58 protein-coding genes and 2 pseudogenes (1 of these 60 only partly in view) are annotated in these 55,404 nt (G+C 62.1%); 29 read left to right on the top strand and 31 right to left on the bottom strand.

All coding sequences use genetic code 11. The features are described from left to right. The 13 genes from NLI84_RS14240 to NLI84_RS14180 form a co-directional block, all read left to right on the top strand. Positions 1–875, top strand: partial view of a class I SAM-dependent methyltransferase gene (locus NLI84_RS14240; protein ID WP_255991169.1) — the 3' portion only. Its footprint begins 64 nt before the window's first position; the window shows 875 of its 939 coding nt (coding positions 65–939); its start codon lies beyond the left edge, outside the window; its stop codon occupies positions 873–875. Positions 876–1,009: 134 nt separating this feature from the next. Continuing rightward, positions 1,010–2,422: a 3'-5' exonuclease family protein gene (locus NLI84_RS14235; protein WP_255991168.1), complete on the top strand. Its 1,413-nt coding sequence runs from the start codon at positions 1,010–1,012 to the stop codon at positions 2,420–2,422. Positions 2,423–2,512: 90 nt separating this feature from the next. Beyond that, on the top strand, positions 2,513–2,878 hold the full coding sequence (locus NLI84_RS14230) for a hypothetical protein (RefSeq protein ID WP_255991167.1): 366 nt from the start codon (positions 2,513–2,515) through the stop codon (positions 2,876–2,878). 116 nt (positions 2,879–2,994) lie between these two features. Beyond that, entirely contained in the window at positions 2,995–3,696 is a 702-nt protein-coding gene (locus NLI84_RS14225; RefSeq protein WP_255991166.1) for an ABC transporter ATP-binding protein, read from the top strand. Then, positions 3,693–4,070 (top strand): DUF2306 domain-containing protein, encoded by a 378-nt coding sequence (locus NLI84_RS14220; RefSeq protein ID WP_255991163.1) that lies wholly within the window; start codon positions 3,693–3,695, stop codon positions 4,068–4,070. The genes NLI84_RS14225 and NLI84_RS14220 overlap by 4 nt, the downstream gene beginning before the upstream one ends. Before the next feature lie 21 nt (positions 4,071–4,091). Continuing rightward, on the top strand, positions 4,092–5,480 hold the full coding sequence (locus tag NLI84_RS14215; protein ID WP_255991161.1) for an ABC transporter permease: 1,389 nt from the start codon (positions 4,092–4,094) through the stop codon (positions 5,478–5,480). Between the two features lie 10 nt (positions 5,481–5,490). Continuing rightward, positions 5,491–6,255, top strand: a complete 765-nt coding sequence (locus tag NLI84_RS14210) for an outer membrane lipoprotein-sorting protein (RefSeq protein ID WP_255991160.1) — start codon at positions 5,491–5,493, stop codon at positions 6,253–6,255. A gap of 11 nt (positions 6,256–6,266) precedes the next feature. Continuing rightward, the gene (locus tag NLI84_RS14205; protein WP_255991159.1) at positions 6,267–7,529 is read left to right on the top strand and encodes a hypothetical protein; all 1,263 of its coding nucleotides are present in this window, start codon (positions 6,267–6,269) and stop codon (positions 7,527–7,529) included. A gap of 325 nt (positions 7,530–7,854) precedes the next feature. Continuing rightward, on the top strand, positions 7,855–8,862 hold the full coding sequence (locus NLI84_RS14200; protein WP_255991158.1) for a sensor histidine kinase: 1,008 nt from the start codon (positions 7,855–7,857) through the stop codon (positions 8,860–8,862). Beyond that, on the top strand, positions 8,859–9,593 hold the full coding sequence (locus NLI84_RS14195; protein WP_255991155.1) for a LytR/AlgR family response regulator transcription factor: 735 nt from the start codon (positions 8,859–8,861) through the stop codon (positions 9,591–9,593). The genes NLI84_RS14200 and NLI84_RS14195 overlap by 4 nt, the downstream gene beginning before the upstream one ends. Before the next feature lie 587 nt (positions 9,594–10,180). Continuing rightward, entirely contained in the window at positions 10,181–10,408 is a 228-nt protein-coding gene (locus NLI84_RS14190) for a DUF262 domain-containing protein (RefSeq protein ID WP_255991154.1), read from the top strand. After that, positions 10,409–11,251: a DUF262 domain-containing protein gene (locus tag NLI84_RS14185; protein ID WP_308445830.1), complete on the top strand. Its 843-nt coding sequence runs from the start codon at positions 10,409–10,411 to the stop codon at positions 11,249–11,251. Then, positions 11,235–11,966 (top strand): MAE_28990/MAE_18760 family HEPN-like nuclease, encoded by a 732-nt coding sequence (locus NLI84_RS14180; protein ID WP_255991153.1) that lies wholly within the window; start codon positions 11,235–11,237, stop codon positions 11,964–11,966. The genes NLI84_RS14185 and NLI84_RS14180 overlap by 17 nt, the downstream gene beginning before the upstream one ends. Positions 11,967–12,475: 509 nt before the next feature. On the opposite strand, the gene NLI84_RS14175 is transcribed toward NLI84_RS14180, so the two are convergent. Both NLI84_RS14175 and NLI84_RS14170 read right to left on the bottom strand, forming a co-directional pair. Beyond that, positions 12,476–13,027 (bottom strand): hypothetical protein, encoded by a 552-nt coding sequence (locus NLI84_RS14175; RefSeq protein ID WP_255991152.1) that lies wholly within the window; start codon positions 13,025–13,027, stop codon positions 12,476–12,478. Positions 13,028–13,112: 85 nt separating this feature from the next. Continuing rightward, positions 13,113–13,970 carry a PIG-L deacetylase family protein gene (locus NLI84_RS14170; protein ID WP_255991150.1) on the bottom strand — a complete coding sequence of 286 codons (858 nt, stop codon included), beginning with the start codon at positions 13,968–13,970 and terminating at the stop codon, positions 13,113–13,115. 278 nt (positions 13,971–14,248) lie between these two features. On the opposite strand from NLI84_RS14170, the gene NLI84_RS14165 reads away from it, so the two are divergent. Continuing rightward, complete coding sequence (locus NLI84_RS14165; RefSeq protein ID WP_255991149.1) at positions 14,249–15,307, top strand: DUF475 domain-containing protein; 1,059 nt, start codon at positions 14,249–14,251, stop codon at positions 15,305–15,307. Positions 15,308–15,364: 57 nt separating this feature from the next. On the opposite strand, the gene NLI84_RS14160 is transcribed toward NLI84_RS14165, so the two are convergent. Then, positions 15,365–16,318: a TerC family protein gene (locus tag NLI84_RS14160; protein ID WP_255991148.1), complete on the bottom strand. Its 954-nt coding sequence runs from the start codon at positions 16,316–16,318 to the stop codon at positions 15,365–15,367. An 81-nt stretch (positions 16,319–16,399) separates the two neighbouring features. Here NLI84_RS14160 and NLI84_RS14155 point away from each other — a divergent pair, with 81 nt between their 5' ends. Beyond that, on the top strand, positions 16,400–17,182 hold the full coding sequence (locus NLI84_RS14155) for a TatD family hydrolase (RefSeq protein WP_255991147.1): 783 nt from the start codon (positions 16,400–16,402) through the stop codon (positions 17,180–17,182). 16 nt (positions 17,183–17,198) lie between these two features. Here NLI84_RS14155 and NLI84_RS14150 read toward each other — a convergent pair whose 3' ends face one another. The 5 genes from NLI84_RS14150 to NLI84_RS14130 form a co-directional block, all read right to left on the bottom strand. After that, positions 17,199–18,035 carry a hypothetical protein gene (locus NLI84_RS14150; protein WP_255991145.1) on the bottom strand — a complete coding sequence of 279 codons (837 nt, stop codon included), beginning with the start codon at positions 18,033–18,035 and terminating at the stop codon, positions 17,199–17,201. Between the two features lie 257 nt (positions 18,036–18,292). Further along, the gene (locus NLI84_RS14145) at positions 18,293–18,949 is read right to left on the bottom strand and encodes a S24/S26 family peptidase (protein ID WP_255991144.1); all 657 of its coding nucleotides are present in this window, start codon (positions 18,947–18,949) and stop codon (positions 18,293–18,295) included. Positions 18,950–18,961: 12 nt separating this feature from the next. Further along, positions 18,962–19,810, bottom strand: coding sequence for a carboxylating nicotinate-nucleotide diphosphorylase (gene nadC, locus NLI84_RS14140; RefSeq protein WP_255991142.1), 849 nt, complete (start codon positions 19,808–19,810; stop codon positions 18,962–18,964). A 55-nt stretch (positions 19,811–19,865) separates the two neighbouring features. Beyond that, complete coding sequence (locus NLI84_RS14135) at positions 19,866–21,221, bottom strand: phosphomannomutase/phosphoglucomutase (RefSeq protein WP_255991141.1); 1,356 nt, start codon at positions 21,219–21,221, stop codon at positions 19,866–19,868. A 29-nt stretch (positions 21,222–21,250) separates the two neighbouring features. Next, entirely contained in the window at positions 21,251–22,249 is a 999-nt protein-coding gene (locus NLI84_RS14130; protein ID WP_255991140.1) for a YheT family hydrolase, read from the bottom strand. Between the two features lie 182 nt (positions 22,250–22,431). Here NLI84_RS14130 and NLI84_RS14125 point away from each other — a divergent pair, with 182 nt between their 5' ends. The 3 genes from NLI84_RS14125 to NLI84_RS14115 are packed head-to-tail and all read left to right on the top strand — an operon-like array spanning position 22,432 to position 24,617. Further along, entirely contained in the window at positions 22,432–23,217 is a 786-nt protein-coding gene (locus tag NLI84_RS14125) for an MOSC domain-containing protein (protein ID WP_255991139.1), read from the top strand. Further along, on the top strand, positions 23,214–23,612 hold the full coding sequence (locus NLI84_RS14120) for a DUF6841 family protein (protein ID WP_255991138.1): 399 nt from the start codon (positions 23,214–23,216) through the stop codon (positions 23,610–23,612). Before NLI84_RS14125 ends, NLI84_RS14120 begins: the two co-directional genes overlap by 4 nt. 30 nt (positions 23,613–23,642) lie before the next feature. Then, positions 23,643–24,617 carry a DUF808 domain-containing protein gene (locus NLI84_RS14115; RefSeq protein WP_255991137.1) on the top strand — a complete coding sequence of 325 codons (975 nt, stop codon included), beginning with the start codon at positions 23,643–23,645 and terminating at the stop codon, positions 24,615–24,617. A gap of 84 nt (positions 24,618–24,701) precedes the next feature. Here the strand turns inward: NLI84_RS14115 and NLI84_RS14110 are convergent, their stop codons facing one another. The 3 genes from NLI84_RS14110 to glmS are packed head-to-tail and all read right to left on the bottom strand — an operon-like array spanning position 24,702 to position 27,329. After that, complete coding sequence (locus tag NLI84_RS14110; protein WP_255991136.1) at positions 24,702–25,052, bottom strand: GFA family protein; 351 nt, start codon at positions 25,050–25,052, stop codon at positions 24,702–24,704. Positions 25,053–25,105: 53 nt separating this feature from the next. Next, positions 25,106–25,531 carry a hypothetical protein gene (locus tag NLI84_RS14105; protein ID WP_255991135.1) on the bottom strand — a complete coding sequence of 142 codons (426 nt, stop codon included), beginning with the start codon at positions 25,529–25,531 and terminating at the stop codon, positions 25,106–25,108. Positions 25,532–25,553: 22 nt separating this feature from the next. Then, positions 25,554–27,329, bottom strand: a complete 1,776-nt coding sequence (glmS, locus tag NLI84_RS14100) for a glutamine--fructose-6-phosphate transaminase (isomerizing) (RefSeq protein WP_255991134.1) — start codon at positions 27,327–27,329, stop codon at positions 25,554–25,556. 158 nt (positions 27,330–27,487) lie between these two features. On the opposite strand from glmS, the gene NLI84_RS14095 reads away from it, so the two are divergent. The 11 genes from NLI84_RS14095 to NLI84_RS14045 are packed head-to-tail and all read left to right on the top strand — an operon-like array spanning position 27,488 to position 35,309. Beyond that, positions 27,488–27,721: an exodeoxyribonuclease VII small subunit gene (locus NLI84_RS14095; RefSeq protein WP_255991133.1), complete on the top strand. Its 234-nt coding sequence runs from the start codon at positions 27,488–27,490 to the stop codon at positions 27,719–27,721. Then, positions 27,718–28,608 carry a polyprenyl synthetase family protein gene (locus NLI84_RS14090; RefSeq protein WP_255991132.1) on the top strand — a complete coding sequence of 297 codons (891 nt, stop codon included), beginning with the start codon at positions 27,718–27,720 and terminating at the stop codon, positions 28,606–28,608. The genes NLI84_RS14095 and NLI84_RS14090 overlap by 4 nt, the downstream gene beginning before the upstream one ends. 10 nt (positions 28,609–28,618) lie before the next feature. Next, positions 28,619–30,466: a 1-deoxy-D-xylulose-5-phosphate synthase gene (dxs, locus tag NLI84_RS14085; protein WP_255991131.1), complete on the top strand. Its 1,848-nt coding sequence runs from the start codon at positions 28,619–28,621 to the stop codon at positions 30,464–30,466. A gap of 2 nt (positions 30,467–30,468) precedes the next feature. Continuing rightward, positions 30,469–30,798 carry a hypothetical protein gene (locus NLI84_RS14080; RefSeq protein ID WP_255991129.1) on the top strand — a complete coding sequence of 110 codons (330 nt, stop codon included), beginning with the start codon at positions 30,469–30,471 and terminating at the stop codon, positions 30,796–30,798. Positions 30,799–30,836: 38 nt separating this feature from the next. Beyond that, the gene (gene tmk, locus NLI84_RS14075; RefSeq protein ID WP_255991128.1) at positions 30,837–31,481 is read left to right on the top strand and encodes a dTMP kinase; all 645 of its coding nucleotides are present in this window, start codon (positions 30,837–30,839) and stop codon (positions 31,479–31,481) included. Then, positions 31,478–32,497, top strand: a complete 1,020-nt coding sequence (holB, locus tag NLI84_RS14070) for a DNA polymerase III subunit delta' (protein ID WP_255991127.1) — start codon at positions 31,478–31,480, stop codon at positions 32,495–32,497. The genes tmk and holB overlap by 4 nt, the downstream gene beginning before the upstream one ends. A gap of 17 nt (positions 32,498–32,514) precedes the next feature. Beyond that, positions 32,515–32,877, top strand: coding sequence for a PilZ domain-containing protein (locus NLI84_RS14065; RefSeq protein ID WP_255991126.1), 363 nt, complete (start codon positions 32,515–32,517; stop codon positions 32,875–32,877). Continuing rightward, a complete protein-coding gene (locus tag NLI84_RS14060; protein WP_255991125.1) occupies positions 32,874–33,335 on the top strand; it encodes a hypothetical protein in 462 nt (153 codons plus the stop codon). The genes NLI84_RS14065 and NLI84_RS14060 overlap by 4 nt, the downstream gene beginning before the upstream one ends. Before the next feature lie 30 nt (positions 33,336–33,365). Then, positions 33,366–34,136, top strand: coding sequence for a TatD family hydrolase (locus NLI84_RS14055; protein WP_255991124.1), 771 nt, complete (start codon positions 33,366–33,368; stop codon positions 34,134–34,136). After that, a complete protein-coding gene (locus tag NLI84_RS14050; protein ID WP_255991123.1) occupies positions 34,133–34,900 on the top strand; it encodes an MBL fold metallo-hydrolase in 768 nt (255 codons plus the stop codon). The genes NLI84_RS14055 and NLI84_RS14050 overlap by 4 nt, the downstream gene beginning before the upstream one ends. Positions 34,901–34,928: 28 nt before the next feature. Continuing rightward, positions 34,929–35,309 (top strand): DUF2237 family protein, encoded by a 381-nt coding sequence (locus tag NLI84_RS14045; RefSeq protein WP_255991122.1) that lies wholly within the window; start codon positions 34,929–34,931, stop codon positions 35,307–35,309. A gap of 1 nt (position 35,310) precedes the next feature. Here NLI84_RS14045 and NLI84_RS14040 read toward each other — a convergent pair whose 3' ends face one another. The 20 genes and pseudogenes from NLI84_RS14040 to NLI84_RS13955 all read right to left on the bottom strand — a co-directional run. Then, positions 35,311–35,913, bottom strand: a complete 603-nt coding sequence (locus NLI84_RS14040) for a hypothetical protein (protein WP_255991121.1) — start codon at positions 35,911–35,913, stop codon at positions 35,311–35,313. Next, on the bottom strand, positions 35,913–36,548 hold the full coding sequence (locus NLI84_RS14035) for a DUF2238 domain-containing protein (RefSeq protein ID WP_255991120.1): 636 nt from the start codon (positions 36,546–36,548) through the stop codon (positions 35,913–35,915). Before NLI84_RS14035 ends, NLI84_RS14040 begins: the two co-directional genes overlap by 1 nt. Before the next feature lie 3 nt (positions 36,549–36,551). Next, complete coding sequence (locus tag NLI84_RS19170) at positions 36,552–37,139, bottom strand: DUF1294 domain-containing protein (protein ID WP_255991119.1); 588 nt, start codon at positions 37,137–37,139, stop codon at positions 36,552–36,554. Between the two features lie 194 nt (positions 37,140–37,333). Then, entirely contained in the window at positions 37,334–38,107 is a 774-nt protein-coding gene (locus NLI84_RS14025) for a MetQ/NlpA family ABC transporter substrate-binding protein (RefSeq protein ID WP_255991118.1), read from the bottom strand. Positions 38,108–38,242: 135 nt separating this feature from the next. Next, positions 38,243–38,908 carry a methionine ABC transporter permease gene (locus NLI84_RS14020; protein WP_255991117.1) on the bottom strand — a complete coding sequence of 222 codons (666 nt, stop codon included), beginning with the start codon at positions 38,906–38,908 and terminating at the stop codon, positions 38,243–38,245. Further along, a complete protein-coding gene (locus NLI84_RS19300) occupies positions 38,905–39,138 on the bottom strand; it encodes an NIL domain-containing protein (protein ID WP_308445829.1) in 234 nt (77 codons plus the stop codon). The genes NLI84_RS14020 and NLI84_RS19300 overlap by 4 nt, the downstream gene beginning before the upstream one ends. Positions 39,139–39,180: 42 nt before the next feature. Further along, a pseudogene (locus NLI84_RS19265) lies at positions 39,181–39,915 on the bottom strand (methionine ABC transporter ATP-binding protein); the annotation flags it as partial. Positions 39,916–40,132: 217 nt separating this feature from the next. After that, positions 40,133–41,236, bottom strand: coding sequence for a hypothetical protein (locus NLI84_RS14010; protein WP_255991115.1), 1,104 nt, complete (start codon positions 41,234–41,236; stop codon positions 40,133–40,135). A gap of 37 nt (positions 41,237–41,273) precedes the next feature. Next, positions 41,274–44,198 carry a response regulator gene (locus tag NLI84_RS14005; RefSeq protein ID WP_255991114.1) on the bottom strand — a complete coding sequence of 975 codons (2,925 nt, stop codon included), beginning with the start codon at positions 44,196–44,198 and terminating at the stop codon, positions 41,274–41,276. Between the two features lie 27 nt (positions 44,199–44,225). Continuing rightward, entirely contained in the window at positions 44,226–44,519 is a 294-nt protein-coding gene (locus tag NLI84_RS14000) for a hypothetical protein (RefSeq protein WP_255991113.1), read from the bottom strand. A gap of 77 nt (positions 44,520–44,596) precedes the next feature. Next, positions 44,597–44,752 (bottom strand): hypothetical protein, encoded by a 156-nt coding sequence (locus tag NLI84_RS13995; protein WP_255991112.1) that lies wholly within the window; start codon positions 44,750–44,752, stop codon positions 44,597–44,599. A 165-nt stretch (positions 44,753–44,917) separates the two neighbouring features. Next, the gene (locus NLI84_RS13990; RefSeq protein ID WP_255991111.1) at positions 44,918–45,169 is read right to left on the bottom strand and encodes a hypothetical protein; all 252 of its coding nucleotides are present in this window, start codon (positions 45,167–45,169) and stop codon (positions 44,918–44,920) included. Continuing rightward, positions 45,166–45,894: pseudogene (locus NLI84_RS13985) on the bottom strand (RHS repeat domain-containing protein); the annotation flags it as partial. The gene NLI84_RS13990 and the pseudogene NLI84_RS13985, both read right to left, overlap by 4 nt. A 278-nt stretch (positions 45,895–46,172) precedes the next feature. Further along, on the bottom strand, positions 46,173–46,721 hold the full coding sequence (locus tag NLI84_RS13980) for an SMI1/KNR4 family protein (protein WP_255991109.1): 549 nt from the start codon (positions 46,719–46,721) through the stop codon (positions 46,173–46,175). After that, a complete protein-coding gene (locus NLI84_RS19260; RefSeq protein ID WP_373316965.1) occupies positions 46,714–47,001 on the bottom strand; it encodes an HNH endonuclease in 288 nt (95 codons plus the stop codon). Before NLI84_RS19260 ends, NLI84_RS13980 begins: the two co-directional genes overlap by 8 nt. A gap of 203 nt (positions 47,002–47,204) precedes the next feature. Continuing rightward, positions 47,205–47,714 (bottom strand): hypothetical protein, encoded by a 510-nt coding sequence (locus NLI84_RS13975; protein ID WP_255991108.1) that lies wholly within the window; start codon positions 47,712–47,714, stop codon positions 47,205–47,207. A gap of 9 nt (positions 47,715–47,723) precedes the next feature. Then, a complete protein-coding gene (locus NLI84_RS19165) occupies positions 47,724–48,299 on the bottom strand; it encodes an RHS repeat-associated core domain-containing protein (protein ID WP_255991191.1) in 576 nt (191 codons plus the stop codon). A 708-nt stretch (positions 48,300–49,007) separates the two neighbouring features. Beyond that, positions 49,008–49,562 carry a hypothetical protein gene (locus NLI84_RS13965; RefSeq protein WP_255991106.1) on the bottom strand — a complete coding sequence of 185 codons (555 nt, stop codon included), beginning with the start codon at positions 49,560–49,562 and terminating at the stop codon, positions 49,008–49,010. A 2-nt stretch (positions 49,563–49,564) separates the two neighbouring features. Continuing rightward, positions 49,565–54,115: an RHS repeat-associated core domain-containing protein gene (locus NLI84_RS13960; protein ID WP_255991105.1), complete on the bottom strand. Its 4,551-nt coding sequence runs from the start codon at positions 54,113–54,115 to the stop codon at positions 49,565–49,567. Positions 54,116–54,164: 49 nt separating this feature from the next. Beyond that, positions 54,165–55,404 (bottom strand): DUF2345 domain-containing protein (locus tag NLI84_RS13955; RefSeq protein WP_255991104.1); only part of this gene is annotated, 1,240 nt, incomplete at its 5' end.

The raw sequence follows: 55,404 nt of genomic DNA, 5'->3' as shown, positions 1-55,404 counted from the left end.
CGCGTCGGCAGGGCCTGACCTGCTATCGGCTGTACGATCGCGACGTGCCCGAGTTCCCGGTCATCGTCGACTGGTACGACGGGCGCGTCCATTTGCAGGAATACGACACCGGCTGGGTGCAGACCGACGAAGACCACGAGGCCTGGCTTGCCGAAATCTGGGAGGCGACTGCGCAGGCGCTGGGCGTGAACGAGGAGCAGGTGGCGGTGAAGACGCGTCGCCGTCAGGAAGGCGACGCCCAGTACGAAAAAACGGGCCGCGAAGGCGAGGCATTCACGGTCGAGGAGCAGGGACTCAAGTTCCACGTCAATCTCGATAGCTACCTCGATACCGGCCTCTTTCTCGATCACCGCAATACCCGCGCCCGCGTGCGCGCCGAGGCCGCCGGCAAGCGCTTCCTCAACCTGTTTTGCTACACCGGCGCGTTTACCGTGTACGCCGCTGCGGGCGGCGCGCGCGAGACCATGTCGGTCGATCTGTCGAACACCTATCTGGACTGGGCCGTGCGCAACCTGACGCTCAATGGTCTCGCCGACGGCCTGCATCGCCGCGTGCGGCAGGACGTGTTCCAGTTTCTGACCGATGCCATCGACGACGGCGCGCAGTACGAGCTGATCGTGATGGATCCGCCGTCGTTCTCCAACTCCAAGAAGATGCAGGGCGTGCTCGATGTGCAGAAGGATCACCGCTGGCTGGTCGAGGCCTGCCTGGAGATTCTGGCGCCCGGCGGCACGTTGTATTTTTCCAACAACCTGCGCACTTTCAAGCTCGATCCGGCGCTGCTGCCCTTGTGCGAGGACATCACCGCGCAATCGGTGCCCGAGGATTTTCGCAACAAGCGCATCCACCAGTGCTTCCGTTTCGTGAAGGCATGACGCCACGATCGCGAGCCCGGCGGGCGGATTTCGACAGCGCATTGCGCGCGCCACTTCCGGCTGCGCGACTGGGCGAATGAGCGCTCGCAGGGCTGGTGTGGCCACGCTGTGACTGCCTGATCTGGATTTTGACCGTGAACAACCCGTATTACTCCGAGCCCCTCGTCTTCGTCGATCTGGAAACCACCGGGGCCAATGCCACGCGTGACCGGATCACCGAGATCGGGATTGTCCAGGTCGATGCGCAAGGCGCGCGCGCCTGGTCCAGCCTCGTCAACCCCGGCATTCCCATCCCCAGCTTCATCCAGAGCCTGACCGGCATCAATGGTGAGATGGTGGCGAGCGCGCCGGGCTTTGCGGAGCTCGCCGAGGAAGTGCTGCTGAAGCTCGAAGGACGCGTATTCGTCGCACACAACGCGCGCTTCGACTACGGCTTTCTGCGCAACGAATTCAAGCGGGTGGGTCTCTCCCTACGCAGTCGCGTGCTGTGCACGGTGAAGCTGTCGCGCAAGCTGTATCCAAACGAGTACAAGCACAACCTCGACAGCCTGGTGGCGCGGCACGGCCTAAAGGTCGACGGCGAGCGCCATCGCGCGCTGACCGATGCCGAACTGCTGCTGCAGTTTCTTGAGGCCGCTCGCCGCGATCACCCGGCCGAGCTGATCCACGCCGCCATTGCCGAGCTGACGCGTCAGCCCAGCCTGCCCGCCGGGATCGATCCGCTGTTGCTCGACGACATGCCAGACACCGCGGGCGTCTACATATTTTACGGTGACAACGACACGCCGCTCTATGTGGGTAAGAGCAACAACATTCGCAAGCGCGTGCTCAGCCACTTTGCCAGCGACCACAAGGCGCACAAGGAAATGCAGCTGGCGCAGCTGGTGCGGCGGATCGACTGGCAGCAGAGTGCGGGCGACTTTGGCGCGCTGCTCTTGGAAACCCGGTTGGTGAAGGAATTGCAGCCCGTCTACAACACCCGTTTGCGCGCCACTCGCGAGCTGTGCGCCTGGGTGTTCGCCGAGGGCGAGGAGGGTCTGTTGCAGCCGCGCCTCGTCGGCCTTGATGAGTTCGATTTTCGCGATGAGGAGCGGCCTTTTGTGTTCGGGCCATTTCGCAGCCGGCGCGAGGCGAACAAGCTCTTGGAGAAGGTGGCCGATGGCCTCAACCTGTGCCGTCAGGTGCTGAAGCTGGAGCCGCGCGCCGGCAAAGGCACGCGCGCCTGCTTCGCCTTCCAGGTCGGCCGCTGCAAGGGCGCCTGCGTCGGCAAGGAGCCCGCCGGTGTGCACAATGCGCGTGTGCTGGCGGCTTTGGCCAAGCATAGCTTCGCCAGCTGGCCCTATCCGGGGCCGGTCGGCATACCCGAAGGCGACGAATGGGCGCCGCAGCTGCACGTGATCGATCGCTGGTGTTATCTCGGCACGATCAACGACATGGCCGAGCTGCCCGAGCTGTTGGCTAACCCGCGTCCCGCTTTCGATATCGATAGCTACAAGCTGATCCAGGCCGAGTTCAAGCGGCGCGGCGGCCAGGTGAAGCGGCTGTAGTCGTCGCAAAGGGCGACCGCCGATCGATTGTCACCCGCACATGCTACCTCGCCGGCGCAGAATTGTTGCGTCGCACAAAGGAGGCTCGTCATGCTGGACTGGTGGACAGGCTGGTGGCGCAATGCGCTCAAGCTGGCTGAGATTTACTGGAGCGCGCCGCAGGTGATTGCGCATCGGGTATCGCGCATGGCGCTGGCGGGGCCCAAACCCAGCGCGCGCGATCGGCGCGAATTTGGTGGCATGGTCAGCGAAAAGCTGCTGGCCTTCAGCACCGGTGGCTGGGCCATGTGGCTGGAGCTCTGGCTCTCCGGCTGGCGCGTGCTATGGTCGGGCGGCACGGGTGGCCGCACGCGGTGGCAGCGGGTGCTGGGGCGTGGCATTGCGCCGGTGCATCGTAAGGTGAGCGCCAATGCGCGTCGCCTTGCAAAGACCCCGCTGTTGCCGGTCAAACGCTGACGCACTTCGTCGTCGCCGACGGCGTTTTGTCGCGGCGGATGACAGCTGGTCGCAAGCCCAGGAACTGGTGAAGTCAATGTCATAGATTGCATGGTGTTCCCATCACGGAGACCACCATGCATCCCGTCGTCCTATCCGGCGTCAGCAAGCACTACCGGCTGGGCGAGCTCGATGTACCGGCCATTGCCGGCATCGATCTCGAACTCAACGCCGATTGTTTCACCGTGCTGTCCGGGCCGTCGGGCAGCGGCAAGACCACGCTGCTCAACCTGATTGGCGGCATCGATCGCGCCGATACCGGCCGCATCACCATCCATGGCACCGATCTCGCCACGCTGCGTGACGATGCGCTGTCCGATTTCCGTGCGCGGCACATCGGGTTCATTTTCCAGAACTTCAACCTGTTGCCGGTGCTCACGGCGTACGAGAACGTCGAGTATCCGCTGGTGCTCGCGGGCGTCTCGGCCGCCCAGCGCCGTGCGCGTGTCACCGAGCTGCTCGCCGCAGTCGGGCTGGCGGACAAGGCGCGTAACCGTCCCGGCCAGCTCTCGGGTGGGCAGCGCCAGCGCGTGGCGATTGCCCGCGCGCTGGCGACCAGCCCGCAGCTGGTGCTGGCGGACGAGCCCACCGCCAACCTCGATAGCCACACCGGCGCTGCCATTCTCGAACTGATGCGGCAGATGCAGCGCGACTACCACGTCAGCTTCGTGTTCTCGTCGCACGATCCGCAGGTGCTGGCGCAGGCCGACGATGCCATCCATATCCGCGATGGCGCCATCACCGGCATCGAGCGCCAACGTGCTGGAGCGGTGCAATGAACGCGGCGCCCGGCCCCTGGACGATGGTGCATCTCGCAGCCGCGCTCTGGGTGCTGCTCGCCGGCGGCGTGCAGCTGCTTCGGCATAAGGGCGGCGTGGCGCATCGCTGGCTGGGCCGCTCCTGGCTGATCGCGATGTTGATCGTTGCGCTGTCGTCGTTCGGCTTGCACGGTTTTGCGCCGCAGTGGTTTGGCCTCGGCGCTATCCATTTGCTGTCGCTGTGGGTGCTGTGGTGCATCTGGGCGAGCTGGAGCGCAGTACGGCAAGGCCGCATCGCGCATCACCGCAGCTGGGTGCTGGGTGCCTACTGGGGCGCGGTCGGCGCCGGATTATTCGCCGCGCTCACTCCCGGGCGCTGGCTCTCCCTTGATTGATGTCCAAGTGAGGACAAAACAATGAAAACGATGCAATTGGCGGCACGCAACCTTGCGCGCAATCGCCGCCGTTCCGCCACCACCCTGTTCGCCATGGTGGTCGGCGTGGTCGCCGTGCTGCTGTTCGGCGGCTATATCCGCACCATCAACCTGGGGCTGCAGACCGACTACGTGCGGCGTGCCGGCCACCTGCAGGTGCAGCACAAGGACTACTTCCTGTTCGGCAGCGGCAACCCAGCCGCCTACGGCATCGCCGATCCGGATGCGCTGATTGCCGCGATCAAGTCCGATCCGCTACTGGCCAGCATGCTGACTGTGGTAACGCCGACGCTGAGCCTCGGCGGCATCGCCGGCAACTACGCCGCCGGCGTCTCGCGCACGGTGCTGGGCAGCGGGGTGGTCGTCGCCGACCAGAACCGCTTGCGGCTCTGGAACGACTACAGCTTTCCGGGGCACCCCCGCACGCTGGCGCTCACCGGCACGGCGCCGCAGGCTGCCGTGATCGGCACTGGCGTTGCTCGCGTGCTGCAGCTGTGCGGCCCGCTCAAGGTGCGCGATTGCCCCATGCCGCAGCCCACGCTAGCAGACGGCGCCGCGGTACCGGGCGACATCGCCGCGCTGGCGGCCGCTGATGCACCCGCCGCTGCCGCCGGGTCGGACGGGCCGCAGATCGAGCTCTTGGCCGCCAATGCGCATGGTGCACCGAACGTGGCGCGGCTCGATGTGGTTGCCGCCGAGGTGCAGGGGGTGAAGGAGTTCGACGACCTCTTTGTGCAACTGCACCTGCCCGCCGCGCAGCGGCTGGTCTATGGCAACGAGGCGCCGCGTGCCACTGCCATCGTGATACAGCTCAAGCACACCGCTTTGCTGCCACAGGCCCGTGAGCGCCTGACGGCGTTGTTGAAGGCGCGCTTCCCGCAAGCGCAGCTTGCCGTGGTCGACTTTGCTACGCTCAACCCGCAGTACGGCCAGATCACCGGCATGTTCGCGGCGATCTTCAGCTTTATCGCCTTGCTGATCGGCGTGATCGTGCTGTTCACCGTCAGCAACACCATGAGCATGGCCGTGGTCGAGCGCACCACCGAGATCGGCACCCTGCGCGCACTGGGCTTGCGCCGAGGCGGCATCCGCCGCCTGTTTGTCAGCGAGGGCCTGCTGCTCGGCATCGTCGGTAGCGTGGCGGGCGCGCTGGTCGCGCTGGGCCTGGCTTGGCTGGTCAATCATGCCGGCCTCTCCTGGACTCCGCCGGGCAATAGCACGCCAGTGGCGCTGCAGGTCCGCGTCGCGGGCGAGTGGACCATGGTGATCAGCACTGCCGTGGGCCTCGCGCTGGTGGCCGTGATTTCGGCCTGGTGGCCAGCGCGCCGCGCCGCGCGGTTGGAGATCGTCGAGGCACTGCGCCATGTTTAAGGAGAAAACCATGCAACTATGGCTGGGCTCGCTGATCCTGCTGGCCGCTGCGGCGGTACAGGCCGCCCCCGATGCGCAGTCGTTGCTGGCCGCGAGCGACGCCGTCCGCAATCCGGACCAGTCCTTTGGCCTCACCACCACGCTGATCGAGTATCGCAACGGCAAGCAGCAGGAAACCAGCACGCTGGCGGTCTACTCACGTGCCGAGCGCGGCTCGGGCCAGTTCCGCAGCCTGCTGCGCTTCGAGGCGCCAGCGCGCGATGCCGGCAAGCTGATGCTCAAAAGCGGCAACGACCTGTGGTTCCACGATCCGTCCAGCAAGGCCACCATCCGCATCTCGCCGCAGCAGCGCCTGTTGGGGCAGGCCGCCAATGGCGACGTGGTCACGGTGAACCTGGCTGGCGACTACAGCGCGCGCCTCGCCGGCGAGGAGGACATCATCGATGGCGATCGCCAGCCGCGCCACGCCTACAAGCTGGAGCTTGCCGCCCGCGCGCCGGACGTGACCTACCACCGTATCGAATACTGGCTCGACACCGGCAACAGCCGGCCGATCAAGGCGCGCTTCTACGCCCAGAGCGGCGGGCTGCTCAAGACGGCCTACTATCGGCGCTACCAGTCGCAGTTGGGCGTGGTGCGGCCGACCGAGACGGTGATCATCGACGGGCTCGATCCCAACTGGGTCACGGTGATGCGCTTTGACGACTACGCCTGGCGCGACGTGCCCGAGAGCTGGCTGCAGCGCGACTACCTGCCGCGCTTCAAGCCGCAGTGACCATGCACGCCATGACCCTGCGCGCCGCAACCTTTGCCCTGCTGTGCGTCGCGCCCGTGGCGCAGGCGATCGATGCCGACGATGCGGCGCTGCAGCTGGCGGACCAGCCGCAAGCACCGAGCGCTGCGCCCGAGCAGCGCGACTGGCGGGGCTACGCTGAATTCGCTGTAGGCCTGGCCCAGCCCCGCGCCGAAGCCGATGTGCCGGACAGCGCCCGACTCTCGCTCGACGCGGTGCTCGATACCGCCCTGGCGCCGGGCTGGCGGCTGGTGCTGTCGGACCGGCTCGACGGCTGGGCCTGGTCGGGGCAGGCCGACCGCGCGATCAATACGCTGCGCGAGGCTTATCTGGGCTGGCAGCCCGACGCGCAGACCGCCGTCGATCTGGGGCGTGTCAATGTGCGCTACGGCGCGGGCCTGGGTTACAACCCCAGCGATTTCTTCAAGGTGGGCGCCTTGCGCTCGGTGACCAGCGCCGACCCTCAGGCGCTGCGTGAGAATCGCCAGGGCAGCGTGTTGCTGCGCGGCCAGCGCTTGTGGGATAGCGGCGCGCTGACGGCGATCTGGTCGCCCGAACTCGGGGGCGAGCCCAGCGACGATGGCATCAGCCTCAACCTCGGCGCCACCAATCCGTTTGAACGCTGGCTACTGGTGGCGAGCCATCGCTTCAGCGAGCTGATCGATCCGCAATGGCTACTGTATAGCGAGCCCGGCAGCGTACTTGCCGGGATGAACTGGAGCGTGCTGCTGAACGACGCCATGGTCGGCTATGTCGAGTTTGCCGGTGGCCGCCAGAGCTCGCTCTTGGCGCGCTCGCAAGGCGAGGACGACGCGGCCTTTCGCGCGGCCTGGGTGGCGGGCGCCACCTGGACCACCGCGTTCAAGCTCTCGGTCACCCTGGAGTACCAGCGCGACAACGCTGCCGCGGATGCGGATCAATGGAAAGCACTGCAGAATGATGCGCAGCAGGGGGCTGCGGCCGATTACGCACGTTATCGCCAGCTGTTAGGTACGCGGCAGGCGCTGGCCACGCGCGAGTCCGCCATGCTGTACGCGAGCTGGCAGGATGCCGGCGTGGCCGGGCTCGATCTCGCAGGCTACTGGCGGCGCGATCTGGTCGACGCCAGCTGGCAGGCCTGGCTGCAGGCGCGCTGGCGCACGAGCGTGGCCGATCTGACCGCGCAATGGCTGTATAACCACGGCGAGGCGCTCTCCAACTACGGTGCGGCTCCGGCAAGGCAGCGCTGGCAACTGGCGCTGACCCACTATTTTTGAGAACCTGTTTACGATCTTTTCGCGCCAGCGCTGCCCCGTAAAACGGTCAGGCACAAGGCGTACGACACAGCCAATAACGCTGTTATTGGCAAGGAGTGCAACGCAGTGAATGACCGTTTTTCGGGGCAGCCCTTCGGGTTCGCGACATTGCCGACAGCGCACGGCGTTACGAGCCGCTGCTGGTACCCGTACCACGGCGCGCCTCGTGCCGTGCTCGCTATCAGCATTGCCGCGAACGCTGGCGTGAAAAGATCGTAAACAGGTTCTAAGTGGAACAACGATGAGTCTGAGGAGCGTTTGGGCCATTCGGCATTGCACACCGGCGATGCCGCACTGGCGTGGCATCACGCTGCTGCTGATCGTGAACCAGATGGTCGCGTTGCTGCTCATCGCCGTGAACTCCCACAACAGCGTCCTCGACAACCTGATACTGGCCAATGCCATCGGCGTCTCGATCTGGAGCGGCCACGGCTTGCTCGAGCGGATACCGCGCATTCCACGCGCGACGGTACATCTGGTTTCGGTACCGGTGGGGGTCTGGATCGGCTTCAAGCTCGCGGCCTGGCTCGGCGTCTACGACGTGACCCAGCTGCTGGTGAATCCGCTGACGCAGTGGCGGATACTGCTGACCTGTTTGGTGATCGCGATCGCCGCCACCGTGGTGATCTCGCTGACGATACGCAATGCGGAGTATCGCGCAGAGCTCGCCGCCGAACAGCAGCGCGCCAGCGACGCGCGCGCGGCCGAAGCCGGCGCCCAGCTCGCATTGTTGCAGGCGCAGATCGAGCCGCATTTCCTCTTCAACACGCTGGCCAACGTGCAAAGCCTGATCGCGCAGGACCCGCCGTTGGCGCAGACGCTGCTGGGCCACCTGAACGGCTATCTGCGCGCCAGCCTCGACCGCACCCGCAGGCCGGTGGCGACGCTGGCCGACGAGCTGGAGTTGGTCACCAAGCTGCTCGCCATCGCCCAGGTGCGGTTGCAACAGCGGCTGCAATATCGGCTCGAGGTGCCCGCAGCGCTGCAGGCCGCACTGCTGCCACCGCTGCTGTTGCAACCGCTGGTCGAGAACGCGCTGCAGCACGGCATTGAACCCGCGGTGGCCGGCGGCGTAGTGATCGTTTCCGCCCGGCGCGAGGGCGAGTTGCTGCGGCTGGTAGTGACCGACAGCGGCGTGGGCCTGCTCGATGTAGCAGCGAGCGGCGGCGTGGGCCTTGCCAACGTGCGTGCTCGCCTGACCAGCCTGTATGGCGAGGCCGGGCGGCTGACGTTGCACGCCCACACCCCGAGCGGCGTCGTCGCCGAACTGACCCTACCTTACCGGGAGCCATGATGCCGAGTGCACTGATCGCCGACGACGAGCCGCTGCTGGCCAGTCACCTCGCCAGCCGCTTGCAAGCGTTGTGGCCGACGCTGCAGCTTGTCGCCACCGTGCACAACGGGCTCGATGCAGTGGCGGCGCTGGCGCAGCATCAGCCCGACTTTGCTTTCCTCGACATCCGCATGCCCGGCCTCACCGGCCTGCAGGTGGCGGCCGCCGCCGGCCGCACCCGCGTCGTGTTCGTCACCGCCTACGACGAATACGCGCTCGCTGCGTTTTCCGCCGCAGCCGTCGATTATCTGACCAAGCCGGTGGACGACGCGCGCCTGGCTCTATGCGTAGCCCGGCTGCAGCAGAGCGTACGCCCCGATGTCGATCTGGCCGCGCTGCTGGCACAACTGCAGCGCCCGGCCACGCAAACGCTCAGCTGGCTGAGTGTGGGCCTCGCAGACACCACGCGGCTGATCGCGCTCGACGAGGTGGTGTATTTCGAGGCGAGCAACAAGTACACCGACGTGGTCACCGCGAGCGAGCGCCACCTGATCCGCACGTCCTTGAAAGAGCTGCTGCCACAACTGGCCCCAGACCGTTTCGCGCAGGTGCACCGCGGGCTGATCGTGAACCTCACGGCGGTGGCGAAGATCCAGCGGGACCTGTTGGGGCGGCAGTTCATCCACCTGAAGCAGCGCAGCGAGGTGCTGCCGGTGTCGCGTAGTTTTGCGGCGCAGTTCAGGCAGATGTGAGGGGCGGGTTAGCGCCTTCGGCGCGGTGTTTGGGGGCCGGTTCCGCCCGGCGGACGGGTTCATTTCTTTTGCTTCGCCAAAAGAAACGAACCAAAGAAAAGGCGACCCCGCCTTGCGGCCCTCCGGGCTGCCCTCAGTCGGTCGCGAGCCTCTGGTCTCGCTCCACTCCTTCGGCGCTGGCCAAGGGGAAGAAAACCACGCGCCGGCAAGTGCGCCGCAATGATGCGACTTTGAATCCCGTAGGAATGCAAACCAAGGACCCTGCGTGCGCAAAATACAAGACCTGGCCCCAGCTCCCCACGGCGCGGACGGCCGGGGTGGTACGAGCGCGCTGGTGCAAGTGGACGATCATGGGGCCGACTCGGAGGAGGAGGAGCGCAGCTTGGCAAGAGCATGGCGGGCACAGTGCAGCCGCCAGCTGCGAGGACTTATATTATCGTCCGGTACTGGACACCTAGCCACTTGCTGACTAGTGCGGTTCGTGTTCACATTGTATTGTTGAGTAACACGTAACATGGCAGCAATCCTGCAAAAGGCTGGGCTGCTAAAGTAGATGTATCGTACGAGACATAACACCTGACGTAGACATGAGCGGATTTAATATGTCACAAAAAACTGAAACTACTTTTTCTGAACTTCAAAATCAATTGGATCGCGAGCGTCGACTTGTTTCATTTGATAGCTATGACATGACAATCCGGCAGATCTACGATATGTTTTCTGAAGGGGCAATTTTTGTTCCTCCAGAATATCAGCGACAGTTTATATGGAATGAGGCGCGCGAATCTGAGCTCATAGAGTCCATTTTTCTATGAATTCCTGTTCCCAGTCTGTTTATGGCAACAAATTCAGATGCTACATGGGAGATCGTTGATGGGGTCCAAAGACTGTCAACTATTGCTCATTTTGTTGGAGAGTTAAACCTTTTATCGGCCATAAACAGAAAAACACCGCTCAAGATTGCTGAGCTTGAAAAGTTAAGTACGTTGAACGATTTGTCATTTGCCGAATTACCCAAATCAATGCAATTGATGTTTATGACTCGTCCAATTAGGGTGACGGTACTCAATGACAAGAGTGACCTTAATGTTAGATTTGATTTATTTGAGCGCCTAAATACTGGCGGCGTTCTGCTTACGAACCAAGAAATACGCAACTGTATTTACCGAGGGCCATTCAACGAATCTCTGAGAAAAATATCCGCTCTTGATAGTTTCAAGAAAGTGGTTAAATTGCGAGAGAGTGACTCAAAAAACGGGACGGCAGAAGAATATGCACTTAGATACTTTGCCTATCTAAATAACTACAAGAATTTTGAGCATAGTGTCAAGGGGTTTCTTAATGATTACATGAAAGAAAATTCGAGCCGGCCACTATCAAATGCACAAATCAATCTATGTAAAAAAACGCTCTCTGCCCTTGCAGATGCGTTTCCAGAAGGGCTCAAGCGAGGTAAGGCCACAATAACCTCCGCAAATCTTTTCGAAGCACTTTCGGTTGGGACGGCGTTGGCTATTGAAGAAGGGATTAATCCTGATTGCGGTAAACTTCAAAGATTAATTAAAGATCAAAAGCTAAAAACTCTTTCTACCGCAGGGACGAATAACAAACGAATGGTAACCGGAAGAATCGAATTGGTGCGTGATTTCCTTCGCTGATATGCCATTGAAGATATCAAGAGTCTTGATAGACGATAGGCTGCGGGAAGTACGGGCATTGCTTTCGTTTATCAAAGTATACGAGTCCAAGGAAACTCCGCCAAAAGACGCAGAGGAAGTAAAGATTATTCGCGGTATGTTTTATGTCCACTTGTACGGTGCCCTAGAGCAATCGCTCAACGACGCGGTGACGAGTTTTCTGCAAGCTGTAGCCGATCTTGGGCCTAAAAATAGAGAATTGGCGCTCCACTTCCTGCCGACCGCTATGAATTCTCAATTCAAGAGTCTTTCTGATGAAAGAACGGATAAAAAATGGAAAAGACGCGTTGATTTTGTAAATTCTATTCAATCTGACGAGGCGTGTAGAATCGAGAATTCCGTATTTGCCATTCATCTGCAGAGCTCTAGCACGGAGACGTTGGCTCAGGTTGCAAGTTATCTCGGAGTTTCAAGCAGTCCCTTGTTGCTAAATCCAGATAGACACTATATCGATGAAGTTGTTGCTAAACGTCACCAAGTGGCGCATGGACGAGCCAACCCATCTACTATCGGAGCACGTGGTCGCGCTGCTGAGCTAGAGCTTCGCCTTGATGCGGTTGGACGCACGGTGGATCTTTTTATTGGGTTGCTAGAAAATCATTTCCAATTGTATGCATTTCTTAACCCCGATGGTTACGCGCGTCTCGCCATGACTAATTTGCCAGATGCTGCATAATGGATACCGAATTGGTCCGCGAGCGTGGTGAGGGGCTTGCGTTTCGCCATAATGGCAATACTCGCACGCCACCCGACCCCCTTAGAGGCGCCGAGCGAGGAACAAGCGGGGCGGGGTTTCGGCAAGCACTGTTTGAGCGCAGCGAGTTGCGCAGGTACCGACTCGATTGTCTACTGGAGGGAACCCAAAGGCGTGGATGGGGGCATCCTTTCAGCAACTTCACGCTCTGGCAGCCATACCGGCACGTGGTTTTCCTCCCCTTGGCCAGCGCCGAAGGAGTGGAGCGAGACCTTGGCTCGCGACCGACTGAGGGTAGCCCGGAGGGCCGCAAGGCGGGGTCGCCTTTTCTTTGGTTCGTTTCTTTTGGCGAAGCAAAAGAAATGAACCCGTCCGCCGGGCGGAACCGGCATCCAAACACCGCGCCGTAGGCGCTGAGCATGTGATGCTTCTGTAAAGATGCGAGAAATCGTGGTCTGTCCCGGTTTTCTCGAAAGTCTCCAGGAGATACGTTATTCACTCTTGGTTGCTTTGGTCAGCTGGGGTTGCTTACCAGCGTCAAAGACAGCGTGCTTCTTGACGGCGGTCACGAACCCGGGAGTGCCATAGGCATCGAATGCGGTAAGAAGCCGGTCTTGGCTTTGAAAATGAATCCCCATTTTTTGCCAATACTCCATTGAAGTCGCAAAGTTCTTGTTTGCAATTGCTTGGTCGCCTTGCTGGGCCTGTAGAATGCCAAGTTTGGCGTGAAGAACCGCGATTTCATAGTTTCTTGCATTTTTCCGTGGTTCAGGCTTCATTTCAAATGCCCACTTTATGGCCCTTTCTTGCGCGTAGGCTTTGGCGGCAATAGATATGTCTGATTTGTAGGCTTTATCCGCTTCCATAATTTCATGGGCCGGAATTGACAACATAAAACGATACAAACGATCTACGTCTGTTTCAGGCGGCGGAGTTCTCAGCTTTGCTTCTAGGTATGGCATGAACCACAATGCAATGCTTGCACCGACAGTTGCTGCAAAAAGGTGCGTAAGTAGCGGACGAATCTTTCTCGCTGTGGTCATGTTCTTGATTGTCTGGCTTGATGTGTAGGAAAGGAAAAACGGCAGCCCGTCAACGAGCTGCCGTTTTTATCGAGTGAAAGATGGATCAGGCCAGCACAGCCTTGATATCGCCATCCGCCGCAATCGTGTACTTCTGCCCGGTCTCGACTATGGCGCGGCCATCAAACTGGGCCACCTTGTAGATGGTGCCGAAGCTGAAGGTCGGTGCTGCGGCGCCTTGGCCGCCACAGACTTCGGCGCCACGACGGACGTTGTCGGCCATCCAGCCCGGCAGGCGCAGGTGGTAGGGATTGCGCTCCACTTCACCCACATGGCAGGCGAGCGCCGCGATCAGGTCGGCGGTGTCGGCGTTGCCGGTGGCGATCAGCGCGTTCGGCGTGTCCATCTGGCGCCAGAATTCGGACAGGCCTAGCACGCAACGGTGGCCGACCTTGGCCAGCGCGTCGATCACCAGGTAGTGGGTGCCGATGTGGGCCGAGTGATAGTCGTTGTCGTGCGGGAATACGCATACGGCCGGCTGGTATTCCTCGATCAGGCGGGCGATCGCGTCCACTTTCTCGGCCCAGGCGGTCGGGTCGGCATCGCGGGTCTTGGTGCCCACGCTCATCAGGCCGCCAGGAATGGTCTCGCACAACTCCCAGCCCAACAGGTCACAGGCGTTCTTCAGTTCCGTCCAGCGCTCGGGCTGGCGCTTGAGGTTGGAGCCTTGCGTCACCGCCACGTTCACCACCTTGAAGCCCGCTTCACGGCCCAGGCGCAGCGGCAGTGCGCCGATGATGCATTCGTCGTCCGGATGCGGCGCGAAGATCATCACCACGGGCGCATTGGCAGGCAGGGCCGGCGGCTGCGGCACGTTCAGGCCGTCCAGCGAGGAAAACAGCGGGCCGGCGGTCTGCAGCAACTTGTCGTGGGCGGCAACGAGATCGAGGTAAGGATTGCTCATCGAAGGGGGCTCCATGGGTAGGTGGCTCGAGGCCGCTAGATGCTGGCGAGTATAGGCGTTTTGCCGGGGCCGACCAAGGCGGGGGGCGGGCAGGTAGCGGTGTTGGTGGCGGGTTTTCGCCGCCAGCTCGCCCGGTTCACGAGCCACTCCTGACCGTGGCCAGTGGGGCGCTCATCCGTCGCCGCTGCGGCCGCGATACGCCATTTGCTTGCTGCGCCGGCTCGATTTGTCGGCCATACAGGCATAATGCAAACGATTTCTGACTGAGGGTGCACGCAATGTGGCAGTACTTTGGCGGTTCCTACATCGTCACCGCGCTGGGCCTGGCCGCTGCCTGGGCCCTGGGCGGCTGGGGCGGGCTCTGGGTGGCGTTCAACCTGGCACTGCTGGAAACCAGCCTGTCTTTCGACAACGCGGTGGTCAATGCCTCGGTGCTCAAGCACTGGGACGAGAAGTGGCGTCGCCGCTTCCTCGTTTGGGGCATGCTGGTGGCGGTGTTCGGCATGCGGGTGGTGTTCCCGCTGGTGATCGTCGGCGTGATCGCGTGGATGGCGCCGCTGCCGGGGCCGGTTTCGCTGTACCAGTGGCTGAGCACGGGCAGTTGGCCGGCCAGCGATGTGCTGTCGATGGCCATCGTTAATCCGCATGAGTACGCCAGCATCCTGCAGTCGGCGCATATCGAGGTCACGGCCTTCGGCGGTGCTTTCTTGATGCTGGTGTTCTGGAACTTCTTTCTCGATCACGAGAAGGACGAGCACTGGTTCAAGCCGATCGAGCGCGTGCTGGCCAAGCTGGGGAAGGTGGATATGGCGGCCATTTTGCTCTCCATCCTGATCCTGCTGGGTGTGGCGAATCTGCTGCCCGAGGTCGATGGCTATCGCTTCCTGGTCGCCGGGTTGTGGGGCGTGGCGGTATACGTGGCGGTCGATGGCATAGGCAGCCTGTTGGGCGACGACAACGCCGCCGCCAAGACGGGCTGGAGCGGCTTCCTCTACCTGGAAATCCTCGATGCCTCGTTCTCGTTCGATGGCGTGCTCGGTGCGTTTGCGCTGACCAAGAACATCTTCCTGATCGCCATTGGCCTCGGCATCGGCGCCATGTTCGTGCGCTCGTTCACGTTGCTGCTGGTGTACAAGGGCACGCTGTCGTCGCTGCGCTACCTGGAGCACGGCGCGTTCTGGGCGATCGGCGCGTTGGCAGCCGTGATGCTGCTGGCGGCACGCTGGCATATCCCGGAAGCCATCACCGGCGGCGTGGCTGCGGTCCTGATCGTGCTGGCGGCCATCCATTCGTGGTGGGTGAACAAGCGGGAAAGCGCGCTGTCCGGATCGATCTGAGCGTTACGCCTGCCCAAAGGAAAAACGCCCCGGTTGGGGCGTTTTTCATTGCTGGGATCAGGACTGCGGTTTTTCCGGGATCGGTTCTCCGCGCGTCTTGTGCATGGAGTAGAGCACGCCGGCGAGCAGCAGGCCGAAGGTGACCACCAGTGAGATCGGCGATGGAATCTTGTAGTCCACATACACGAGGCCGATCTTGATGCCGATAAAGATCAGCACGATGGCGAGCGCGTACTTCAGATAGTGGAAGCGGTGCACCATGGCGGCGAGCGCGAAGTAGAGTGCGCGCAGGCCGAGGATGGCGAAGATGTTCGACGTGTAGACGATGAACGGATCCTGCGTGATCGCGAAGATCGCCGGAATGCTATCGACCGCGAAGATCAGGTCGGCCGCTTCCACCATCAAGAGCGCCAGGAACAGCGGTGTCGCGTAGCGCCCGGCGGTCAGGCCCACCTTGCTGCCGTCGACAAAGAAGTGGTGGCCTTGCAGCTTGGGCGTCATCTTCAGGTGCGATTTCAGGTAGCGGAAGATGCGGTTCTGCTCGATATCCGTTTCCTCGTCGTCCGAGAGCAGCATCTTCACCCCGGTGAACAAGAGGAACGCGCCGAACACCAGCAGGATCCAGCTGAATTCGTGCACCAGCGCGGCACCCAGGCCGATCATCACGGCGCGCATCACGATGGCGCCGAGGATGCCCCAGAACAGCACCCGGTGCTGGTATTCGCGCGGCACCGCCAGGCTGGTGAAGATCAGCGAAATCACGAACACGTTATCCATCGACAACGATTTTTCGACCAGGAAACCGGTGTAGTAATCCATGCCGGCCGTCGCGCCCTTCTGCCACCAGACGAAGCCGCCGAAGGCGAGGCCGGCGGCGATATAGAAGGCCGACAGCTTGAGGCTCTCCTTCACCCCGATCTCGCGGTCATCCTTGTGCAACACCCCCAGATCGAAGGCCAGGAGCGTGATCACCACGGCGGCGAACACGCCCCATATCCATAATTCGGTCATCTTGATCCCTGTTATCGTTACGTTATGCCGCCCCCTGTGGCGGCGAGGAACAGATAGCCCAAAACGCCCAGAGTTCCCCAGATGTTCATCGACAGCCACTGCCACCTGGATGCCCCGGAGTTCGATGCCGACCGCGATGCGGTGGTGGCGCGCGCGCGCGCGGCCGGTATCGTTCAGCAGGTGGTGCCCGCCATCACCGTGGCCACCTTCGATCAGACACTGGCGATGCGTGAACGCTACGGCATGGCGCTCGCGTTCGGCCTGCACCCCATTTACGTCGCCGAGCACCGCGACGCGCACCTCGATGTGCTGGCCGAGTGGCTGAAGCGTGAACCACCGGTGGCCGTCGGCGAGATCGGCCTGGATTTCTATGTAGCGGGCCTGGATGCCGCGCGCCAGATCGCGCTGTTCGAAGGGCAGTTGAAGCTCGCGCGTGATTTCGATCTGCCGGTGATCGTGCACATCCGGCGCAGCCAGGACCCGGTGCTCAAATACCTGCGCAAGTGGCAGGTGAAGGGCGGCATCGCGCACGCCTTCAACGGCAGCCGCCAGCAGGCCGAAGAATTCATCAAGCTCGGTTTCGCGCTGGGTTTCGGCGGCGCGATGACCTACAGCGGTTCGCAACGCATCCGCCGCCTTGCGGCCGAGTTGCCGCTGGAGTCCATCGTGCTGGAAACCGATGCGCCCGATATCGCGCCGGCCTGGTTGGCGGGCTCGCCGCCGGGGCGCAACGAGCCGGGGCAGTTGCCGCGCATCGCCGGCGTACTGGCCGAATTACGCGGCAGCGCTGTGGCCAGTATCGCCGAGCAGACCTATGCCAACACGCTGCGGGTGCTACCGGGGCTGGCGGCAACGCTGGGGTAGCAATCCGCAAGGCTGCTCACGAAAGGGCGATGCGTACCTCGGCCAGCGCTGAGGCGACCGTGCCGCGCGCCGCCTCGTTGCCGGCGTCGAGCACCGCCTGCAGCGTGCCGCGATTCGCAGCCAGTGCCGCGCGGGTTTCGCGCACCGGCGCCAGCATGCGTTCGGCACAGTCGATCAGATGCGCTTTCACCACCCGCTCGGACAAGCCACCACGACGGAACTTGGCCTTGAGATCGTCGACGAAGGGCAGGTCGCGCTCGAACACGGTGAGCAACTGGAATAGCGGATGGCCGTCGGTCTCGCGCTCGGGCAATCCCACCTGGGTGGCCGATGGCAGCGCTGCGATCACTGCGGCGATGGCGTCGGCATCGGCAGTGAACGGGATGTCGAGCGCAGCCCGCGGCGCGGCGAATGGCGTGCGCGTGGGCAGCAGCGCCTGCGATTCGGCCAAGAGCTTGCGTCCGGCTCGGGCGTTGACCGCGCGGATCACCTGGTTGGCGGCAGCCAGGGCTTCGGTCGAAGCGGCGTGGGCGGAAACCAGTTGCGGCTGCAGGCCGGCGAGCAAGGTGGCGGTGGCACCGGCTTGGATCGGGGCGATGGAGTGCAGTGCCTGCTGCAGGGTGGCGAGCTCGGGCACCGCGCGGCGATTGAGCAGCGTGACGCGAGTCGGATCGATGCCGACCGCCAGATGGTCGGCAGCCAGATCGAGCACCTGCTCGTCGGTCTCACCGTCGAGCAGCAGGTATTGGTTGTGGCGATCCTGGAAGAACAGCCGCTGGCGCAGCGTACTGACGAGATGACCCAGCGTGAGCGGGCCGGCGTGGCGTTCGGCGCAGAGGATGGTGGCTTGCATGATGATCGGTCCCTTGTTGTGGGCCACCGATCCTGGGACGAGGGGCTGTACCCCTGAAACAATCATGCCGCCTGGATCGGCGGCATGGTGTGTACAAACGTTACCCTGACCGCCTCCTAGAGATAGGAGCGGTACCAGAACGCCGAGCGGAGCGTGAGGGGCAGGGGTGCGTTTGCGGTCTTCATGGTCTGGACTGTGCACCCTGCCGTGTGAGGGCGGCTATGCGGGATTACCCGTAGCGAAGTGAGCGTGATGACTCACTCGACTGAAGCCCCGAATTGGCGCCGTGTTGGTGACCACAGCACAGCGGTGACTTTGCCCCTGAGGTGGGTAGTACTGATTTGCAGGGGGAGATCCGGGTTGCTGTCCATAGCCACGGTGTAAGCGTTGGGGATCGATGTAGAGATGACTCTTCCTGCAACTTGAACGCTGCGTTCTGGGATTTCGAAAATGACGATGTCGGTAGTTGAAGGGTTTAAGCTTCTTGTATCCACAAGCATCAGGTCGCCGGGCAGTATGGTAGGTGACATGGTTGAGGCGGTCATCCTGAACATGCTGTATCCCAGCAGACTTTCTCGGTAATGGGTCAGAACGTAACCGTAAAGCCACGAGACTACTAGCCAGCCAAGTAGCACATACCATCTTGCATACCAGCGAGCTGTGTTCCTTCCTTGGCGCAAGCCTAGAACCAGGCTATCCGCTATGGAAAACAGCAGCAAGAACAGCGCCATGCAGATAAAAATGGTAGCGCCGTGGACGCGAGACAGCTGCCCGGCAACGCCGAGGGCCAGCAGCACGATCAAAAACGTGAGCGCTGGCAACATGAAACGCCGTGCCTGACCTAGATACAGGTGCCCAGCGCCGGGAGCTAGAGTACCCAAAACGGCGGCGGTGATACCGCTACGGATGTGCATAGGTGGCTCCGGCTAATGGTCCATCACGAAACGCATCGACAGATCAATGGCTGTCACATCCTTGGTCAGCTTGCCAACCGAGATGCGGTCGACGCCGGTCTCGGCGATGGCGCGCAGCGTCGTGAGATCGACGCCGCCCGAGGCTTCGAGCACCGCGAGGCCGCCGGTACGACGCACGGCTGTGGCGAGATCGGCCAGGCTGAAGTTGTCGAGCAGCACCGAGGGCGCGCCAGCTGCGAGCGCCTCATCGAGCTCCGCAAGGTTCTCCACCTCGATCTGCAGCGTGACGTGCGCCGGCGCGATGGCGCGGGCCGAGGCGAGCGCCGGCGCGATGCCGCCGGCGGCCATGATGTGGTTTTCCTTGATCAGGATGCCGTCGTATAGGCCAACGCGCTGGTTGGCGCCGCCTCCGACCGTGACTGCGTATTTCTGCGCGCGACGCAGGCCGGGAATGGTTTTGCGGGTGTCATGCACCACGGCGCGGGTGCCGGCGACGGTGTCGGCGTAGACGCGGGTGGCGCTCGCCACGGCGGACAAGAGCTGCAGGAAGTTGAGCGCACTGCGCTCGGCGGTGAGGAGCGCGCGGGCGGGGCCGGCGATCTCGCACAGCAGCGTGCCGGCGGCCACGCGCTCGCCTTCGGCGACAAGCCAGTTCACGCAGGCTTGCGCATCGACCTGGCGAAAGCACTCGTCGAACCAGGCGATGCCGCAGATCACCGCATCCTCGCGCGCGATCACCGTGGCGCGGCCCTGACGCTCCGGGGCGATCAGTTGCGCGGTCCAGTCGCAGTCGCCGACATCCTCGGCAAGGGCGCGGGCAACGTCGGCGGCGATCAAATGGGGCAGCGGCAGCGTGGGCATGGCGTATCGGCAGGCAGGGGAACGGCCGCCATTGTCCGGCAAGCGTGGGGCGTTGTCAGCCGGGCCAGCACAGCGGCGCAATGGCGGCGGTGAGTTCATTGATGATGCGCGCCAGTGCCGCAGCGTCGTCGCCTTCGGCGCGCAGCGTCAGCACCGGCGTGGTGTTGGATTTGCGGATCAGGCCGAAGCCGTCGGCGTATTCGATGCGCAGGCCGTCGATTTCGCTCGTCGCCGTTGCGGTCGGGAAGATGGCCGTTGCCTTGATGCGGGCGAGTTCGGCGGCGGCATCGTCCACCGCGATCTGCAGCTCCGGTGTGCTGTGGCAGGCCGGCAGGCGTGCGAGTTCTGCATCCAGATCGAGCCCGGCCCCGACGAGGGCGGTGAGGCGGGCTGCGGCGTAGAGCGCGTCGTCCACATTCCAGCCGGCGAAGGCGTAGTGGCCGGAGAGCTCGCCGGCCAAGAGGGCGCCGCGTGCCTTCAGCTCGCGCTTCATATGGGTGTGGCCGGTGGGGATGGCGGCGCAATGGCCGCCGGCTGCCGTTACGCAGCGGGCGACCAGGCGGCTCGATTTCACGTCGTGCAGCACCAGCGCGCCGGGGTGGGAGGGCAGCAAGGTACGGGCGAATACCGCCAATAGGGCGTCGCCCGGGACGAGGGCGCCGCGCGCGGTGACAACGCCCAGCCGGTCGCCATCTCCATCGAACGCCAGGCCCAGATCGGCACCGGTGGCGGCGACGCGCGCGACGAGGTCGACCAGCGTGCTGGTGTCCTGCGGATCCGGGTGGTGATGCGGGAAATGGCCGTCGACCTCGCAGTAGAGCGCATCGACGCCATGGCCCAGTGCGCGAAACAGATCCGGCGCGATGGCGCCGGGAACGCCGTTGCCGCAGTCGATCACCAGTTTCAGCGCCCCGGGCTGCGGCACCGCGGCGCAGAGGGCGGCGGTGTAGGCCGCTGCGAGGTCGTGGCTGGCGTAATGGCCGGGCTGGGTCGCCTCGCGCAATTGGCCCGCAAGTATGCGTTGCGCCAGCGCCTGCAGCGCCGCGCCGCCCATGGCCTCGCCGGCCATCATCAGCTTGATGCCGTTGTAGTCGGGTGGATTATGGCTGCCGGTGACCACGGCGCCGCAGCCGCCCGCCAGCCGGCTCGCGCCGAAATAGAGCAGTGGCGTGGCGGCAAGGCCCAGATCGATCACCGCGATGCCGCTGGCGGTCAGGCCATCGATCAGCGCGGCGGCGAGCGCCGGGCTGCTGAGCCGGCCATCGCGCGCGACGGCATAGCGGGCAAAGCCTTGTTCCTGCGCCAGCGTGCCCGCGGCCAGACCGATCAGGCGGGCAGCGGCAGGGGTGAGCACATCGGTGCGCGCGCGCACGTCGTAGGCCTTGAACAGGCGAAGGTCGATGTCGGCCATGGCTGGGTTTACCTGGTCAGCACCGGCGCCTAGCTGCGCATGGGCGCATGGTGCTGGAAAAAGCGCATCAGCACATTGGGCAGCCAGATCAATCGGCCGGGCGGCGGGCCTGACACGAATCCGGCATGGCCGCCTTCCCTGGGGCGTAGCAGCGTCACCATGTTCGAGACCTCGTCCTCGTCAGGCAGGCTGGCGGCGGGAATGAAGGGATCGTTCAGCGCATGGATCATCAGTGTGGGCACGGCGATCTCTTTGAGCAGCGGCTTGCTGCTGGCTTGCTCCCAATAGTGTTCGACGCTGTGAAAGCCATGCAGCGGCGCGGTGACGAGCTCGTCGAACTCGCGCAGCGTGCGCACCCGCTTCACCCGATCGCGGTCGATGAAGGGGTTGTCGGTAATCTTGAGTTTTTCCAGCGTCTTGCGTCGCATGGTACGCAGGAACTCGCGGGTGTAGATCTTGCGGTTGAGGCCGGAATCGAGCGCATTGCCACTGGCTGCGAGATCGACCGGCGCACAGATGGCGGCGGCGGCGGCAATGTAGGCATAGGCCTGGGCACCGGTTTCACCGAGCCACTTGAGCAGCGCATTGCCGCCGAGCGAAACGCCGACCGCGTAGATGGGGGCGTCCGGGTAGCGCTCGCGCAAGCGGGAAAGGATCCAGCCGATCTCGGCCGAGTCGCCCGCGTGATACGAGCGCGGTAGCCGGTTGGGTACATTGCCGCACGAGCGAAAGTGTGGCACCACGCCGCGCCAGCCCTTGGGATACAGGTACTGGAACAGGGAGCGGGCATAGTGGCTGGTCGAACCGCCCTCCAGGCCGTGGAACAGCACCACGATGGGGGTGCCGGCCCGGCCATCCACCCAGTCGACGACCAGGGTATCGAGATCGGGCGTGACCCAGGCTTCGCGGCGATAAGGCTGATGACGCCGCCACATGAAGACGGCGGGGTAGATCGTTTGCGCATGGCCACCGGGCAGCCAGCTGGGCGCGCGGTAGGGCGGCAGTTCGAGTCGGTGTTCGCGGTGCATTGCAGCGATCGTCGGGACAGTGCCGACAGGCTAGCCGATGCGGCAGGTTGCGGGAAGTGAGGCGTACCCTTGCCGTCGCGCCCGCTGCACAGCTGTTGCGGCCTGGCCGGGCGCGCACTGTGGCTTGCGGCGTGCGCGAGTGCCCGGCACAGTGACGGCCATCCCCTCCCAGGCGGCTCGTCATGCCCACGCTTTCAGCGCTGTATCGTTACCCGCTCAAGTCCGCCCACGGTCACAGCCTGATGCAGGCGGAGCTGGGGATGGCCGGCTTGCCGGACGATCGGGCGTGGATGGTCGCCGATGAGCGCGGCCGCTTTGTCACGGGGCGTGAACTGCCGCAACTGGTGACGATCACCGCCAGCGCGCACGAGATTGGGCTGCGCTTGTCCGCGCCGGAGCATGGCGAGGTCTACGCGCCGCGCGAGGCTTTCGTCCATGGCCATCCGGCGCATGTCTGGGGCACTGATTTCGGTGCCTGGCATGGTGCCGACGAGGCCGATGCCTGGCTGTCGCACTTGATCGGGCGACCGGTCCGACTGCTCTACACCGGAGCGACGCAACGGCGCGCGCAGCATCATCCGGAGGTGCCGGTCTCGTTTGCCGACGGCTACCCGCTGCTGGTGATCGGGTCGGAGTCGCTGCGTCAGCTGTCGGATTGGGCCGGTCGGGATTTCGAGATGGCCCGGTTCCGCCCCAACCTGGTCGTCGATGGCGCGGCGGCGTTCGCCGAGGACGGCTGGACCCGGCTCCGGATCGGCGAGGCGGTCGTGCGCATCACCAAGCCCTGTGGCCGCTGCGTATTCACCACGGTCGATCCTGAAACCGGCGCGAAGTCGCGCGACCAGGAGCCGATCCGCACGCTGGCGCGCCATCGCAAGCAGGGCGGTGAGGTGGTGTTCGGCATGAACGCCATCGTCGAGACGCCGGGCCGGGTGGCGGCGGGTGATGCGGTGATTCCGCTCGAATGATGCTGCCCATCGAGCTGTCTGATTTCCTGACGGCCTACCGCGCCGCGTTCGATGCGCTCGATGGCGAGGCCGTGGCGGATTTCTACCACCTGCCCTCGGGCATCGTCAGCGCCGAGGGTTACACACACTGGCCGGACCGCGCTGCCATCGCGCGCAATATGTTTGCGTTGTGCGCGCTTTATCGCGAGCACGGCTATGCCGGCGCAACGTATGACGTTGTCGCGTATCTGCCACAGGGTGAGCAGGGGGCGGTGCTCGATGTGGCGTGGAAAATCAGCCGTCATGGCGGTTCAGCTCCCTGGTGTTTTCACACCACCTACAACTTGTTGCACACACAAACTGGCTGGCGTGTTCTGCTCTGCACCGCTTACGAAGAGCAGCGGCTCGATCGCTGAATCACAGACTCTCAAGGAACAACTACCACCATGGCCGGAACCAGCCTCTTAGCCCTGATCGATGACATCGCGACCATGCTCGATGACGTCGCCGTGATGACCAAGGTCGCCGCCAAGAAGACCTCCGGCGTACTGGGTGACGATCTGGCGCTCAATGCCGAGCAGGTGTCCGGCATCCGCGCCGAGCGCGAACTGCCGGTAGTGTGGGCCGTGGCCAAGGGTTCGTTCAGGAACAAGCTGATCCTGGTACCGGCGGCGCTGGCGATCAGCGCGCTGGAAAGCTGGCTGCACGGACGCGGTTACAACATCCCGCTGATCACGCCGTTGCTGATGCTGGGTGGGGCCTATCTGTGCTTCGAGGGCTTCGAGAAGCTGGCGCACAAGTTCCTGCACAGCAAGCATGAGGATGACGCGCACAAGGCCGAGCTGCACGAGGCGCTGGTCAATCCGGAAGTCGACCTGGTTGCGCTGGAAAAAGACAAGATCGAGGGCGCGATCCGAACCGATTTCATCCTGTCGGCCGAAATCATCGTGATCTCGCTCGGTGTCGTGGCCAGCAAGGCCTTCGGCACGCAAGTGGCCGTGCTGTCCGGGATCGCCATCTTGATGACGGTGGGGGTGTATGGCATCGTCGCCGCCATCGTCAAACTCGATGACGCGGGCTTCTATCTCGTCGCCAGGCAAGGCGGCGGCATCGCTGCTGCGCTGCGTACGCTCGGCCGCGGACTGTTGGCGTTTGCGCCGTGGCTGATGAAGAGCCTGGCAGTGATCGGCACCGCGGCCATGTTCATGGTCGGCGGCGGCATCCTGACCCACGGCCTGCCGGGGGCCCACGACGTGATCCATCATGCGGCCGAAGCGGTGCATGCGGCGCCCGGCGTAGGCGGTGTGCTGGCCGCGATCGCGCCGACCGTGCTCGATCTCGTTGCCGGCATCATCGCCGGTGGCCTCGCGTTGCTGGTGGTCAAGGCGGGTTCCGGCGTGATCGGCAAGTTCCGCAAATAACGCGCCATCGGCCTGAAAAACGCCGGCCTCATGGGCCGGCTTTTTTTGGGCGGTGCTATTCGTGTGCGGTATAGACGCGGCCGATCAGGGCAGGCTGCGACCGTCGTACTGCGTGACCGGCAAGGCATTCAGGTCGACATCCTCCAGGCAGCGCACGTTGATGGCCGCCATCGCATTGCCGTGCGGATCGACGCCTTCGCCATAGGGGTGCATGCCGCATACCGGGCAGAAGCGATGGCGGATCACGTGGCGATTGAAGGTGTAGCTGGCGATGTCCTCGTCCGGCGTCAGCAGCGTGAGCGCGGCGCGCGGCAGAAACCACATCAGCGCGCCCTTGCGCTGGCAGATCGAACAGTTGCACGACACCACGCCGGTGAGCTCGCCCTCGGCTTCGAAGGCCACCCGGCCGCAATGACAGCTGCCACGGTATTTCATAGTGCAGTCCTCGCATTCAATTGCATGTAGTCCGTCGGCATTGACGACAGGCCCTAGGCCGGCGCACCGAACAGCAATTGCCTGATGTCTTCAGGCGCCTCGTACTTTCTCCTGCCGATCGAATCGAGCCTCATCGCCAGGGCAACTTCGACAAAATCGTTCAAAGCCTCCTCGGAATCGAGGTGGTTGTGCTTTCTATCGAATGAGGCCAGTTTCCTGATGACGCCGGGGTCGCCATAAATGGCGATTCTTGCTTTGGCGTCGGCCAATCTCGCCAGCGCGGCCGATTGGTCGGCATGAGGCTGCACTCGTGCAAGTTCGGCGACGCACTTCAGGAAGTCGACATAGGACTGCGATCGTATTTCGGTTTTTTTCGCCGTTTTGTTGCTGTTTCTGCTGAGGCGATGATTCACGAGGGCCATCAGCAGTGCGGTGCTTAAAGCGGTGAGGGCGACCCAGATTTCGGTAGTCATGGTCATGCGGCATCCTTGATTCGGCTGGTCATTCCTCGGCAAACGCCTTGGCCAGGTGGCGCGGGTTGTCGATCTCGGTGCCGCGCGCTAGCGCAACGCGATAGGCCAAGAGTTGCAGCGCCACGCTATAGAGTATGGGATCGAGATCGCGCAGCGTAGGCGGCATGCGGATGGCGTTGAAGCGCTCGCCCGCCGCGAGCGCGGTGTCGGACAGCACAAACAGCTCGCCCTGGCGCGAGCGCACTTCCTGCAGGTTGGCCAGCAGTTTTTCGGCATGGCGGTTCCACGGCATGCAGGCCACCACCGCAAGATCGCGATCGACCAGTGCCAGCGGGCCGTGCTTGAGCTCGCCGCCCGGATGTCCCTCTGCGTGCAGGTAGGCCACTTCCAGCATCTTCTGCGCGCCTTCCAGTGCGATCGGATATTGCTGATGGCGGGCGGTGTAGAGCAGCAGCGGGCGCTTGGCCAGCTTATGCGCCCACTGCGCCAGCTGGCCCTCGCGCTGCAGCACGTCCTGCACCGACAGCGGCAGCTGCGCCAGCATCGTTTCCACTTCGGCGAGCTCGGCCGGTGTGAGGTAACCGCGTTGTCGCGCCAAGCCCTGGGTCAGCAGGTAGAGCGTCAGCAACTGCGCGGTGAAGGTCTTGGTCGAAGTCAGGCCCACTTCGGGGCCCGCCGCCGTGCAGTTGGCAAAGTCGGCCAGCTGCGCCAGCGTGCTGTCCGCGTTGTTGGTGATCGCCAGCGTGATTGCCGCGCCTGCGCGCTGCGCATGGCCCAGGCTGGCGACGGTATCGGCGGTTTCACCCGATTGCGAGATGGCGATCACCAGCGTGTTGGCCGGCATCGCGAGCTCGCGAAAGCGGAACTCGCTGGCGTGTTCGGCCTGAGCGGGCAGGCCGGCCAGCGCTTCCAGCCAATAGCGCGCGGTCAGCGCGGCTTGATAGCTGCTGCCGCTGCCGATCAGCAATATATGATCGATGCCGGCCAGCACACGGGCCGCGTCCTCATCCAGCAGCACCGACAGATCCGGCGCATGCCCGGTACGCCCCAGCGTATCGGCCAGCACGATGGCCTGTTCGCGGATTTCCTTTTCCATGTAATAGCGGAAGAAATCGGGCGCGGCGCGATGGTCGCCGACCCGTTCTGGCGTGCGTAGCGCGGGCGTGCCGTCCCGGGCGATCACCTCGACGTGGCCATACAGCAGGCGGGCAACATCGCCATGCTCCAGCTTGGCGACCTGGGGCGCGATCGCCACCAGGGGGGCCAACTGGTCGGAGACGGCCGAGCAGTCGTCGCTCGTGGCCAGCATCAGCGGCACATGGTGCGATGCGCAGACGATCTGGCCTGGATGTCGCGCGCTCGTTGCAATAAAGGCAAACACGCCTTGCAGCTGGGCCGAGGTTGCGCAGGCCGCCAGCAACAGGTTGTGAGTGGTGCTCAGATGCCATTGCAGCAAGGCGGCTGCGAGGTCGGCCGGATAGAGGCTATGCGCGGCGTAGCCGACGGCATTCAACAGCTCTGCCGTTTCCGCCGCATTGGCGATGGCGCCGCGCCAGACCAGCCCGAACTCGCCCGTGACGACGCTCGCCTGTTGCTGCGGGGATTCCCAGTCCAGTCGCAGCAGCGCAATGTGCCCCGGCAATGCGGGTGGCTTGGGCGTCCGCGTTGCCGTGCGCGCAAGGTGTTTGTCCTCCTGACTGATCCAACTGGCGCCGCGGTAGGTCGCGTCCCCGAGCCGCTCGAGGGCGGTGGCGAGCAGGGGGGCGACCGTTGTGCGACAGGTCAATCCGAACAGGTTGCTCATGGGATGGCGGGCCGTTGGGAGTTGCTTCATCGTAGGCAGTGGTATTCATTTACGAAAGCGCAGCGACTGCGTTCCGTAGCGGCCTTGGCATGGCCATTGCATTGACTGGGCTTTGGCGTTTCCGCTATCGTCCGTGGATTTCCCAAGGCCAGATTCCCATGCCGAAAGCAGCCAAACAGCCCGAGTCGTTCGAGGCCGGCTTTGCCGAGCTCGAAGCGCTGATCGGTGAACTCGAATCCGGCCAGCTGCCACTCGAAGCCTCGCTCGCCGCCTACCAGCGCGGCCAGACGCTGCTGCAGTTCTGCCAAGGCAAGCTCGCGGACGCCGAACAGCAGCTCAAGGTGCTGGAAAACGGTGAACTCAAGCCGTTTTCGCCACAGGAGGGCGCATGAGCGATTTCAAGTCGTGGATGCAGGGCGTGCAGGCCCGCATGGAAGACACACTTTCCGCCGTGCTGCCGCGCGCCGACCACCTGCCGGCCCGATTACATGAAGCGATGCGCTACGCCGTGCTCGATGGCGGTAAGCGCGTGCGCCCGCTGTTGGCGTTCGCTGCTGGCGAGCTCACTGCGGCCTCGCCGGAACGGCTGGCGTATGCCGGCGCGGCGGTCGAGCTGATCCATGCCTACTCGCTGGTGCACGACGACATGCCGGCGATGGACAACGACGTGTTGCGCCGTGGCAAGCCGACCGTCCATGTTGCTTTCGACGAGGCGACCGCGCTCTTGGCGGGCGACGCGCTGCAGACCGCCGCCTTCGACGTGTTATCGCATCACGCATTGGCCGACCAGCCGGCCACCCAGCTCAAGATGGTCGGCATCCTCGCCCGCGCGTCGGGTAGCCTCGGCATGTGCGGCGGGCAGGGCGTCGATCTTTACAGCGTCGGGCAGACCTTGACGCTGCCTGAACTCGAGCTGATGCACATCCTCAAGACCGGTGCGCTGATTCGCGCGGCGGTCTTGCTCGGCGCGCATTGCGGTGAGCCACTGTCGGACGAAGAGCTCGCGCGGGTCGACCATTTTGCCAAATGCATGGGCCTCGCTTTCCAGGTGGTCGACGACATCCTCGACGAGGAAGCCGACACCGCCACGCTGGGCAAGACCGCCGGCAAGGACGCCGCCAACAATAAACCCACCTACGTGGCCCTGTTGGGTCTCAAGGGCGCCCGTGACAAGGCGGCCGAACTGCAGCTTGACGCCCGTGCGGCGCTGGCGCCGTTTGGCGCGCGCGCAGAGCGCCTCTTGGACCTCGCTGACTATATCGTCGCCCGTAGCCACTGAATTCAAATCAATGACGATGTCCTTTCTCGATTCCATTGCCTGCCCGGCCGATCTGCGCCGCCTGGAGCGCCGCGCGCTGCCGCAGGTCGCGGCCGAATTGCGCCAGTTCCTGCTCGACAGCATCAGCCAGACCGGCGGCCACTTTGCCTCCAATCTCGGCGCGGTCGATCTCACCATTGCGCTGCATTACGTGTTCGATACGCCGCATGACCGGCTGGTGTGGGATGTTGGCCACCAGAGCTACCCGCACAAGGTGCTGACCGGCCGGCGCGAACAGATGCACACCATGCGCAAGCAGGGCGGCCTCGCCGGCTTTCCCAAGCGCGAGGAAAGCGAGTACGACACCTTTGGCGTAGGCCATTCCAGCACCTCGATCGGCGCGGCGCTCGGTTTTGCCGAGGCGGCCAAGATCAAGGGCGAGCAGCGCCGCGCCATTGCCGTGATCGGCGACGGCGCGATGACGGCGGGCCAGGCGGTCGAGGCGCTCTTTAACGCCGGCCATCGCGATGTCGACCTGCTGGTCATCCTCAACGACAACGAGATGTCGATCTCGCCCAATGTCGGCGCGTTCAACAACTACCTGGCCAAGCTGCTGTCGGGCAAGTTCTACAACGGCTTTCGCAATGCTTCGGGCAAGGTGCTCGACGTGGTGCCGCCGCTGAAGGAGCTCGCCAGGAAGGGTGAGGAGCACGTGAAGGGCTTCTTCTCGCCGGCTACGCTGTTCGAAGAGCTGGGTTTCAACTACATCGGCCCCATCGATGGTCATAATCTCGATGCGCTGGTGACTACGCTTGCCAATATCAAGAAGTTGTCCGGACCGCAGTTCCTGCACGTGGTGACCAAGAAGGGGCAGGGTTACAAGCTTGCCGTTGATGATCCGGTCAAGTACCACGCGGTCACCCCGTTCACCCCGGAAAACGGCATGGCCGGCGGCAAGGGCGGCGGCAAGGTCAACTACACGCAGGTGTTTGGCGACTGGCTGTGCGATATGGCGGCCAGCGATGACAAGCTCGTCGCCATCACGCCGGCGATGCGCGAGGGCTCAGGCCTCGTGCGCTTCGAGCAGGAATACCCGACCCGTTATTTCGACGTGGGTATCGCCGAACAGCATGCGGTGACCTTTGCCGCGGGCCTGGCGTGCGAAGGGCTCAAGCCTGTCGTTGCCATCTATTCCACCTTTTTGCAGCGCGCCTACGATCAGTTGATCCACGACGTGGCGCTGCAGAACCTGGACGTCACGTTTGCGATCGACCGGGCTGGCCTCGTCGGCGCCGATGGCCCCACGCATGCCGGCTCGTTTGATCTGTCTTTCCTGCGCTGCGTGCCGAACATGGCGGTGCTGGCGCCGTCTGACGAGAACGAATGCCGGCAGATGCTGGTGTCCGCCTATCGCCACCCCGGCCCGGCGGCGGTGCGCTATCCGCGCGGCACCGGCCCTGGCGTCGCGCTCGATCCCGCCCTCACCGGCGTGCCCTGGGGCCGTGGCGAAGTCCGCCGCACGGGCGCCCAGGTGGCGATACTTGCTTTTGGCACGCTGCTGGAGCCTGCGCTCAAGGCCGGCGAGGTGCTGGGAGCGACGGTGGCCAATATGCGCTTTGTAAAGCCGCTCGATGTCGAACTCGTGAAGCAACTGGCCGCAAACCATGCGCTGCTGGTCACGGTCGAAGAGAACGCCATCATGGGCGGCGCCGGCAGCGCGGTGCTCGAAACGCTGGCCGCCGCCGGCATCAGCGTACCGGTGCTGCAGCTGGGCCTGCCCGATGGCTATGTCGATCATGGCGAGCAAAAGCAGCTGCTGGCCGATTGCGGTCTCGATGCCGCGGGTATCGAAGCCAGCATCCGGCAACGGCTGGGTTGATCATGGATGGGCTGATGCAAATGGGGCTACTGGCATTGGGGCAGTTGCCCGCACTGGCGGTGCTGCTGGTTGCCCTGGTACTGCTCATCATGCAAAAACATCGTCCCGCTGGTCGCGGCTTTGCCTGGGCGGGTTTGGTCTGTTACCTGCTGGCGACGGTACTCAAGCCGGTGTTCACCGTGTTGCTGATCCGTTCCGACGTCATGACCGGGATGGAAATGCAGCAACGCCTGCTCTACTCCGGCATCGCTGCGGGCATAGAGGGGCTATTGGTGCTTGCCGGCTTGGCATTGCTGCTGACGGCCTATTTCCTGGCCTCTCGCAAGCGTTGATGCGCGCCCGCGTCGCGGGCTATGAGACAATCGCCATCATGAAATCGATACCCCGTGGCCGCTTCATTTCCGTAGAAGGCGTCGACGGCGCTGGCAAGAGTACCCAGCTGCTGTGGTTGGCGCGTTGGCTGATCGCGCGTGGCATACCGCTGGTGCGCACGCGTGAGCCGGGCGGCACGCCGCTCGGTGAAAAGCTGCGCGAATGGCTGCTGGCCGAACCGATGCATCTGGAAACTGAGGCGCTGCTGATGTTCGCCGCGCGCCGAGAGCACCTGGCGCGGGTGATCGCGCCCGCGCTGGAACGCGGCGAGTGGGTGTTGTGCGATCGTTTTTCCGACGCGACCTTTGCCTACCAGGGCGGCGGTCGCGGCCTGCCACGCGAAAAGTTCGAGGCGCTGGAGGATTGGGTGCAGGGCGCGGGCGCCGCACGCATCGAACCTGATCTGACGCTGCTCTTCGACGTGCCGCCGGAAGTGTCGAGTGCGCGTCTGGCCAATGGCCGCGAGCTCGACCGTTTCGAGCGCGAAGCGGCCGATTTTCACGCTCGCGTGCGCGCGGCCTACCTGGAACGCGCTGCGGCCGCGCCCGATCGCATCCGCGTGATCGACGCCTCCGGCAGTATCGAGGCCATCCAGGCTAGGCTCGAAGCCGCGTTGCCGCTCTGGTTGGATCTCGCCGCATGATAGGCGAGCCGCTTTATCCGTGGCAGCACGGCGCCTGGCAGGAATTGATCGCCGGCACCGCCCGCATGCCGCACGCGCTGCTGCTGACCGGTGAACCTGGCGTGGGCAAGCGGCGGTTCGCCGAGCGCCTGGCGGCCTGGTTTTTGTGCGAGGCCCCCAGCAAGACCACCGAGCCGTGCGGCGTGTGCGAGGGTTGCCGCTGGTTCGCCGCGGGTAATCACCCGGACTATCGCGTGCTGGCACCGGCCGACGAGGCCGACGACGAGGAAGAGGGTAGCAAGCCGAAGCGCAAGCTGCCGGTGATTGGCGTCGACGACGTGCGCGAGCTCGCCGACTTCGTCAACCTGACCACGCACCGTGGCGGTGCCAAGGTGACCGTGGTCTACCCGGCAGAAAGCCTCAATGCGGCGGCGGCCAATGCCTTTCTCAAGACGCTGGAAGAACCGCCGGCCGGCGCACAGTTCATCCTGGTCGCGCATCACTGGCGCCGATTGTTGCCAACGATACGCAGCCGTTGTCGCATCTACCCCTTGCCCATGCCCGATCACGCCGCAGCCGCTGGCTGGCTGGCCGTACAGGGCGTGGTGAACCCGGAGTTGCATCTGGCGCATACCGGCGGCGCGCCGCTGGCGGCGCTGGACGACGCGCACGCCGAATGGCTGCCCATGCGCGAGAGCGTGCTGGGACACCTCGCCAATCCAGGTGCGCTCGACGTGCTGGCCGTGGCAGCAGAACTGGAAAAATCCAAGCTCGATACGGCACTGGTGATCGGCTGGCTGCAAAAATGGGTCTACGATCTGGTCAGCGTGGGGCTATCGGGCAAACTCCGCTATTATCCCGATTGCAAGGATGAGCTGACGCGGTTGTCGGTCCGCGCGCCGCAGCTGGTGAAATACAGCGAAACGCTGCAGGCCGCACAACGGCTGGCACACCATCCGCTCAACCTGCGCCTCGTTTACGAATCGCTGCTCAACGATTATGTGGCAGCGTTCCGGGTGAGCCGGGCCAAGGGATAGACGAAGGAAGACGACTGATGGAAGCTCCAAAGCCGCAGGCCACCCGGCCTGGCGTGTTATCGCTGAATATCAAGGAAAAGGCCGCGCTCTACGCGTCCTACATGCCCTTTGTGAAGAGCGGTGGCATCTTCATCCCCACCAACAAGCCTTATCGCCTCGGCGACGAGGTGTTCATGCTGTTGTCGTTGTTGGACGATCCGGCCAAGATCGCTGTGTCCGGTCACGTGGTATGGATCACGCCGCAGGGTGCGCACAACAACCACCAGCAGGGCATAGGCGTGCAGTTCTCCAGCAACGAGGCCGGTGCCCAGGCGCGCAACAAGATCGAATCGCTGCTCGGCGGCTACCTGCAATCGAGCCGCACCACCCACACGATGTGACGCTGGCGCCGACCCGGTTTGCGCTGCAATCCCACCCTGGCCCCTACGACACCTGGCCGCTGACTTCGGCGCTGCTGCATGACGGCGAGCCGACGCGCGTGAGGCTGCCCGGCTATGTGCTGCTGGCGCAGTACGAAACGGTGGCCGGCCTGCTCTTCATCACCGATTACGACTGCCCGTTCGAGGAAGCCACTGTATTCACGCTGTATGCGGCGGATCTGTCGCGGCGGCTGGGCCGCAAAGAGTTCGTCGTACCCTACGGCAGCTGGTCGTTCAAGGCGCTGGACTGGCTGGATGCGCGCAATGCGCTGGTCCACTTCTACGGCGATGAATGCTGGCATTTGCAATTGCCAGAGCTGCGCTGGTGGCGCCCGGCGATGCGCTGGCATCGCCTCGGTGCAGGCATCATGACCGGCGCCGAAGCGGCTGCGCTCGGGCTGCGGCATAAAGCGCGGTAGAATCGAGGCTCACCCTCGCTGCCTGCCGCCATGTTCGTCGATTCGCACTGCCACATCAATTTCCCCGAGCTTGCCGAGAACATCGACGAGCTGCTCGCCAACATGGCGCAGAACCGGGTCACGCACGCGCTGTGCGTGTCGGTGAACCTGCCCGAATGGCCCAGCGTGATGGCGCTGGCGGACACTTATCCCAATCTTTATGCGTCGGTCGGCGTGCACCCGGACTACGAGGATGTCGAAGAGCCGACCGTTGCCGGCCTTGTCGAGTTGGCGCAGCAAGCTCGTGTCATCGCCATCGGAGAAACCGGGCTCGACTACTACCGGCTTGAAGGCGATCTGGAATGGCAGCGCGAGCGTTTTCGCGTGCATATCCGCGCCGCTCGCGAGACCGGCCTTCCGCTGATCATCCATACCCGTTCCGCGTCCGAGGACACCATCCGCATCCTCAAGGAGGAGCGTGCCGATGAGGTCGGTGGCGTGATGCACTGCTTCACCGAGAGCTGGGAAGTGGCACAGGCGGCAATGGAACTCGGTTTCTACATCTCGTTCTCCGGCATCGTCACCTTCAAGAAGGCCGAGGAGCTCAAGGAAGTCGCCCGCCGGGTGCCGCTGGAGCGCATGCTGATCGAGACCGATTCGCCCTATCTCGCACCGATGCCGTTTCGCGGCAAGACCAACCAGCCGGCCTGGGTGAAGCACGTGGCCGAGCATATCGCCGACCTGAGGGGCGTGCCGCTCACTGAGGTGGCAAGCGCCACCACCGCCAACTTTTTCAAGCTGTTCAGCCGGGCGGCGCAATGAGCGTCGAGGTGCTGCTGCTCGGCGTCGGCTCCTCCGGGGGCTCGCCGGCACTGGGCTGCAGCTGCCCCACCTGCACCTCGCCCGATCCGCGCAACCACCGTACCCGCGCGTCTGCGGTGATCCGCAGCGAGGGCAAGACGCTGCTGATCGATACCGGGCCGGACCTGCGCTCACAAGCGCTGCGCGCGAATCTGCTGCATGTGGATGCTGTGCTCTACACCCATCCGCACGCCGACCATATCCATGGCATCGACGACCTGCGTGCTTGGTGCTGGCTACAAAAAGCCGCGTTGCCGGTCTACGGCAACACGCTGACCATCGAGCACATCAAGAGCCGCTTCACCTATACGCTGCTGCAACCCAATGAATACTGGGATAAGCCGGTACTCACGCCCATTGAAGTCGACGTCGAGCCCTTCGCCGCCGCTGGCGTGCGCGTGCAGCCCATCCCCTTGCTGCATGGCCGTTGGCCCATACTGGGATTTCGCATTGGTAATGTTGCCTACCTGACCGATGTCTCGGAGATTCCGGAAAGCAGCTACGCTTTGCTGCAAGGGCTCGACGTGCTCATCCTCGACTGCCTGCGCGAAGTGCCGCATCCGACGCACTTTGGCGTGGCGCAATCGCTGGCTGCGGCCGAGCGCATCGCCGCGACGCGCACGGTACTGATCCACATGACGCACGAGCTCGAGTACCACGCCTTGAGCGCCAGATTGCCCGCCGGGATCGAGGTGGGCTACGACGGCATGTGCATCGACGCCTGATCGAACGGCAAGCACAGGAGATAGGACCATGGACGACGAAACCCAGCTGTCGGTACTGGGCCTGCCACTGTTTCCCTGCAGCAGCGACCCGGTCACCGGTTTCGAGCGCGACGGTTATTGCGCCGAGTGTGCCGGCGATATCGGCCAGCACACGGTGTGCGTGCAGATGACGGCCGAATTCCTCGCTTTTTCCAAGACCCATGGCAATGATCTGTCCACGCCCCGCCCGGAATGGGGTTTTCCGGGCCTCAAGCCCGGCGATCAGTGGTGCGTGTGCGCCGGCCGCTGGATCGAAGCGCTGATCGAGGGCCACGCACCGCCGCTACTGCTCGGCGCGACACACGAATCCATCCTGGAGCATGTGTCGCTGGAAACGCTGGTCGAACACGCGATCGACCGGCCGGAGTAGTTCAGCGTAGCCCGTTAATCCCCAGCCAGAACACTCCTCCCGCCAGCATCCCGCTGGCCATGCCCGCTGCGGTTTCCAGCGGCGTGTGCTTTTCCAGCACGACGCGTGACCACGCCAGTGGCCCGACAGCCAGCAGAGCGGCCAGCGTGAACACCAGGCCCGAGCCAGCAAGCAGCAGCGCCGTGAAGGTGGCGTAGGCCACGTGCTGTGACAGCTTGAGCCGGTCCGACAACAGCATTCCCAGCAATACCGGCAACAGAGCACAACTGAAACCCAGCGCCAGGCCGCGCGTTGCCGGATCGACCGCGAACCCGGCACTGGCGCCGAGCAGCAAGATTGCGAGGAAGGCATTCCAGCGTGCGCGCTCGTGCGGCCGGCTGGCGTCAACATTGTCCCAGTCACCGCGCCGTACATGCCAGGCGATGAACAGCACGGTCAGCAGCACCATCAGGAGCAGTGAAGCCGCTGCGTAATGCAGCAAACCAGGCGGCGCGGCGCCGAAACAAACGGCAGCGGGCAGGGTGAGCAGCGGATGACCGACGATGGAAATCGCGCGGGCAATACGCCGCATCAGGATCGGCTGTGGCGAGGGATGCGATGCCATCAGGCGGACCGTGGCGAGGCACGGACGGGCATGCGTGCCATCAGCCTGTCGTGCCAGCGTGCGAGTAACAGTAGCGCCACGATCGCACCGATCAGGGCAAAGCCCATGTCGGCCTGGGTGTCCCACTCGTAGCCCTGGGTGCCGAGGAATTCGTCGGCGCCCTGGCCCATGATCACCGCGGCCTGCCATTCGATCAGCTCGTAGAGCGCCGAGATGGCCAGCGTGACGCTGCCGGCGAGGAAGTTGGCCATGGCGCGGTGGGTCACGTAGCCGCCCCGCAGCAGAATTTCGCGCGCGACCAGCACCGGAACGAAACCCTGGGCAAAGTGGCCGATCTTGTCGTAGGGATTGCGATCGAGGCCGAATCCCTGTTCCAGCCAGAAGCCCAGCGGCACGCGCGCATAGGTGTACGCCCCGCCGTAGATCAGGATCAGCGCGTGCGCGGCGATCAGCACGTACAACAGGCTGGTCAGTGGAAAGCGCTGGCGGCTTGCGACAAGAATGGGTACCGCCGCCAACACGGGTGCGACTTCCAGCCACCAGGTTGGCCGGTCATAAGGCGAGATGCCCGATGCAACCAGCGCTACCAGGACCAGCATGCCCAGGACCATCAGCAGGGGACGTTGTGTAGTCATCGATCAGTTCCAGATTGGGTTGAACGCGACAGGATGGCAGAGCAGCCAGCCCCATCCAGCCAGGTGCAGCAGCACGATGGACCAGAACACCAGTTGGTAGCTGCGCTTGCGGCTCTTGTGCCGGAACAGCCGTTGCGCCAACAACGCCCCAGGCCAGCCGCCGAACAGCTCGCAGGCGTGCAGTGTCGCCTCGGAGATACGCCGTTGCCCACGCTCGGCAGCGCCTTTGTCCCGCCAGTAGCAAAGCAAGGTCAGCGCGCTGATGGCAAACAGGTAGATCGGCAGCCAGCCTGGCAAGTGCAGATGGCGCGCGGCCAGTGTCTGCAGCTGCAATGCGATCAGGCCCGGCGCCACGCGCCATGCAACGGAACGATCCGGCCGGCCACTCACCAGTTCGATATCGACGGCGCGGGGCCGGTTCTGCGCGTCCAGCCCCGTTGTGTAGTTGACCCGCATCAGCTCGCTCGGGCGCGGTTGGCCACGGCGGAAGTCATGGATATGGGCGAACACCTGGTCGTTAGAGCGTGTTGGCGTGATGAAGCCATAGCCCTTGTCGTCTTTCCAGTGGGTGAGTCGTCCGGTTTGGCGCACGGCAAGCGGGATTGGGTGGGAACGTCGCGATCTTAGCGGGCGCCGTCGCGCGCTGCCAGCGCAGGCGAAGCGCCGTGCTCTTGCATGCCGCCATGCTTACAGTGGGATGCGCAGGCTATGCCAGCAGCGGTGATACCGGTCGACAACAGCAAAAAGCCCGGCGCTGCCGGGCTCTTGCTTGCACAGATACTGGCTTAGAACGCCGGTACCACGGCGCCCTTGTACTTCTGCTCGATGAACTGCTTCACTTCCTTGCTGGTGAGCGCGGCGGCGAGCTTCTTGATCGGTGCACTGTCCTTGTTGTCGGGGCGGGCAACCAGGATGTTTACGTAGGGCGATTGCTTGCCTTCGATGGCGAGCGCGTCCTTGGCCGGGTTCAGCTTGGCTTCCAGCGCGTAGTTGGTGTTGATCAGCGCCAGATCCACCTGGTTCAGCACGCGCGGCAGCGTGGCGGCTTCCAGTTCGCGCACCTTCAGCTTCTTCGGGTTCTGCGTGATGTCGCGGCTGGTGGCCAGGATGTTCTTGTTGTCCTTGAGCTTGAGCACGCCGGCGCGATCGAGCAGCAGTAACGCGCGCCCGCCGTTGGTGGGATCGTTCGGGATGGCGACGGTGGCGCCTTCCTTCAGATCGGCGAGCTTCTTCACCTTGGTGGAATACGCGCCGAACGGCTCGACATGCACACCGGCCACGCTCACGAGGTTGGTGCCCTTGCCCTTGTTGAATTCATCCAGATAAGGCTGGTGCTGGAAGAAATTGGCATCGAGGCGCTTCTCAGCCACCTGCACATTGGGCTGCACGTAGTCGGTGAAGACCTTCACCTCCAGCTCGACCCCTTGCTTGGCGAGCAGGGGCTTCACGAACTCAAGGATCTCGGCGTGCGGCACGGCGGTGGCGGCGACGGTGATCTTGTCGGCGGCATGCGCGGTAAAGGCGGCGGTGGCGAGAACGAGGGCGAGCAGCTTTTTCATGATGTTCCTTCTTGAGGGCATAGGCGCCACGGGTAGCGGCAAGGTGTGCGTCGCACGGGATGGTGCGGCCGACGTAGTAAAACTACATGAATGCGGAGCGGCTATAAAAGATGTGTTTTTTATATCGATATACGCTTATTTTCGGCTGAAATGGATGACCAGGCGGTCGCCGACCATTTGCAGGATCTGCACCAGGATCAGCAACAGCACCACGGTGATCACCATCACGTCGGTCTGGAAGCGCTGGTAGCCGAAGCGGATGGCCAGATCGCCCAGGCCGCCGCCGCCGATCACGCCGCTCATGGCGGCATACGACACCAGCGTGATCGCGGTAACGGTACCGCCGGCGAGTATGCCGGGCAGTGCCTCGGGCAAGAGCGCGCGCAGCACGATCTGGGTGGTGGTCGCGCCCATGGCCTGGGTTGCCTCGATGATGCCGCGGTCGACCTCGCGCAATGCCGTCTCCACCAAGCGGGCGAAGAACGGCGTGGCGCCGACCACCAACGGCGGTATGGCGCCGGCGACGCCGAGCGAGGTGCCGGTAATCAGCACGGTGATCGGAATCATCACGATCAAGAGGATGACGAAGGGCACCGAGCGCAGCACATTGGTCACGAAGGAAAGCAGCGCGTAGATGGTCGGCTGTGCCAGCAGCTGGCGCTTGCTGGTGAGGAACAGGATCACGCCCAGCGGCAGGCCGAGCAGCACGGTGAACAGCAGCGAGCCGGCCAGCATGGTCAGCGTATCGAGCGTGGCGAGCCAGATTTCCGCCCAGTCGATCAGGGTGAACAGATCGTTCATGCGCGCACCTCCTCGACAGTCAGCTCGCGCGCGGCAAGCTGGGCCAGCGCGGCATCGATGTCGCCGCCGGTGAACGCGACGGTGAGCTGGCCATAGGGCACATCCTTGATGCGATCGATACGGCCTGCGAGGATGCTGAAATCGACGCCGGTCTCGCGTGCGACGGCGCCCAGAACCGGCTCGTAGGTGGCCTCGCCGGTGAAGGTGAGCCGAACGACGCGACCGGGCACGTGGGCGTAGTCGTCCACCTGTTCGGTCTCGTCCACATGCTCGGCTTCGAGCACGAAGCGGCGCGTGGTCGGGTGCTGCGGGTGCAGGAATACCTCGGATACCGGCCCGACCTCGACTACCTGGCCGGCGTCGAGCACCGCGACGCGATCGCAGACCGTGCGCACCACGTCCATTTCGTGGGTAATGATGACGATGGTCAGCCCCAGTTCGCGGTTGATTTCGGCCAAGAGGCGCAGCACCGAGCGTGTGGTCTGCGGATCGAGCGCGCTGGTGGCCTCGTCGCACAGCAGGATCTTGGGGCTGGTCGCCAACGCGCGGGCGATGCCGACGCGCTGTTTCTGCCCGCCAGAGAGCTGTGCCGGATATTTGTCGGCGTGCTCGGTCAATCCCACACGCGCCAGCAGCTCGGCGACGCGCGCCTTGATCGTGGCCGCATCGCGCGTGCCGGCAAGCTTCAGCGGAAACGCGACATTGTCGGCAACGGTCTTGCTCGAGAGCAGGTTGAAATGCTGGAAGATCATGCCGATGTCGCGACGCACTTCGCGCAACGGGGCTTGGGCCAGCGCGGTGATGTCGATGCCATCGACCCGAACCTCGCCACTGCTGGGGCGCTCCAGCAGATTGATGAGGCGCACTAGCGTGGATTTGCCAGCGCCAGAATGGCCGATGATGCCGAAGATCTCGCCGGCGGCGATCTCCAGGTTGATGCCGGCCAGCGCGGGGATGTCCACGCCGGCCACGCGATAGGCCTTGTGGATGTTCTGGAATGCGATCACGAACGCAACCTTGTGGGTCTTGGTTGGCTAGCAGTATGGCTGATCGCCAGGACGGAGAATATTAGCGCTAGCCGTTATAACGACGCAGTATTCCCGCCGCCAGGACGATATTGCAAGGGAATTAACAGCGTTTTGGGCCGGTTTGGTCGGGGCCATTCTTGGCGCGCAGCGGCGAGGGCCAGTGCAGGCTGATTCCCGAAATCCGCGGCTCGGCTGTTCAGCCCGTACACTTGGCCTTGGCCCCTTCGGGGCTGAGGTTGCGGATGGTTTCGTAGAACAATACACATACCGGTGCGCTGTTCGCCGGCCACTTGTTCTGGCATTGGGTCAGCGCGCTATTCGGGTCGTCGGCCGGCGCGCCAGCCATCGTCACCTGCCAGCACGATGCCGTTAGATCCTGGCCCATCACCATGATGCCGGCTGCGTCGGCCTTCTGCATATTGCCGCCGTATTGCTTGGGGTCGGAGGCGTACCAGATGTAACTGGGATGATTGGCGCCGATCACTGGCACCGTGCGGCCCGCTACCGGCTGGAAGCGGGTAACGGTGAGCACGTCGATGGGTGGAAGCTTGAAGTACTCGGCCAGCCACGTGCGCGCCGGCGTGCCGAACGCCACGGTCGGCTTGGTGCCGTTGTCCGCGCCGGCGGTCCATTGCGCCAGCAGCGAGACCGTGTAGTCGCTGAAGTCGTCATATACGCCTTCGAGTGAGGCGCCGGCACTGGCCGGGGCGGCGATCGGTGCGATGTCGACGATGGTCTGGTAGGGGTCGGTAGTGCCCTGCGGTACGCCGTTGGTGACCAAGAGGCTGGCCCAACGGCGGGTGGTCGCGGCCTGCAGGTAATCCTGCGTCTGCGTCATCACGGTATCGGGCGGGAAATGCAGCAGCTGCACCGAGGGATTACGCTGCATGGCAAAGCCCAGTGGCAGGAAGAAATGCCAGTCGCTCTGCCATTTGCCCGCATTCACGATGCGCTGGGCATCGGTATAGCCCGCGGCACCGCTGGCGAGCAGGCCGTTGATCACGTGGCCGTAGTCGGCAGGAACGCCGGTGAGCTGGGCGTAGACCTGGCCATCCTGGGTCAGCACGCCCAGCGTGCCCTTGCCATAGCCGTCGCGCAGCATGCTCATCGTCAGCCAGTGCTTGATGGTGTCTTCCAGCGTCGGCGCCGGGCTGGGGCACTGATTCAGGCAATTGGGATAAGAAAACAGCGCTGCCGCTTGCGCGGGCGTGCCCAGCGGCACGGTGACTAGCGAGGGGGGCGGTTGCGTGGCGCACGCGGCCAGTACCAGCGCCGCGAGCGGGGCGAGTAACCGTTGCATCGTTGCTTTCTCCTTGGGGGCCGGCGCGGGCAGGCGATCACGTGGGTGCGGGGGGAGGCGCAGTGTGCGTCGAGAAATAGCGATTCAGCGATTGCAACACCTCGGTCAGTGCGTCGCACAGCGCAGCGAGGGGCGAGTTGTAGTCGTCGCCTTGTTCGATGGCGTGTTCCAGCGCCGCCGCGGCCGCCGTGAGCTTGGGCGCACCGATCTGTGGCCCGATCGCCTTGAGCGAATGGGCGTGGCGCTGAATCAGCTCGTGCTGGTTATCGGAGCGCGCATGCTGCAGCGTGACGACTTCGTCGGTGTAGTGCTGCATCAAATGGCGCAGCACGGCCAGATAGCGTTCCCGATGCAGCTCCGCCTGCGCCTGGCCGACCGCGAGGTTGATGCCGGGCAGGATAGGCAGTGGCGGCTCGTCCCGCTCGGCGACGGCGACACCCGTCTCGCTTGGTTCGCGCTGGGGGGCGATCCAGCGCGCCAGCGTGCCGTAGAGCGTGTCGGGGCGAAACGGCTTGGCGATGTGGTCGTTCATGCCGGCGGCTCGGCTCCGTTCCCGGTCACCTGACAGCGCGTGCGCAGTCATCGCGATGATGGGCAGGTTTGCCCGGTTCGGATCCTCGCGGATCTGCTGCGTGGCAGTCAGGCCGTCGAGCTCGGGCAACTGGATGTCCATCAGCACCGCATGGTAGCAACGGTGCTTGACCATGTTGACCGCCTGCCGGCCCGTCTCGGCGATGTCGATGTTGACGCCGACGGCATCGAGCAGTTCGGCAGCGATCTGGCGGTTGATTTCGTTGTCCTCCACCAGCAGGACCTGGGCGCCGCGCAGCACCTGTTGAACCTGGCGCTGGGCGGTCAGTACATCGCCCAGCGGGGAGTGCGGCATGGCGTTGCCTTCGAGTTCGGCCAGGGCTTCGGCCAATCTGGGCGCGAGTACCGGCTTGACCAGATAACCATCTGGCGCCACTGGCGGGCGGTTCCGGGTGGCGGCGTCACGATGGTAGGTCGGCACCGCCAACAACACCGGGGTGCGCGCGAGCCTTGCGTGATAGCGGATGCGCGAGAGCAGCCAATAGCCATCCTGGTCCGGCATCTGCCAGTCGGAAATCACCAGGCTGTAGGGATGGCCGTCCGCGCTGGCCTGTTCCATCGATTCGAGTGCGGCATTGGCACTTCCCACCTGCGTGACCAGGGCGCCCGAGCGTTCGAGCAGGCTCTTGAGCGTGGCGCGTGCCATCGCATTGTCGTCGACCACCAGCACGCGGCGCTCGTCGAGCAGGTGTTCTATGCCCTGTGGCTTGGTGTTTTCGACCACATCCAGCCAGACCGAAAAGCTGAAGCAGCTGCCTGCGCCCGGAATGCTTTCCAAGTGCATGCGCCCCCCCATGGCCTCGAGCAACTGGCGGCAGATTGCCAGCCCCAACCCAGTGCCGCCATAACGGCGGGTGATCGATTCGTTGGCCTGCATAAAGGCATCGAACAGCCTGCTCTGTTGATCCGCGCTGACGCCTATGCCCGAATCGGCGACGGCAAAGCGCAGTTCGACCGCCTGCTCGGCCGTGTCGACCACGTTGACCAGCACCACCACCTCGCCGCGGTCGGTGAATTTGACCGCGTTGTTCACCAGGTTGAGCAGCACCTGATTGAGTCGCAGCGGATCGCCGTAAAGCCGGGCGGGCACGTCCGGTGCCACATCCAGCACCAGCTCGATGTGTTTTTCGTCGGCCTTGAGCGCGGCCACGTCGACCACATTGCCCAGCACCTCGTCGAGCGCGAACACCGTGTGTTCCAGCTGCAGCTTGCCCGCTTCCAGCTTGGAGAAATCGAGTACATCGTTGAGGACGGTGAGCAGGGTTTCGGCCGAGTAGCGAATCTTCTCGACGTAATCACGCTGCTTGCGATCGAGCCCGGTGGACAGCGCCAGCGTGCTCATGCCGAGGATGGCGTTCATCGGTGTGCGGATTTCGTGGCTCATCCGGGCCAGGAATTCGGACTTGGCCTGGTTGACTGTCTGGGCCGCGTGCGCGGCGCTGCGTAGCGAATGCATCCAGCTCAGCACGAAGCGATAGCCGAGAAAGGCCATGGCGAAGAACAGGACCGCCAGCACCAAGTACACCGCCGAGGTCGATGCTTCCAAGAGCTGCATCGCCTCATGTACCGGCGTTCTCGCGTCATCGGTCAGCGCGGCAGCGGCGTGCCGGCTCAGCGTGAACGAGGCGAACAAGAACAGATAAACCCCCACGACCAGCATGCTGGCGGCCAGCAGTATCCAGCCCTTGTTGTCATGCGTATCGTCACGGCGATCGACGAAGCGACCATGGCGCCAGCGCATCACGGCCGGCGTGGACAGCGCCAGCAATGGGGCAGTGACGAGCAGCGTCTGAAGGAAGTTGCCTACCCACCAGCCTTGCCAGATGGCAAATGCCGCTTGTATGCCCAGTGCGTTGGTGTGGGTCCAGATAAAGGAGGCGCTGGCGCTGAACACGGCGCTGCAGAACGCCAGCACCAGGAAGAACAGCGCGCCATCTGGCGTACGTAGATCCAGCGACAGCGGCAACGCGCGATAGGCGATCACAAAGAGCGCGGAACCGGCCGGATTGGCCAGCGCGAAGAGCGCGGCCCATTCGACGGGCATGCCCGAATAGAGCGACAAACAGAACGTGGCGAGGTAGGCCGGGATCGCCCCCCACCAGAAACCGAACCACAGCGTCCAGAGCAGGCACAGCGTCAGCGGGGGATAAAACGACACATAGATTTCGATGCCACCGAACGCGAAGGCGACTCCGGACCAGTGTTGCGCGACCACCATGACCCCCAATATCACGCTGATACCACAGCTGATCAGCCAGAGCGTGGTCAGCAGCAGGCTGGGTCGACCAGTCTGGAACGCATCGTGGGCAAGCAAGGGAGCGTAGCGCGTGAGCGGGTTGCCATAGAGCTGGGGTTGGATCGCGTTATGCATGCTCGGCGTAAGTTTAAGTGTGGGGTTTCATGGGGTCATCATGGCTGTTGTGCGAACTGGTGTGCAAGCCAAACGCGCAAAATGCCGCCAGCTATGCCGGTTTGCCAGCTTGAACGGCGGGGGAGATAAGAGGGAAGCGATCTGGCCGGCGTCATTGGTCGGCAGTTGCGAGGTGCCGAGATGGTCGCTGTGGTAGTCGGCCATGCGTACCCCATCCGCTTGTTGCGCGACCTGCGGCAGTGGCACGAAGCCACTTGCTGCTTCGAACATGGAATGCGGGCTGGATGCCGCCGTGGTGCTCGCTGGCGAGCGCATCGCCATCCCACAGGAGCTGCATGGTGCCTTGGCGGTTTTCTGGGTGATGCGGCGGCCGAAGGTGCAGTCAGCCAGGGGACTTCCTACAGGGCGTACGCGTACTCGGTCTTGCCGGCTTCGGTTTCCGCCCAGGTCAGGCGATTGGTGCCATCCCAACTGAAGTGCTGGGTGAGGCCGTTTTGGGTTTTGCGGGTGAGGTTGCCATGCGGGCAAAAGGCAAGGCCCCAAGGCCGATCCATGCGCAGAAGCTACCGGCAGGGCTCTGGCGTGGGGCGTTGTGCAACAAAGCCCATCTGGACTTCGGGGTGATCCGCTCAGGCATGCCATTCAACGCACAAAAGGCCATGCCGGGTCTGAATTTGCAAGACGGTATCCGCCCCCTTCTTCGCGTGGCGTGACACCGCTTAAGGGGGAAGCATACCCGTAAGAACCGCGGTAAGTTCCGTCAGCTCATCTGCTGTGTGCCGATCAACCGGTTCCAAGCTTAAACCGTAATCAATGTCGTACTTGAGATTGAACCGTTTACCACGACGCTTGCAAATGAACACATTCGCTTCAGCAAGAAACACTTCATCGAAAACTTCAAAGATATGCTGTGAGGTAGCTGCATCAACCAAACTGCGGAGTTGTTCATAAGTGAGCTCTTCTAGCTTCATGGAATCCCTCGTAGTTCTTTCTCGCAATCAACGCCCTCCAGCATCTTGTTAATCGATCCTCGTGAGCTTTGAGAGGAGTTTTCGATGCTTTTGTACACATCGTCGCCACTGGCTCCTTTTGCGCGAGCCTTAGCCACTGCTTCTTTCCACTTCAACATCGGCTCAGCCTTTCCAGTCGCGGACGCTTCGCCACCAATGTATAAGCCAACTCTACCCTTTGGGTCATTTATTAGGAGCCGAGCGCGGATTCGGGCTTGATTCCGCAATTTATGAGCAAGTCGTGCACGGTCCTTGGATTTGGCACACTGGCAAAGCTGACTGTCGATTCGTGCTTCTTCACGGAGATACCAGCATCGTGTTTGTATCGGTGTGAGCGACCCTGCTGCTGGATCTGTTGCCCGCAAACCAACAAGGCCTAAGGGGTCAATCCACTCCACAGGGTTTGATCCATAGGCAAATACGTTCAGTCCACCCGCCAATTTGATCGGATCCTTCGACACAAACCGACCAATTTCCGGGTCGTAGTGGCGATGCCGGTTGTAGTGCAAGCCCGTTTCCTCGTCCGCATACTGGCCCTGGAAGCGGATCGGGTTGGCAATGTCGGCTGTCTTGGCCGCATCGCTGATTGCTGCTCTCGCTTCGCCCCAGGCTTTGTATTCCGCGCTCCAGGCAATCTGGCCGGCGTCGTCGGTCAATAGCTGTGGCGTGCCGAGGTGGTCCAAATGGTAGTAGGCCTGGTGTTCCTCTCTGCCTGCTGTGCGATCTGCGCCAGGGGCACGAAGCTGTTGGCTTCAAACAGGTAATGGCGCTGGGTTTTGCCGTCGTGCTCGCTGGCGAGCACATCGCCATCCCACAGGAACAGCGTGGTGCCTTGGGCGGTTTTTTTTGGGGGCGATGTGGGGGCCGAAGGTAGCGACCCACAACAGGACTTCCAGTGGGGCGCTGCCCCGGTTGGTCCTTGGCCGTCTTGCCCCGGGTTTTAAGTTGTGGAGCAGCGTTGGTGTTATAAGTCTGGTAACAGTTTTGTTAGGAGAGCGGAAAAGGATGGGGCGACAAGTTCGATGTTATCAACGTAGTCGCGAGCATCGTCTTCGTCTGACTCGAAATTGTGATCCCAGTAAAAAATCTCGCCTGGTTTTTGTGAGTCAACGCTTAGTAAAAGTAAATCGCCAGAGCCGGTTGAGGCAATTGGTAGCGTATCTTTTGGAATTCTAAGCCCGTATATTTTTAGTGTGTGAAAGATGGAGTCGTAAAACTCCTTTGGGGCATTGAGTGCGAGAAATGAGTTAATGACTCTTTCGTTGGTTTTTGTTTTAAGTATAGGTAGATTTGGAATTCCGCCATTGTTATTTTTTAAAAAAGCGCTGTAGTCAGCTGGAAGTGTGCCCGTGATGGCCTCAAGATTTGCAATGTCTGCATCGCTTGGATTTGGAGTTTCATACATTGCAACTAGCGTGCGATCTAGCTTGCCTTTGCTTTTCTTTCCGGATAGTGTTTGATCCTCTAGGTCGGCCTTGGAAACGCCTAATTTCTTAAAAAATAGATCAGCCATACTGCCTCCGTGTGCCGCATACGGCGGCTCCGCCAGTGTGTTTTACCGCATCGTGAATGTCTTTCGGTATTAACTGCAACTTTCCGTCATGTTGTGAATGATGCCATGTGTATTCTTTTTCATGCGTCATGATTTTGCTGGCGGAGCCGTAACTGTTTTGATTGCCAAAGGCCGCTTTGTTTGCAGGGCGGAAATCGGCGGCGCCCGAAGGTGTCGTCCCCCAAGGGGACTTCCTACTGGGAGTACGCGTATTCGGTCTTGCCGATCGCTGTTTCCGCAGCGATCAGTCGATTGCAACCATCCCAACTGAATTGCTGGGTGACGCCATTGGGGGGTCTTGCGGGTTAGATAAAAATAGGGATCAGGACTTGCTTTGTTCTTTTTCTTTGGAATCCAGCTGAGCCGCGAAGCCAATAGTCCAGCTGTGTTGCCGAAGACAAGATCCGATCCTGATTTATGCGGCTGGGGTTTGTGGTGATTGAATTATTTAAACATCGAAAATTCGATGAAGCTTATTCTTAGGTTTTCAGCTAAGCATAGATCTCGAAATTTTTCCGATACGATGTAAAATTGCTCATTGCTACTATCTCTAACAATTAGGTCCTCTTCGTTCAATTTGACTTTGTCTTGAAGTTTTATTGAGTAATCGTCTACTCTCTCGAAGAGTGGCTTTCTGTTTAAAATTCTGCCAGCAAAGGCCTCTATGGTCGTATCTTCAACCGCTATTGTGCAACTAATGAATTCGATGTCATCTGTTTTTGGGGCGATGATTTCTTTGGCCTTTGTGGAAAAAACAGGGAATGGCAGTGTCGGCTGAAAAAAATCAAAATCTCTTATGTTATTGGGGTTGAAAAAACTTTGAGCTCTTAATTTGAGTGTTTTTGCGCCTCTAAATTTTTCCAGTTCAATCCCAAGAGCGAAATATTTGAGAATGTCTCCGTTGTGGTCTTTGATGTCGAGTAGACATTGTTCGGATTTGTTGGTGCTTTGCATTGAAAACATTTATTTTCTCTTGGTACGGTTCGGGATCTTGGGAGAGGCGCAAGTTAATTTTCCAGAATTCAAATCTGCACGAAGCTTGCTTTGAAGTTCTGATACTTCTTTCTGCGTCCTAACTTTATCCCAGCTTTCGCGGGTCGCTTTGATGTTCATTTCATCTAGCTTGCTTGCGACCATGCGATTGTAGGCAGCATGCTCTTCCGTCCATCCTCGATGGTAACCTTTCTTGCTTGAGTCAATCCCTTCGCATACAGGCATGTACATCATATTTCCTGCGGCATTTATATCCATGCCTGCTTTATCGAAGATGGCGTGATCTTTCAAGGAGTATGGGATGATGTGCTGGCGTTGGTAGCCTTGTTTGGTGGGCATCCACCCAGGGAAACGGTCCAGCCCAAATGGGTCAACCCATTCGGTAGGATTGGGAGCAAATTCGTGGGTGTTCAATCCACCCAGCAAGCCAATCGGATCCTTGCTCACAAACCGGCCAATTTCTGGATCGTAATAGCGGTGGCGGTTGTAGTGTAATCCTGTTTCCTCGTCCGCATACTGGCCCTGGAAGCGGATCTGGTTGGCAATGCTGCTGCTTTCGCGGCATCGCTGAGTGCATCTCTTGCCTCACTCTAGGCTTTGTATTCTGCACTCCAAGCGATTTACCCAATATCGTTGGTCAATAGCTGCGGCGCGCTGAGGTGGGCGACGTGTGGCTTCGGGGTCATGTGGCTTCGGGGTCAGGTCTTGCCTTTTGCCTCATTCGCCTTAGTGAGACTTAAAGCCATGAGGCCATCCAGTTTGCCTGCAACAATCATCGGCGGATTGATTTTTAGACGAGGGTGGATTAACACGCAAAAGGCAAGACCTGACCCTTCTCTGTGCATTCGCCTTAGTGAGACTTAAAGCCATGAGGCCATCCAGTTTGCCTGCAACAATCATCGGCGGATTGATTTTTAGACGAGGGTGGATTAACACGCAAAAGGCAAGACCTGACCCTTCTCTGTGCATTCGCCTTAGTGAGACTTAAAGCCATGAGGCCATCCAGTTTGCCTGCAACAATCATCGGCGGATTGATTTTTAGACGAGGGTGGATTAACACGCAAAAGGCAAGACCTGACCCTTCTCTGTGCATTCGCCTGAGTGAGACTTAAAGCCATGAGGCCATCCAGGTTGCCTGCAACAATCATCGGCGGATTGATTTTTCGACGAGGGTGGATTAACACGCAAAAGGCAAGACCTGACCCTTCTCTGTGATGACCCTTCTCTGACGCAGGTTTTTCCGAAAAGTAGACGCTATTCGTACTTTCCGTTCGGCTTGTATGTAATTCCTTTCGGGTTTGTTTTTTTTATGGCGACAATTAATTCTTTTGATATGACTATGGTTCCGTATGGGTCTTCTGAGCTTCTGGCGATGTGGACTCCGTCAAGTTCACTGTCTTTGAAAACTCTATTGGAGATCACTGTTGGACTTGTAGGGTCGGATGGCAACATTTTGTAAGTATTTGATTTTTCCATGTCAATGCAGCTTATAGAGTTCTTTATTAGAATGGCTGAGTGACTTTTTATGATTTTTCCATTGTGGTTTATTTCTGATTTTATGATGTCAATGTCATCGCATAGGGCTTTTACGCAGTCGATGAATTTTATTGAAAATAACCCAGGACCCCCAGGGAGGTAGTCAAAAACAAAGGGGTCTCCTTCAGATTCGACGGAAAAAAAAGCTGTTTCCCCCGCAAGTGGTCTAGAATCGCCCTCGTAGAAGTATTTCACTCGTGGAGAGCGTGTTCTGTCGTAAATCACAGTGATGTCCTCTGGGTAGTCGTCGCTAACATCAAGTACGTAGAACATATTTACCTCGGGCACGGAGGGACGGAGTTTTTATTTAGAATTGTAGTGCCTTTTCTCAGTGATGCACGTTCTTGTGCCATTAGCTGGGATACGGCTTCCTTGTATTGTGCATTGCTCCATTCGTGGTCTTTGCCGTATTCGTCTATTTCATTCAGCCTGTTGCGAATGGTGTTGCTATAACCAGGGTGACTGCCATTGTGTACTGTTCGCGTTGGGTGCCCTCCTCTGCAGGTGGGCAAATATATGATGTTTTTTGTGTCGTGAACATCGATGCCAGCCTTTTGCAGGGCAGGGTGATTTTCTCTATAAATTGCTTGTGGAATTATGTGGTGCTTTTGCGTGCCTTCAATATCAGGCATGTTGTTGTAGTTCCACCCACCTTGTGGGCGTTTCTTGCCGGGGGCAAGCCCAAATACATCAACCCACTCCACTGGGTTGGGCGCGTATGCATGTGTATTCAACCCGCCCAGCAAACCAATCGGATCCTTGCTCACAAACCGGCCAATTTCCGGATCGTAATAGCGATGGTGGTTGTAGTGTAGTCCGGTCTCCTCGTCCGCATACTGGCCCTGGAAGCGGATCGGGTTGGCGATGCCGGCCGCTTTCGCGGCATCGCTGATTGCGGCTTTCGCCTCACCCCAGGCTTTGTATTCCGCACTCCAGGCGATCTGGCCGGCATCGTCGGTCAACAGCTGCGGCGTGCCGAGGTGATCGACATGGTAGTAGGCCTTGTGCTTCTCTCCGGCCTGCTGTGCGATCTGCGCCAGTGGTACGAAGCTGTTGGCTTCAAACAGGTAATGGCGCTGGGTGTTGCCGTCGTGCTCGCTGGCGAGCACATCGCCATCCCACAGGAACAGTGTGGTGCCTTGTGCGGTTTTCTTGGCGATGCGGCGGCCGAAAGTGTCGTACGCGTATTCGGTCTTGCCGGCTTCGCTATTGGCTGCGACGAGCCGGTTGAAATCATCCCACTCGAAGGTTTGCGTCTGACCGCTGCGGGTCTTGCGCATGAGGTTGCCACGCGCGTCGTAATCAAAGTGGGTGCCTGCGTAATCGCGCAGCAGGTTGCCGGTGATCCTGGGCAGGTTGCTGGGCAGGGTGTTGTCGCTACGGATGCTGTCGACCAGGTTGCTGGCCGGGTCGAAAGCGAAGCTTTCGCTGCCATGCGGGCTGACTGCGGCGAGCAGGCGACCGACCGGGTCGTAGCGGTAGTTGGTTTCACCGCTGCGGCTATCGCTGATGCCGAGCAGCTGGCCAACCGGATCGTAGCGGTAGCGGCGTTGCAGCTGGGTGCTGCCGGTGAGTTGCTGCTGCAGCACTCGGCCAAGGGCATCGTATTGGGTGGTGGCGCTGAGCCGATTACCCAGCGTACGCGCGGTTTCGCGGTGCAGGTCGTCGCGCTCGAAGCTGGCGATTTCCTCGCCGTTCCACAGCATGCCGTGCACATGGCCGCTGCCGTAGGTGAGCCAATCGACGCGATTGCCGTCCGGGCGTACGCTGGCGATGCGATTGCCCAGCTCGTCATATTCGTGCTGCCACTGGTAGTCGCGCTGCAGGCCAAACAGGCTGTATAGCTGTTGTTCGCGTTCGAGGTTGCCGACTTCGTCATACCAAAAGCGGGCGGTGCTGTAGCGGTTCTTGGCCTGCACCAGTCGGCCGAGCGGATCGTACAGGAAGCGCTCGCGGCTCTTGCCGGCATCGCGGCCGATCAAGCGGTAAGCGGGATCGAAAGCCAGTGTGGTGCGCGTGCCGCCTTCGTCCACTGTGGTCAGGCGACCATTGCCCGCGTCGTAGCCATACACCGTGCGCTGATTGCTGAAGTCGGTTTCTTCCAGCAGGCGGCCGACGGCGTCGTAGACAAAGCGATAGCTGTCGCGATTCTCGTTGGTCAGCGTGACCAGCCGGTCGAGCGGGTCGTAGGCGTAGCTCAGTTGCTGCTCGGCGGCATCCATGCGGCTGCTGAGGCGCCCTGCGCGATCCCAGCTGTAGCGGGTGGTGCGCGCCAGCGCATCGGTGTGGGCCAGCAGGCGCCCTTCGGCGTCATGCTCCAGCGTGATGGCGGTGCCATCGGCCTGGACGATGCGGGCCAGATGGCCATCCGCACCGTATTGGTAAGCGGTGATGTTGCCGGCGGCATCTGTGGCGCCGATCAACTGGCCGCGGGCATCATAAGCCCAGCTGCTGGTCTTGCCGGAGCAATCGGTATAGCTGGCCAGTTGCCCGGCAGGGGTATAGGCCAGCTTCTTGCTGCCACCCTTGGCATCCTTGATCGCCAGCGGCTGGCCCTTTGGCGAGTAGGCGTATTCGGTCTTGTGCCCGAGCGGGTCGGTTTCGCGCACCATATTGCCGGCGGCATCGTATTCGCGCTGCCACACCTGACCCAGCGGATCGGTGATGGCGACCAGTTGGTCCTTGTCGTCGTATTGCATGCGAACGATGGAAGCATCGGCGCGCACATGCTCGATCATGTTGTCGCGCTCGTCGTACGCAAACGATTCCTGAGTGCCATCCGGATGCACATGCAGGGTGAGGTTTTTGTAGTCGTCGCGAAATAGCCACTCTTCCTTGCCGTCCGGATGCACGGTGCGGTAGGGGTAGCCTGATTCGTCCATGTAGTAATACGTTTCGCCGCCCAGGCCATCGGTGATCACGGTGAGGCGCAGGTGCTCGACGTATTCCAGCTTCAATTCGCTGCTGCCGCCGTCGGCGTACTCGCGGATCACGCGCGAGGTGGCCTCGGAGCCATTCCATTCCAGACTCATGCCACGCCCGGTACGATCAGCGTAGCGGGTGATCAGATGGTGGCTGTACTGGTATTCGCGGGCGTGCCCATGTTCGTCGACGGCATGTACCAGATCGCCGCGGTCGTCATAACGATACTGGGCGAGGATACGGGCCGGCGCTTCCGGGCCGTCAGCGCTGAGGCTGAGCTGGGTGATACGGCCGGCCTGATCGGTGGCGATGTGTACCCAGGGACCATCGCCATTACGCAGCCGGCTCAGGTGGCCGTTGCTGCCGTAATCGAGCGCGATCTGGTTGCCGGCGCGATCGCGCAGCAGCGCCAGCGCGTAGCGTTGGCCATGGCGTTCGTATAGTTCGAGCAGTTCGTGCCCACGTGTCACCGAGAGCAGACGTTCATCGAGCGCGCTGATCGTCAACCCTTCGCTGCGGTCGATATGGTGTTCGCCCACCCCCAACAATGGGTAATCCAGTTCCCGCCCTTGCGCATCGGTGTAAACCAGCTTGTCGTCGTGGATGGCGAATTGGGTATGGTAGGGCGTGAGCCAGCGCGCGCCGAGCGAGCCTTGATCCTGGCTGGCCAGCCGGGAGTTGTAGGTGCGCGTCCAGATCAGGGGGATGACGCCGGGCAGGATGAAATCGGTGTGGCTGAACGATTCGAAGCCGAGGCCGAGGTTGATCGACCTTTTTGTCTTGCCAGACACCGATGATGTATTTGAGTGAGGGCAGATTTTGCAGGCGTTGGGGCTGCGCTGTACCGGCTGCAGCTTGCGCTGCTTTTCTGTGGCCGCATTCGGTACGCGATACTCCACTTTACCGCTTTGATTACTGGTCGCAGCGCCGTTGGCACGATGCTGGCCTTTGCGTTTGGTCAGCCGGGCGACCAGTTCTTTCAGTAGCCAGGCAATGCTACCTTTGGCAGCCGCGTTGCCCAGCGCCAGAATCCGTGAGGAGATCTGCGACTTGATCGACGTGAGCAAATAGTTCGCGATGCCGAGTAACTCGTCGCGCAGCCTGTCCGGCAAGGCGAGCTTGATGATGCTGTTGATCGCTGCCATCTGCGCACTGGCGTGGAAGCTCAGTAGCGTCGAGAAAAAGCCTTTCTCTTCCTGCTCCGGTGAGCGGAAATTGCGTCCCTTTTGATAGCGGGTCGACTTAGTAACGCGGTACTTCCCGAGTTCGCCTTTTGCCAGTTGCTGGAGAAAGGCGGCGAACTGATCGATCAGTTTGCTGAGGAAGTCCACGCAGCCATCGAGCGCGGGCTTGAGCTGTTTGGCAAAGTCACTGGCAGCGGCTTCGACCTTATCCGCCAGCTTCAGGTCGGTCATCAGATGATTGACGACAACGCTGAGCACAGCTTCACCGATGTCACCCGCATTGCGTACCAGCGCTTGCTTGACTACGCCAACGACGGGCCGGAAGGCGATACGCGTAGCCGCCAGGCCAGGAGGCACGGGGACGATACCGATGGTATCGATGCCTATGCCAAACCAATCCACCAGGCTGACTTCATCCTGCTTTTGCGAGATTTCGTACAGGCCGGTGATCACATCTGCCGCCGCGATCAAGTTGCCGACAACGGGGACTGCTGACAGCACGGTTTCCAGATCGGCCAGGGTCAGTTTGCCGCCGGTTAGATCACGAATCCACTTGTCAAAGCCATTGATGCTGGCTTGCACATCCTTGGCCAGCTGCGCGTTGAGCGGAACAACCGCGTACTGGCGCATGATCCGCTGGGATTCCTGCATATTGGCCGTGTAGCTGCTGCTTGATGAAGTGGTGTCATCGGGTCGAGTCGCCCCGTAAGTCATGACCATGAATCAGTACATCCCAAGGTGAGCGGTTGGTGCTGGCTTTGGAGTCTGCTCAGCTGAATGATTTTGCAAGTGGGGGAGTGCCAGGGGCGCTGCTGCGTGCATTCTTCAGCAGCGAATCCGCGCCCTGTGCTGCGGCTTGCTGTGCGGGCAGCAACGATTTCGCGCCATCTGGCAGGCTGGCTGTGCTGGGCAGCTGTACACCGGCCAAGCCGGCTGCGCTGCTCATGGCTGCTACCGGGTTGCCTGCCTTCAGGCTTTGCGCTGCGGAGTAAGCAGCTTGCCCCTGTTGTACAACGCTACTGAGCTTGCTGATCGTGCCACTCGAATCGAGCTGCCCCAACAGGCTTGCGGCGCTGCCGGCATCAGGCAAGGCTGGCTTGCCCCCCGTCAGACTTTGAGTTGCGAGGCCTGGAACCAGACTGGCCAATTGAGACAGCGCGGTGTGGGCTGTTTGTTGCGGATTGGCAGGGGGCGCCTGTTCTGGCCAGACCTTGGGCGCGAACTGGCCCGCCTTGGTCTTCAGATCGCGCGGATCTTCCATAAACTGGGTGCGGACGGCACCAATAGGCACCCCGGTCACGGTAGCCTTGCCATCCTTGTCGAGTACGCCCTCATGCTTCTTGCCTAGTAGGTCTGTCAGCACATAGCGGCCGCCCGCAACACCATCACGATCGGCATACCAGTGATGCAGCTGGACCTGACCCAAGCCATCCTTGCCGCCGAACGAGGGCAGCGGCACGTTAAGGCTTGCCGGCCCGCTGAAATCGAAATTCGTCCCCTTGAAGCTCACCGAGCCCGGTGCGTGGATTTCGATGTCGCCGCCCTTCAGGCGGATATAGGCGCCGCCACAGGTGGCGAGCAGTTCCTGGCCGGCGACGAGGGTGAGCTTCTGCTTGTTGGCATACAGCCGCACATTCTTGTCGCCCACCACCTCCACATCGCCACTCTGGGCTTGGAGGTTGACGTGCCCCTTGGCGGCAATCAGCTTCAGGTTCACCTTGTCGGCGACGCCTTGCACGAACAGGCTGAGCTTGCTGCCGACGTTGTGCACCCAGCGCCGTGCGGTGGTCTGCTGCGTGTCGCGCTGGCTGACCAGGTCCAGGTTGTGCCCGGCGTTGAGCACCAGCTCATTCGGGGTGGTCAGGGCGATGCCGGCCGGGGCGGTGGCGATCAGGATCGGTTGTTGTCCCGGTTGTTCTTTCGCCGTCTTGCCCTGTTCATCGGTGTTGGAGCCGGCTTCCCAGGCCTTGAGTGCTTCGTTCAGGTGATCGAGGTGGCCTTCGCTGGAC

Origin of the sequence: Chitinolyticbacter albus, assembly GCF_024437655.1 — a bacterium.
GTDB lineage: Bacteria > Pseudomonadota > Gammaproteobacteria > Burkholderiales > Chitinibacteraceae > Chitinolyticbacter > Chitinolyticbacter albus.
Note: the sequence above shows the minus strand (reverse complement) of the source record. Positions and strands in the feature narration are given on the sequence as shown.

Excerpts from the sequence above, each read along its gene's own strand:
- NLI84_RS14110 (WP_255991136.1), bottom strand. The coding sequence starts at position 25,052 with ATGAAATACCGTGGCAGCTGTCATTGCGGCCGGGTGGCCTTCGAAGCC.
- NLI84_RS14175 (WP_255991152.1), bottom strand. The coding sequence starts at position 13,027 with ATGACCACAGCGAGAAAGATTCGTCCGCTACTTACGCACCTTTTTGCA.
- NLI84_RS13995 (WP_255991112.1), bottom strand. The coding sequence starts at position 44,752 with ATGGATCGGCCTTGGGGCCTTGCCTTTTGCCCGCATGGCAACCTCACC.
- NLI84_RS14125 (WP_255991139.1), top strand. The coding sequence starts at position 22,432 with ATGCCCACGCTTTCAGCGCTGTATCGTTACCCGCTCAAGTCCGCCCAC.
- NLI84_RS14215 (WP_255991161.1), top strand. The coding sequence starts at position 4,092 with ATGAAAACGATGCAATTGGCGGCACGCAACCTTGCGCGCAATCGCCGC.
- NLI84_RS13990 (WP_255991111.1), bottom strand. The coding sequence starts at position 45,169 with ATGAAGCTAGAAGAGCTCACTTATGAACAACTCCGCAGTTTGGTTGAT.
- dxs (WP_255991131.1), top strand. The coding sequence starts at position 28,619 with ATGACGATGTCCTTTCTCGATTCCATTGCCTGCCCGGCCGATCTGCGC.
- NLI84_RS14230 (WP_255991167.1), top strand. The coding sequence starts at position 2,513 with ATGCTGGACTGGTGGACAGGCTGGTGGCGCAATGCGCTCAAGCTGGCT.
- NLI84_RS14170 (WP_255991150.1), bottom strand. The coding sequence starts at position 13,970 with ATGAGCAATCCTTACCTCGATCTCGTTGCCGCCCACGACAAGTTGCTG.
- nadC (WP_255991142.1), bottom strand. The coding sequence starts at position 19,810 with ATGCCCACGCTGCCGCTGCCCCATTTGATCGCCGCCGACGTTGCCCGC.
- NLI84_RS14050 (WP_255991123.1), top strand. The coding sequence starts at position 34,133 with ATGAGCGTCGAGGTGCTGCTGCTCGGCGTCGGCTCCTCCGGGGGCTCG.
- NLI84_RS14165 (WP_255991149.1), top strand. The coding sequence starts at position 14,249 with ATGTGGCAGTACTTTGGCGGTTCCTACATCGTCACCGCGCTGGGCCTG.
- NLI84_RS14145 (WP_255991144.1), bottom strand. The coding sequence starts at position 18,949 with ATGCACATCCGTAGCGGTATCACCGCCGCCGTTTTGGGTACTCTAGCT.
- NLI84_RS13960 (WP_255991105.1), bottom strand. The coding sequence starts at position 54,115 with ATGGTCATGACTTACGGGGCGACTCGACCCGATGACACCACTTCATCA.
- NLI84_RS14090 (WP_255991132.1), top strand. The coding sequence starts at position 27,718 with ATGAGCGATTTCAAGTCGTGGATGCAGGGCGTGCAGGCCCGCATGGAA.
- NLI84_RS14080 (WP_255991129.1), top strand. The coding sequence starts at position 30,469 with ATGGATGGGCTGATGCAAATGGGGCTACTGGCATTGGGGCAGTTGCCC.
- glmS (WP_255991134.1), bottom strand. The coding sequence starts at position 27,329 with ATGAGCAACCTGTTCGGATTGACCTGTCGCACAACGGTCGCCCCCCTG.
- NLI84_RS14105 (WP_255991135.1), bottom strand. The coding sequence starts at position 25,531 with ATGACCATGACTACCGAAATCTGGGTCGCCCTCACCGCTTTAAGCACC.
- NLI84_RS14000 (WP_255991113.1), bottom strand. The coding sequence starts at position 44,519 with ATGGCGATGCGCTCGCCAGCGAGCACCACGGCGGCATCCAGCCCGCAT.
- NLI84_RS14190 (WP_255991154.1), top strand. The coding sequence starts at position 10,181 with ATGAGCGGATTTAATATGTCACAAAAAACTGAAACTACTTTTTCTGAA.
- NLI84_RS13980 (WP_255991109.1), bottom strand. The coding sequence starts at position 46,721 with ATGGCTGATCTATTTTTTAAGAAATTAGGCGTTTCCAAGGCCGACCTA.
- NLI84_RS14120 (WP_255991138.1), top strand. The coding sequence starts at position 23,214 with ATGATGCTGCCCATCGAGCTGTCTGATTTCCTGACGGCCTACCGCGCC.
- NLI84_RS14010 (WP_255991115.1), bottom strand. The coding sequence starts at position 41,236 with ATGCAACGGTTACTCGCCCCGCTCGCGGCGCTGGTACTGGCCGCGTGC.
- NLI84_RS14210 (WP_255991160.1), top strand. The coding sequence starts at position 5,491 with ATGCAACTATGGCTGGGCTCGCTGATCCTGCTGGCCGCTGCGGCGGTA.
- NLI84_RS13965 (WP_255991106.1), bottom strand. The coding sequence starts at position 49,562 with ATGTTCTACGTACTTGATGTTAGCGACGACTACCCAGAGGACATCACT.
- NLI84_RS14220 (WP_255991163.1), top strand. The coding sequence starts at position 3,693 with ATGAACGCGGCGCCCGGCCCCTGGACGATGGTGCATCTCGCAGCCGCG.
- NLI84_RS14065 (WP_255991126.1), top strand. The coding sequence starts at position 32,515 with ATGGAAGCTCCAAAGCCGCAGGCCACCCGGCCTGGCGTGTTATCGCTG.
- NLI84_RS14095 (WP_255991133.1), top strand. The coding sequence starts at position 27,488 with ATGCCGAAAGCAGCCAAACAGCCCGAGTCGTTCGAGGCCGGCTTTGCC.
- NLI84_RS14155 (WP_255991147.1), top strand. The coding sequence starts at position 16,400 with ATGTTCATCGACAGCCACTGCCACCTGGATGCCCCGGAGTTCGATGCC.
- NLI84_RS14135 (WP_255991141.1), bottom strand. The coding sequence starts at position 21,221 with ATGGCCGACATCGACCTTCGCCTGTTCAAGGCCTACGACGTGCGCGCG.
- NLI84_RS14040 (WP_255991121.1), bottom strand. The coding sequence starts at position 35,913 with ATGGCATCGCATCCCTCGCCACAGCCGATCCTGATGCGGCGTATTGCC.
- NLI84_RS14005 (WP_255991114.1), bottom strand. The coding sequence starts at position 44,198 with ATGCATAACGCGATCCAACCCCAGCTCTATGGCAACCCGCTCACGCGC.
- NLI84_RS14160 (WP_255991148.1), bottom strand. The coding sequence starts at position 16,318 with ATGACCGAATTATGGATATGGGGCGTGTTCGCCGCCGTGGTGATCACG.
- NLI84_RS13975 (WP_255991108.1), bottom strand. The coding sequence starts at position 47,714 with ATGCAAAGCACCAACAAATCCGAACAATGTCTACTCGACATCAAAGAC.
- NLI84_RS14020 (WP_255991117.1), bottom strand. The coding sequence starts at position 38,908 with ATGAACGATCTGTTCACCCTGATCGACTGGGCGGAAATCTGGCTCGCC.
- NLI84_RS14200 (WP_255991158.1), top strand. The coding sequence starts at position 7,855 with ATGCCGCACTGGCGTGGCATCACGCTGCTGCTGATCGTGAACCAGATG.
- NLI84_RS14115 (WP_255991137.1), top strand. The coding sequence starts at position 23,643 with ATGGCCGGAACCAGCCTCTTAGCCCTGATCGATGACATCGCGACCATG.
- NLI84_RS14150 (WP_255991145.1), bottom strand. The coding sequence starts at position 18,035 with ATGCAAGCCACCATCCTCTGCGCCGAACGCCACGCCGGCCCGCTCACG.
- NLI84_RS14025 (WP_255991118.1), bottom strand. The coding sequence starts at position 38,107 with ATGAAAAAGCTGCTCGCCCTCGTTCTCGCCACCGCCGCCTTTACCGCG.
- NLI84_RS14055 (WP_255991124.1), top strand. The coding sequence starts at position 33,366 with ATGTTCGTCGATTCGCACTGCCACATCAATTTCCCCGAGCTTGCCGAG.
- NLI84_RS14045 (WP_255991122.1), top strand. The coding sequence starts at position 34,929 with ATGGACGACGAAACCCAGCTGTCGGTACTGGGCCTGCCACTGTTTCCC.
- NLI84_RS14130 (WP_255991140.1), bottom strand. The coding sequence starts at position 22,249 with ATGCACCGCGAACACCGACTCGAACTGCCGCCCTACCGCGCGCCCAGC.
- holB (WP_255991127.1), top strand. The coding sequence starts at position 31,478 with ATGATAGGCGAGCCGCTTTATCCGTGGCAGCACGGCGCCTGGCAGGAA.
- NLI84_RS14035 (WP_255991120.1), bottom strand. The coding sequence starts at position 36,548 with ATGACTACACAACGTCCCCTGCTGATGGTCCTGGGCATGCTGGTCCTG.
- NLI84_RS14205 (WP_255991159.1), top strand. The coding sequence starts at position 6,267 with ATGACCCTGCGCGCCGCAACCTTTGCCCTGCTGTGCGTCGCGCCCGTG.
- NLI84_RS14225 (WP_255991166.1), top strand. The coding sequence starts at position 2,995 with ATGCATCCCGTCGTCCTATCCGGCGTCAGCAAGCACTACCGGCTGGGC.
- NLI84_RS14195 (WP_255991155.1), top strand. The coding sequence starts at position 8,859 with ATGATGCCGAGTGCACTGATCGCCGACGACGAGCCGCTGCTGGCCAGT.
- tmk (WP_255991128.1), top strand. The coding sequence starts at position 30,837 with ATGAAATCGATACCCCGTGGCCGCTTCATTTCCGTAGAAGGCGTCGAC.